At 69.3% G+C, this 56,246-nt stretch carries 48 protein-coding genes and 1 tRNA gene (1 of these 49 only partly in view); 22 read left to right on the plus strand and 27 right to left on the minus strand.

Features of this window, described 5'->3' with window-relative positions:
- The first annotated feature begins 129 nt into the window (after window positions 1-129).
- Window positions 130-1,683, plus strand: a complete 1,554-nt coding sequence (locus tag Sp245p_RS00325; protein ID WP_014239104.1) for a diguanylate cyclase — start codon at window positions 130-132, stop codon at window positions 1,681-1,683.
- Window positions 1,684-2,027: 344 nt separating this feature from the next.
- Complete coding sequence (locus Sp245p_RS36195) at window positions 2,028-2,150, plus strand: hypothetical protein (RefSeq protein ID WP_014239103.1); 123 nt, start codon at window positions 2,028-2,030, stop codon at window positions 2,148-2,150.
- 104 nt (window positions 2,151-2,254) lie between these two features.
- Here the strand turns inward: Sp245p_RS36195 and pspC are convergent, their stop codons facing one another.
- The 4 genes from pspC to Sp245p_RS34735 all read right to left on the minus strand — a co-directional run bounded on the left by pspC (window position 2,255) and on the right by Sp245p_RS34735 (window position 3,919).
- Window positions 2,255-2,656 carry an envelope stress response membrane protein PspC gene (pspC, locus tag Sp245p_RS00330; protein ID WP_014239102.1) on the minus strand — a complete coding sequence of 134 codons (402 nt, stop codon included), beginning with the start codon at window positions 2,654-2,656 and terminating at the stop codon, window positions 2,255-2,257.
- 45 nt (window positions 2,657-2,701) lie between these two features.
- Window positions 2,702-2,929, minus strand: a complete 228-nt coding sequence (pspB, locus tag Sp245p_RS00335; protein ID WP_014239101.1) for an envelope stress response membrane protein PspB — start codon at window positions 2,927-2,929, stop codon at window positions 2,702-2,704.
- 126 nt (window positions 2,930-3,055) lie between these two features.
- Window positions 3,056-3,727, minus strand: coding sequence for a phage shock protein PspA (gene pspA, locus Sp245p_RS00340; RefSeq protein WP_014239100.1), 672 nt, complete (start codon window positions 3,725-3,727; stop codon window positions 3,056-3,058).
- Window positions 3,728-3,772: 45 nt separating this feature from the next.
- A complete protein-coding gene (locus Sp245p_RS34735; RefSeq protein ID WP_014239099.1) occupies window positions 3,773-3,919 on the minus strand; it encodes a hypothetical protein in 147 nt (48 codons plus the stop codon).
- Between the two features lie 164 nt (window positions 3,920-4,083).
- Between Sp245p_RS34735 and pspF the strand changes: the two genes are divergently transcribed.
- A complete protein-coding gene (gene pspF, locus Sp245p_RS00345) occupies window positions 4,084-5,085 on the plus strand; it encodes a phage shock protein operon transcriptional activator (RefSeq protein ID WP_014239098.1) in 1,002 nt (333 codons plus the stop codon).
- Between the two features lie 32 nt (window positions 5,086-5,117).
- Here pspF and Sp245p_RS00350 read toward each other — a convergent pair whose 3' ends face one another.
- A complete protein-coding gene (locus Sp245p_RS00350; RefSeq protein WP_014239097.1) occupies window positions 5,118-5,429 on the minus strand; it encodes a polyhydroxyalkanoic acid system family protein in 312 nt (103 codons plus the stop codon).
- A gap of 206 nt (window positions 5,430-5,635) precedes the next feature.
- On the opposite strand from Sp245p_RS00350, the gene Sp245p_RS00355 reads away from it, so the two are divergent.
- A complete protein-coding gene (locus tag Sp245p_RS00355) occupies window positions 5,636-7,810 on the plus strand; it encodes a transglycosylase domain-containing protein (RefSeq protein ID WP_014239096.1) in 2,175 nt (724 codons plus the stop codon).
- 116 nt (window positions 7,811-7,926) lie between these two features.
- On the opposite strand, the gene Sp245p_RS00360 is transcribed toward Sp245p_RS00355, so the two are convergent.
- The 7 genes from Sp245p_RS00360 to groES form a co-directional block, all read right to left on the minus strand.
- The gene (locus Sp245p_RS00360; RefSeq protein ID WP_014239095.1) at window positions 7,927-9,174 is read right to left on the minus strand and encodes a BaiN/RdsA family NAD(P)/FAD-dependent oxidoreductase; all 1,248 of its coding nucleotides are present in this window, start codon (window positions 9,172-9,174) and stop codon (window positions 7,927-7,929) included.
- A gap of 124 nt (window positions 9,175-9,298) precedes the next feature.
- Window positions 9,299-9,562, minus strand: a complete 264-nt coding sequence (locus Sp245p_RS00365; RefSeq protein ID WP_014239094.1) for a hypothetical protein — start codon at window positions 9,560-9,562, stop codon at window positions 9,299-9,301.
- Between the two features lie 109 nt (window positions 9,563-9,671).
- Window positions 9,672-10,832, minus strand: a complete 1,161-nt coding sequence (locus Sp245p_RS00370) for a NapC/NirT family cytochrome c (protein ID WP_014239093.1) — start codon at window positions 10,830-10,832, stop codon at window positions 9,672-9,674.
- Between the two features lie 227 nt (window positions 10,833-11,059).
- Window positions 11,060-12,064 (minus strand): cytochrome-c peroxidase, encoded by a 1,005-nt coding sequence (locus Sp245p_RS00380; RefSeq protein WP_014239092.1) that lies wholly within the window; start codon window positions 12,062-12,064, stop codon window positions 11,060-11,062.
- 237 nt (window positions 12,065-12,301) lie between these two features.
- Window positions 12,302-13,993, minus strand: coding sequence for a catalase (locus tag Sp245p_RS00385; RefSeq protein WP_014239090.1), 1,692 nt, complete (start codon window positions 13,991-13,993; stop codon window positions 12,302-12,304).
- A gap of 196 nt (window positions 13,994-14,189) precedes the next feature.
- On the minus strand, window positions 14,190-15,833 hold the full coding sequence (gene groL / locus Sp245p_RS00390) for a chaperonin GroEL (protein WP_014239089.1): 1,644 nt from the start codon (window positions 15,831-15,833) through the stop codon (window positions 14,190-14,192).
- A gap of 52 nt (window positions 15,834-15,885) precedes the next feature.
- Window positions 15,886-16,176 carry a co-chaperone GroES gene (gene groES, locus Sp245p_RS00395; protein ID WP_014239088.1) on the minus strand — a complete coding sequence of 97 codons (291 nt, stop codon included), beginning with the start codon at window positions 16,174-16,176 and terminating at the stop codon, window positions 15,886-15,888.
- A 294-nt stretch (window positions 16,177-16,470) separates the two neighbouring features.
- Here groES and Sp245p_RS00400 point away from each other — a divergent pair, with 294 nt between their 5' ends.
- Together Sp245p_RS00400 and Sp245p_RS00405 are read left to right on the plus strand one after the other, a co-directional pair.
- Window positions 16,471-16,734: an usg protein gene (locus tag Sp245p_RS00400; protein ID WP_014239086.1), complete on the plus strand. Its 264-nt coding sequence runs from the start codon at window positions 16,471-16,473 to the stop codon at window positions 16,732-16,734.
- 139 nt (window positions 16,735-16,873) lie between these two features.
- The gene (locus Sp245p_RS00405; protein WP_014239085.1) at window positions 16,874-17,365 is read left to right on the plus strand and encodes a lysozyme; all 492 of its coding nucleotides are present in this window, start codon (window positions 16,874-16,876) and stop codon (window positions 17,363-17,365) included.
- A 143-nt stretch (window positions 17,366-17,508) separates the two neighbouring features.
- On the opposite strand, the gene Sp245p_RS00410 is transcribed toward Sp245p_RS00405, so the two are convergent.
- Window positions 17,509-21,003 (minus strand): pyridine nucleotide-disulfide oxidoreductase, encoded by a 3,495-nt coding sequence (locus tag Sp245p_RS00410; RefSeq protein WP_109138315.1) that lies wholly within the window; start codon window positions 21,001-21,003, stop codon window positions 17,509-17,511.
- A 193-nt stretch (window positions 21,004-21,196) separates the two neighbouring features.
- On the opposite strand from Sp245p_RS00410, the gene Sp245p_RS00415 reads away from it, so the two are divergent.
- A complete protein-coding gene (locus Sp245p_RS00415) occupies window positions 21,197-22,282 on the plus strand; it encodes a COX15/CtaA family protein (RefSeq protein ID WP_014239081.1) in 1,086 nt (361 codons plus the stop codon).
- Between the two features lie 48 nt (window positions 22,283-22,330).
- On the opposite strand, the gene Sp245p_RS00420 is transcribed toward Sp245p_RS00415, so the two are convergent.
- From Sp245p_RS00420 to Sp245p_RS00430, 3 genes are all read right to left on the minus strand, one after another.
- Entirely contained in the window at window positions 22,331-23,551 is a 1,221-nt protein-coding gene (locus Sp245p_RS00420; RefSeq protein WP_014239080.1) for a polyhydroxyalkanoate depolymerase, read from the minus strand.
- A gap of 321 nt (window positions 23,552-23,872) precedes the next feature.
- Window positions 23,873-24,685 (minus strand): endonuclease/exonuclease/phosphatase family protein, encoded by an 813-nt coding sequence (locus Sp245p_RS00425; protein WP_052584212.1) that lies wholly within the window; start codon window positions 24,683-24,685, stop codon window positions 23,873-23,875.
- Entirely contained in the window at window positions 24,682-27,093 is a 2,412-nt protein-coding gene (locus Sp245p_RS00430; protein ID WP_014239077.1) for a VTT domain-containing protein, read from the minus strand. The genes Sp245p_RS00425 and Sp245p_RS00430 overlap by 4 nt, the downstream gene beginning before the upstream one ends.
- A 270-nt stretch (window positions 27,094-27,363) precedes the next feature.
- Here Sp245p_RS00430 and Sp245p_RS00435 point away from each other — a divergent pair, with 270 nt between their 5' ends.
- The 4 genes from Sp245p_RS00435 to Sp245p_RS00450 all read left to right on the plus strand — a co-directional run bounded on the left by Sp245p_RS00435 (window position 27,364) and on the right by Sp245p_RS00450 (window position 33,058).
- Complete coding sequence (locus tag Sp245p_RS00435; RefSeq protein WP_109138316.1) at window positions 27,364-28,071, plus strand: ABC transporter permease subunit; 708 nt, start codon at window positions 27,364-27,366, stop codon at window positions 28,069-28,071.
- Complete coding sequence (locus tag Sp245p_RS00440) at window positions 28,071-28,868, plus strand: ABC transporter permease subunit (RefSeq protein WP_014239075.1); 798 nt, start codon at window positions 28,071-28,073, stop codon at window positions 28,866-28,868. The genes Sp245p_RS00435 and Sp245p_RS00440 overlap by 1 nt, the downstream gene beginning before the upstream one ends.
- Window positions 28,865-30,571, plus strand: a complete 1,707-nt coding sequence (locus Sp245p_RS00445) for an oligopeptide/dipeptide ABC transporter ATP-binding protein (RefSeq protein WP_109138317.1) — start codon at window positions 28,865-28,867, stop codon at window positions 30,569-30,571. Before Sp245p_RS00440 ends, Sp245p_RS00445 begins: the two co-directional genes overlap by 4 nt.
- A 186-nt stretch (window positions 30,572-30,757) precedes the next feature.
- Window positions 30,758-33,058, plus strand: coding sequence for a mechanosensitive ion channel domain-containing protein (locus Sp245p_RS00450; RefSeq protein WP_041810852.1), 2,301 nt, complete (start codon window positions 30,758-30,760; stop codon window positions 33,056-33,058).
- Window positions 33,059-33,102: 44 nt separating this feature from the next.
- On the opposite strand, the gene Sp245p_RS00455 is transcribed toward Sp245p_RS00450, so the two are convergent.
- Window positions 33,103-34,737: a response regulator gene (locus Sp245p_RS00455; RefSeq protein ID WP_109138318.1), complete on the minus strand. Its 1,635-nt coding sequence runs from the start codon at window positions 34,735-34,737 to the stop codon at window positions 33,103-33,105.
- Window positions 34,738-35,008: 271 nt separating this feature from the next.
- Here Sp245p_RS00455 and Sp245p_RS00460 point away from each other — a divergent pair, with 271 nt between their 5' ends.
- Window positions 35,009-35,719, plus strand: a complete 711-nt coding sequence (locus tag Sp245p_RS00460; RefSeq protein ID WP_014239071.1) for an orotate phosphoribosyltransferase — start codon at window positions 35,009-35,011, stop codon at window positions 35,717-35,719.
- A 118-nt stretch (window positions 35,720-35,837) separates the two neighbouring features.
- Here the strand turns inward: Sp245p_RS00460 and Sp245p_RS00465 are convergent, their stop codons facing one another.
- From Sp245p_RS00465 to Sp245p_RS00475, 3 genes are all read right to left on the minus strand, one after another.
- Window positions 35,838-37,646, minus strand: a complete 1,809-nt coding sequence (locus Sp245p_RS00465; RefSeq protein WP_014239070.1) for a glycoside hydrolase family 17 protein — start codon at window positions 37,644-37,646, stop codon at window positions 35,838-35,840.
- 203 nt (window positions 37,647-37,849) lie between these two features.
- Complete coding sequence (locus Sp245p_RS00470; RefSeq protein ID WP_014239069.1) at window positions 37,850-38,623, minus strand: ferredoxin--NADP reductase; 774 nt, start codon at window positions 38,621-38,623, stop codon at window positions 37,850-37,852.
- 182 nt (window positions 38,624-38,805) lie between these two features.
- Window positions 38,806-40,248: a helix-turn-helix domain-containing protein gene (locus Sp245p_RS00475; protein ID WP_014239067.1), complete on the minus strand. Its 1,443-nt coding sequence runs from the start codon at window positions 40,246-40,248 to the stop codon at window positions 38,806-38,808.
- A 188-nt stretch (window positions 40,249-40,436) separates the two neighbouring features.
- Here Sp245p_RS00475 and aceA point away from each other — a divergent pair, with 188 nt between their 5' ends.
- Window positions 40,437-41,714 carry an isocitrate lyase gene (gene aceA, locus Sp245p_RS00480; RefSeq protein ID WP_014239066.1) on the plus strand — a complete coding sequence of 426 codons (1,278 nt, stop codon included), beginning with the start codon at window positions 40,437-40,439 and terminating at the stop codon, window positions 41,712-41,714.
- Between the two features lie 689 nt (window positions 41,715-42,403).
- Window positions 42,404-42,967: a DJ-1/PfpI family protein gene (locus Sp245p_RS00485; RefSeq protein ID WP_014239063.1), complete on the plus strand. Its 564-nt coding sequence runs from the start codon at window positions 42,404-42,406 to the stop codon at window positions 42,965-42,967.
- A 169-nt stretch (window positions 42,968-43,136) separates the two neighbouring features.
- Here Sp245p_RS00485 and Sp245p_RS00490 read toward each other — a convergent pair whose 3' ends face one another.
- Complete coding sequence (locus Sp245p_RS00490) at window positions 43,137-45,089, minus strand: sensor histidine kinase (protein WP_145644877.1); 1,953 nt, start codon at window positions 45,087-45,089, stop codon at window positions 43,137-43,139.
- A gap of 252 nt (window positions 45,090-45,341) precedes the next feature.
- Between Sp245p_RS00490 and Sp245p_RS00495 the strand changes: the two genes are divergently transcribed.
- The 5 genes from Sp245p_RS00495 to Sp245p_RS00515 all read left to right on the plus strand — a co-directional run bounded on the left by Sp245p_RS00495 (window position 45,342) and on the right by Sp245p_RS00515 (window position 49,672).
- Entirely contained in the window at window positions 45,342-46,034 is a 693-nt protein-coding gene (locus tag Sp245p_RS00495; RefSeq protein WP_014239061.1) for a sulfite oxidase-like oxidoreductase, read from the plus strand.
- A 226-nt stretch (window positions 46,035-46,260) separates the two neighbouring features.
- Window positions 46,261-47,982: a 2-oxoacid:acceptor oxidoreductase subunit alpha gene (locus Sp245p_RS00500; RefSeq protein ID WP_014239060.1), complete on the plus strand. Its 1,722-nt coding sequence runs from the start codon at window positions 46,261-46,263 to the stop codon at window positions 47,980-47,982.
- 20 nt (window positions 47,983-48,002) lie between these two features.
- Window positions 48,003-48,845 carry a 2-oxoacid:ferredoxin oxidoreductase subunit beta gene (locus tag Sp245p_RS00505; RefSeq protein ID WP_014239059.1) on the plus strand — a complete coding sequence of 281 codons (843 nt, stop codon included), beginning with the start codon at window positions 48,003-48,005 and terminating at the stop codon, window positions 48,843-48,845.
- A complete protein-coding gene (locus Sp245p_RS00510; RefSeq protein WP_014239058.1) occupies window positions 48,842-49,375 on the plus strand; it encodes a ferritin-like domain-containing protein in 534 nt (177 codons plus the stop codon). Before Sp245p_RS00505 ends, Sp245p_RS00510 begins: the two co-directional genes overlap by 4 nt.
- 99 nt (window positions 49,376-49,474) lie before the next feature.
- The gene (locus Sp245p_RS00515; RefSeq protein WP_041810850.1) at window positions 49,475-49,672 is read left to right on the plus strand and encodes a DUF1289 domain-containing protein; all 198 of its coding nucleotides are present in this window, start codon (window positions 49,475-49,477) and stop codon (window positions 49,670-49,672) included.
- Between the two features lie 24 nt (window positions 49,673-49,696).
- Here the strand turns inward: Sp245p_RS00515 and Sp245p_RS00520 are convergent, their stop codons facing one another.
- Window positions 49,697-50,164, minus strand: coding sequence for a PA2169 family four-helix-bundle protein (locus tag Sp245p_RS00520; protein WP_014239056.1), 468 nt, complete (start codon window positions 50,162-50,164; stop codon window positions 49,697-49,699).
- Window positions 50,165-50,355: 191 nt separating this feature from the next.
- Between Sp245p_RS00520 and Sp245p_RS00525 the strand changes: the two genes are divergently transcribed.
- Window positions 50,356-50,871 (plus strand): YciE/YciF ferroxidase family protein, encoded by a 516-nt coding sequence (locus Sp245p_RS00525; RefSeq protein ID WP_014239055.1) that lies wholly within the window; start codon window positions 50,356-50,358, stop codon window positions 50,869-50,871.
- A 58-nt stretch (window positions 50,872-50,929) separates the two neighbouring features.
- Here the strand turns inward: Sp245p_RS00525 and Sp245p_RS00530 are convergent, their stop codons facing one another.
- Complete coding sequence (locus Sp245p_RS00530) at window positions 50,930-51,481, minus strand: YgjV family protein (protein WP_014239054.1); 552 nt, start codon at window positions 51,479-51,481, stop codon at window positions 50,930-50,932.
- Window positions 51,482-52,140: 659 nt separating this feature from the next.
- Between Sp245p_RS00530 and Sp245p_RS00535 the strand changes: the two genes are divergently transcribed.
- Window positions 52,141-52,320 (plus strand): hypothetical protein, encoded by a 180-nt coding sequence (locus Sp245p_RS00535; protein ID WP_014239051.1) that lies wholly within the window; start codon window positions 52,141-52,143, stop codon window positions 52,318-52,320.
- Window positions 52,321-52,397: 77 nt separating this feature from the next.
- Here Sp245p_RS00535 and Sp245p_RS00540 read toward each other — a convergent pair.
- Window positions 52,398-52,474 (minus strand) — tRNA-Arg (locus Sp245p_RS00540).
- 170 nt (window positions 52,475-52,644) lie between these two features.
- Here Sp245p_RS00540 and gpt point away from each other — a divergent pair.
- Window positions 52,645-53,145, plus strand: a complete 501-nt coding sequence (gpt, locus tag Sp245p_RS00545; RefSeq protein ID WP_014239049.1) for a xanthine phosphoribosyltransferase — start codon at window positions 52,645-52,647, stop codon at window positions 53,143-53,145.
- A gap of 174 nt (window positions 53,146-53,319) precedes the next feature.
- Here gpt and Sp245p_RS00550 read toward each other — a convergent pair whose 3' ends face one another.
- The 3 genes in view from Sp245p_RS00550 to Sp245p_RS00560 are tightly spaced (at most 40 nt apart) and all read right to left on the minus strand, a layout consistent with a single transcriptional unit that may run on beyond the window.
- Window positions 53,320-54,153, minus strand: a complete 834-nt coding sequence (locus Sp245p_RS00550; RefSeq protein ID WP_109138319.1) for an ABC transporter permease — start codon at window positions 54,151-54,153, stop codon at window positions 53,320-53,322.
- Between the two features lie 23 nt (window positions 54,154-54,176).
- A complete protein-coding gene (locus tag Sp245p_RS00555) occupies window positions 54,177-55,124 on the minus strand; it encodes an ABC transporter permease (protein ID WP_109138320.1) in 948 nt (315 codons plus the stop codon).
- A gap of 40 nt (window positions 55,125-55,164) precedes the next feature.
- Window positions 55,165-56,246: the 3' portion of an ABC transporter substrate-binding protein gene (locus Sp245p_RS00560; RefSeq protein ID WP_014239045.1), read on the minus strand. Its footprint extends 430 nt past the window's final position; 1,082 of the gene's 1,512 nt are visible here — the last part of the coding sequence; its start codon lies beyond the right edge, outside the window; its stop codon occupies window positions 55,165-55,167.

Here is a 56,246-nt window from a genome sequence, read left to right on the forward strand (position 1 = left end):
CAGCAATCCGCGTGGCAAACCCTGACCGGCACCGCCGGGAAATCGGTTGTTGGCCGGCAACAGGCCGAACGGACGGGCAGGCTGAACGGGCAGGCTGAACGGACGGACAGGACGGGCGGAACGCACAGCATGGAAACCGACCTTCTGTTCGCAGACGACGACCAGCCGCCGCCGCCCGAGGACGGGGCGGAGCCGTGGATCGTGCTGGTCGCGGACGACGATCCGGAGGTCCACGCGGTCACCCGGCTGGCTCTGGGGGGGCTGCGCTACAAGGGGCGGCGCCTGTCGCTCGTTAGCGCCCTGTCGGCGGGCGAGGCCGCGGCTGTCCTGCGCTGCACCCCCAATGTCGCCATCATCCTGCTCGACGTGGTGATGGAGACGGACGACGCCGGGCTGCGGCTGGTCCGCACCATCCGCGAGGAGCTGAACAACCACGCCATCCGCATCATCCTGCGCACCGGCCAGCCGGGACAGGCGCCGGAGGAGGACGTGGTCCTCGCCTATGACATCAACGACTACAAGTCCAAGGCGGAGCTGACGGCGAAGAAGCTGTTCACCTCCGTCGTCGCGGCCCTGCGCGCCTACGCCGACATCGTGGCGCTGGAGACCAACCGCCGCGGGCTTCAGCAGATCATCCAGTCCACCGACCGGCTGTTCGAGCTGCGCTGCATGCAGCAGTTCGCCGCCGGGGTGCTGACCCAGCTGTCCGCCTTCCTGCGGGTGAAGCCCGACGCCATCCTGTGCGCCCAACGCGGCGCCGCCGGCCGACCGCTGCCGGACGGCGCCTTCTACGTTCTGGCCGGGGCCGGCTGCTACGCCGAGGCGGCCGGGCAGACGGCGTCGCCGACCGGAGCGGTGATCCCGCCGGCCCTCGCCGAGCGCATCACCGATGCCTTCCGCAGCCGCCGCAGCCATTACGGCGCCAACGAGACGACCCTGTTCATCCGCGTGCCGGACGGGCACGAGGTAGCGGCGTGGATTCACACCGATCGTCCGCTGGACGAGGTGGACCGTGGGTTGGTCGAGGTGTTCGCCTCCAAGATCGCCCTCAGCTTCGCCAACGTCAGCCTGTATGAGCGGCTGCGCGAAGCCAACGAGACGCTGGAGGCCCGCGTCGCCGAACGCACCCGGGCGCTGGAGGCGGCGAACGCCAAGCTGGAGCGGCTGGCCACCGTCGATCCGCTGACCGCCGTGTGGAACCGTCGGCACTTCCTGGACCTCGCCGCGGCGGAGTTGGGGCGGGCGCATCGGCACGGACGCCGGCTGAGCGTGATCCTGCTCGACCTCGACAACTTCAAGGCGGTCAACGACGGCCACGGCCACGCCGCCGGGGACGAGGCGCTGCGCACGGCGGTGGTCCGCGCCCGCGAGGCGCTGCGCACCTCCGACCAGATCGCCCGTTTCGGCGGGGAGGAGTTCGTCGCGCTGCTGCCGGAAACCGACCTTGCCGGGGCGCGCATCGTGGCCGAGCGGGTGCGCGCCGCCATCGCCGGAAGCCCGGTGGTGACCGACGGCCGGGCCATCCCCATCACCGCCAGCCTGGGCGTGGCCGAGTGGAGCGCGTCGGAGCCCTCCATCGAACTGACCCTCCGCCGCGCCGACGCCGCGCTCTACGAGGCCAAGCTGGCCGGGCGGGACCGCGTGTGCGCGGCGGACGAGCCGAAGGCACCGGCCCGCCCCTGATCCGGCCCTGATCCGGCGTCACGCCACGCGCGTCACTGGCGGACTGGAGAGGGCGGCCCAAGAAAAGACAGCCCCGAAGCGCTGGAAGAGGGGCTGCCGCTTCCGGTCCAGGGCCTGGACGAAACGAAGGCGCGAGAGAAGACCAACGCCCGCCATCGCGAACACTAGAGCCTCTCCGTTCTTTCGGTGAAGCCTTACCTCGATTGACGACCCGGACGGATAGGCTTCCCCGTTTGGGGGAGCCCCGGTGGCGGTCATCTGCCGGACGGACGGTTGCTGTCACCTCTTTTCGCTACCATGTCCTTCACAGTTGCGTCATTCTGATCGGGTCAAGCGGAGGAGCCATGATGGATCTCGATCTGGTCGTGCTCGTTGGGGCGATGGCTGCGGCCCTCGCCGGTCTCGCTGCCGCCCGCCCGGCCATGAAGCCGGTGCGCGTGCGCAGCCGGAACCGCCGTCGGCGCTGACCCACCGGCGCCGCGTCAGGCGGCGCTTCGGTTCACGGCGCCGCGAAACGCGCGGCGCTGCGGTCAGGCGGCGGCCTTGCCCCGGAGGCGCTCCGGGGCTGCCGTCAGCGGTCCAGGTTGCGGATCGCGCGGTTGAGTTCGTACTCTTTGGAAGCGACATGCGCTTCCAGGTTCCCCACGCGCTTTTCGAAATCGCGGAAGCGTTGCGTCAAGCCGGCCAGGGTGCGGTCAGGCTTGATCGACACGCCGCGCCAGAAGGCCTCCTCCTCCGGATTGCGGTAGACCGCCGGCGGCTTGACCGGCAGGACCAGAACCGCGATCACATAGGCGAGGATCACCGGCGGCATGAAGAAGAACAGGCTCAGCACCAGGGCCAGCCGCGCCAGTCCGGGCCGGAACCCGAAATAATCGGCGATGCCGGCGCACACGCCCCCCACCACGCCACGCTGCGGATCGCGGTAGAGCCGGTGCGGGTTGGGCGAGTCGTAGGGCGAAGAACGGTCCATCGTCGGGCTCCCGTCAGGTCGGAATGATCGTGGAATGCGGCCGGCTCACAGCTTGTCGCGCCAATTGGGCGACTCCGCGTCGAGCACCCGTTCCAGCGCGTGGATGCGGCCCTCCAGGCGGTTGGAGATGTCCCACAGCTCGGCCAGAAGCTGCTCGTCCTGGGCCGACAGCCCGCGCTGCCCACGCCATTTGGTGATGTAGTGGAAGATGATCCAAAGCGGTGCCACCACGGTCATGAAGAGCGCCGCGAGGACGAAGCTGAAACCGCTCATCAGGGGACGGCCTTTCTTGTTGTTTGAGGAAACCCCTCTCCCGCGAAGCGGCGGGAGAGGGGGCTCAACACCAACCCCGCTGTCGGCAAAGACGAAGTCGGGGCCAGTGTCGACGCCGGTGTGGGATCAGCTTCCCCGGCGCGCGGCGACGCGGGCCTTCAGCGCGGCCAGCTCGTCCTGGACCTTCTTGTCGGCCTCCAGTTCCGCGATCTCCTCGGTCAGCGTCTTGGTGCGGCCCACGTCGTAGGCCTCCACGCGGCCCTCCAGCTCGTCGAGGTTGCGCTCCACCTGCTCGAAGCGGGAGAAGGCGTCGTTGATCCGCTCGTCGTGCAGGGTGGAGCGGACGCGGACGCGGTTGGCCGCCGTCTTGGTGCGGGCGACCAGCGCCTTCTCGCGGTTCTTGGCGTCGGTCAGCTTGGCCTGCAGACGGCCGATGTCCTCGTTGGACTTGGACAGCGCCTCCTCGACCTGGGCGAGCTGGGTGGTCAGGACGTCCGCCTCCTCGGCGGCGCGCGACTTGGCCAGCAGCGCCTGCTTGGCGAGATCCTCGCGGTCGTGGGTCAGCGCCGTCTCGGCCTTGCGGTCCCAGGAGTCGCGCTCGCGGTGCAGGTCGGCGATGCGGCGCTCGATCTCCTTGCGCTCGGCGATGATCTTCACCGTGGAGGAGCGCACCTCGACCAGCGTGTCCTCCATCTCCTGGATGATCAGACGGATCAGCTTCTCCGGGTCCTCCGCGCGGTCGAGCAGGGAGTTGAGGTTGGACTGCACGATGTCGGTGAGGCGCGAAAAGATGCTCATGGGGATGTGTCCGTTCTTGGTCGCTTTGGGTGGGCGTTGGTTGCGTCAGCCGAGGATCGTGGCGATCAGCAGGCCGGCGGCGAAAAACGCCCAGCTCTCGGTGGGGCGGCTGGTCAGGTAGGTCCGGATGCGCGCCGCCAGCGGACGGGCCTCGCGGGTGTAGCGGCGGTGGTAGTCGCTGTAGTGGCTCATGCGGGTCTCCTTGTTTGGTCTCCTTCTTCGCAATGGCCGTGCCAAAGCCGGGAATCCCCGCAAAGCCTTGGATTTTCTGAAGCGGGTGATTGGCGCCCAGGCTTGGAGCATCGCCCTTTCCGCGATAGAATGAAGAAATTCTCCAACTCTTCGCCTTTTTGACCATGCAGCCCAATCCGCCGTCCCTGCTCGGGGAGTCCCCGGCCTTCCACGCGGTCCTTGCCCATGTCTCCCGCGTGGCGCCGCTGGAGCGCCCGCTGCTGGTCATCGGGGAGCGCGGGACCGGCAAGGAGTTGATCGCGGCCCGCCTGCACTATCTGTCCCGCCGCTGGGACCGCCCCTTCGTGAAGGTGAACTGCGCCGCCCTGACCGAAAGCCTTCTCGACTCCGAGCTGTTCGGGCACGAGGCCGGCGCCTTCACCGGGGCGATCCGGCGGCAGATCGGGCGGGTGGAGCAGGCCGACGGCGGCACGCTGTTCCTGGACGAGATCGCCACGGCCAGCGCCGCCGTTCAGGAAAAGCTGCTGCGCGCCGTGGAGTATGGCGAGATCGAGCGGGTCGGCGGGCGGACCCAGACGGTCGATGTGCGGGTGATCGGGGCGACCAACGCCGACCTGCCGGCGCTGGCCGAGGCCGGGCGGTTCCGCGCCGACCTGCTGGACCGGCTGGCCTTCGACGTGGTGACCCTACCGCCGCTGCGCGCCCGGCGCGAGGACATCCCCGTGCTCGCCGAGCATTTCGCCCTGGGCATGGTGCGGGAGCTGGAACGCTCCCTGTTTCCCGGCTTCGCCCCGCGGGCGCTGGAGCAGCTTCTGGACCATGGCTGGCCGGGCAACGTGCGCGAGCTGCGCAACGCGGTGGAGCGGTCCGTCGCCGCGTCCGACCCGGAGGGGATGGTGGAGGAAATCCTGCTCGACCCCTTCGCCTCCGCCTGGCGACCGGCGGCGCCGGCGGTGTCCGCCCCGTCACCGGTCTCGGAGGAGGCGCCGCCCGTTGCCGCCGGAGACTTCCAGGAGCAGGTGCGGCGCTTCGAGTCCGGGTTGCTGGAGACGGCGCTGGAGCGCAACCGCTTCAACCAGCGCCAGACCGCCGAGGCGCTGGGGCTCGGCTACCACCAGCTTCGCGGGCTGCTGAAGAAGCACGGGCTGATCGGCAAGCCCGAGTAGCCTTCTCCCTCTCCCGCCCCGGGAGAGGGACTTTACTTCTTCTCCAGCAGCAGCGTGCCCTTGCTCTGCAGCCGGTCCTTGACCTTGTTGGCCAGCAGGCCGAGCGCCCAGGGAAGCTGCACCTCCACGGTGACGCTGTCGTCCTGCACGTCAATGAAGCCGGTGACGGTCTGGGCCATCGCCACCACGCGGAAATCCACGCGGTCGTCGGTCCAATGGTCGTCCATGCTGCTGGCGACCGCGGCGAGGTGGGAGCGGGCCTGTCCCACCCCCTCCGCCACGCGCCGCTTCGCCTCGTCCCGGCCGAGCTTGTGGGGAATGGAAACGGTCAGGGGTTTCGACATGAACAGGCTCTCCGCTGCGTCAACGCTTATTCACACAAACAACAGTCCACGGCGGCTTTTCTTCCACCCCCGTCATCCATCTGCAACGGTGCTAAGACAAATCTTATCTCTTTCGAGGGCGCTCTTTCGTCGCAACGGGGCGGCGGCGTATAGCTTTCCATCACAGATTACATCGGGCATGGATTTCTTGGGGCCGCGACCGCGCCGTGAGCAACGATCGACCGGGCGAACTCTTTGCGGGGCCGCGCCCCATCCAGACGCGGGGCGAGGAACCGGCGCTGCGTCCCCGCCTGCCCAAACGCGCGCCCAAGCCGGAAAAGCCCGCCAAGCCCGAGAAACCCAAGGCCGAGAAGCCGCGCAAGCCCGCTCCCCCGCCACGGAAGGCCGCTCCGAAAACCGCCAGAAGCGGCGGGCGGCGGACGATCCTCGGCACGCTGGTCTATGCCGGAACAGTCGCCGGGGTGTGGTGCGGCATCGCGCTGGGCGCGGTGCTGGCCTGGTTCGCCCTGGATCTGCCGGACATCTCCAAGGTGGCGCAGTTCGAACGGCGCGCCTCGGTCACCGTGCTGGCGGCCGACGGGGCGGAGTTCGCGCGCTTCGGCGACCTGCACGGCACGACGCTGGGCGTGCGCGACCTGCCGCCGCATCTCATCAACGCCGTTCTGGCCATCGAGGACCGGCGCTTCTATTCGCATTTCGGCGTCGATCCCATCGGCTTGGCCCGCGCGCTCTACGTCAACTGGCGGTCCGGCCGCTCAGCGCAGGGTGGTTCCACCATCACCCAGCAGCTCGCCAAGAACCTGTTCCTGACGCCCGAGAAGTCGCTGAAGCGCAAGATCCAGGAAGCCATGCTGGCGCTGTGGCTGGAGCACCGCTTCACCAAGGACCAGATCCTCACCGCCTATCTGAACCGCGTCTATCTGGGGGCGGGCACCTTCGGGGTGGACGCGGCGGCGCGCACCTATTTCGGCAAGCCGGCGACCCAGCTCGACCTGCGGGAATCGGCGATCATCGCCGGCCTGCTCAAGGCGCCCTCGCGCTACGCCCCGTCCTCCAACCCGGACGAGGCGGCGGAGCGGTCGCGCGTCGTGATGGGCGCCATGGTGGACGCCGGCTTCATCACCGCGCAGGAGCTGGAGGCGGCGCGCAACGCCCCGCCGTCGGCCAAGCGCAAGCCGGGCGGCGACGGGCGCTATTTCGCCGATTGGGTGACGGAGCTGGTTTCGGCCTTCGTCGGTTCCGGCCACGGCGATGTGGTGGTGCGCACGACGCTGGACCTCAAGCTGCAGCGCGCGGCGGAGCAGCGGCTGGAGGAGATCCTGGCCGGCCCCGGTGCCGGTGCCAACGCGCGGCAGGGTGCGCTGGTCGCCATGACCACCGACGGCGCGGTGCGCGCCCTGGTCGGCGGGCGGGACTACGACAACAGCGAGTTCAACCGCGCCACCCAGGCGATGCGCCAGCCGGGTTCGGCCTTCAAGCCCTTCGTCTATCTGGCGGCGCTGGAAGCCGGCTGGTCGCCCGACAGCCCGGTCGAGGACGCCCCGGTCCGCATCGGCGGCTGGAGCCCCGGCAACTACGATGGCAAGTTCCGCGGCACCATCACCATGGCCAACGCGCTGGCCCATTCGTCCAACACCGCGACTGTGCGCATCATCGACCGCATCGGGGTGGAGCGGGTGCGCCGGGTGGCGGCGGGGCTGGGCATCAACTCGCCGCTCGGCAAGGACCTGTCGCTGGCGCTCGGCACCAGCGAGGTCAACCTGCTGGAGCTGACCCGCGGCTACGCCGGCATCGCCAACCGCGGCGCCCCGGTCTGGCCCTACGCCATCACCGAGATCCGCGACCGCGACGGCAACGTCCTCTACCGGCGGCAGGCCGGCGGCTCCGTCCCCGTGGTCGACCCGGCGCACGCGGTGCAGCTCACCCGCATGATGACCGGCGTCATCGAATACGGCACCGGCAAGTCGGCCAAGCTCGACCGCCCGGCGGCGGCCAAGTCGGGCACCACCCAGGATTACCGCGACGCCTGGTTTGTCGGCTTCACCGCCGACCTCGTCGCCGGGGTGTGGCTGGGCAACGACAACAACGCCGAGATGAAGCGGGTCACCGGCGGCTCCCTGCCGGCCAAGCTGTGGCAGGGCTTCATGCTGGACGCCCACGCCGGCCGGCCGCCCCGCCCCCTGCCGGGGATGGAGGGCGCCCCCGCCTATGTCGCGTCCGGCGGCATCGCCGAACCCGCCCGCGCCACCCCGGCGGCGGCACCGGCGCGCGGGTCGTCGGGTGGCGGGGTAGCTTCCGGCATTGGCTCGCTGATCGAAAGCCTGACCGGCAAGGGCAGCGCGCCGCAGGTGCAGTACGACTACGGCAATCCGGTGCGGTGAGGGGGAGCGTATTGCCCCCACCCCGGCCCTCCCCCGCTGTCGCAGGGGAGGGAGATTTAGTCCCCTCCCCTGCGACAGCGGGGGAGGGTTAGGGAGGGGGCAAGCCCGGCAACGACTCAGCCCCCCAGATACCCCAGCACGCCCTTCCCCACCCGCGCGCCCATGGCGAAGCAGCCTTGGAGGAGGTAGCCGCCGGTCGGCGCCTCCCAATCCAGCATCTCCCCGGCGACGAAGGTCCCCGGCAGGCGGGTCAGCATGAGCGATCCGTCCAGCTCCCCCAGCCGGACGCCGCCGGCGGTGGAAATGGCCCGCTCGATGGGCCGCACGCCGGTCAGCACCATCGACAGGCCCTTGATGTGGCGGGCCAGCGCCGCCGGGTCGGACAGCTCGGAGGCCGGGGTGAACTCGCGCAGCAGGGCGGCGCGCGGGCCGGTCAGCGACAGGGACTTCTTCAGGAAGGTGGACAGCGACTCCGCGCCGCGGCGGCGCAGCCGTTTGGCGATCGCCGACTCCGGCAGGTCCGGCATCAGGTCGATGGTCAGGGCGGCCCAGCCCTCGCGCTCGATGGCGTCGCGCAGCGGGGCGCTCAGCGCGTAGACGGCGCCGCCCTCGATGCCGGTTTCGGTGATGACGAACTCGCCCTTCAGCCGGCGGTCGCCGAAGGCGAGGCCGACGCTCTTGACCGGCTGGCCGGCGAAGCGCTCGCGCAGGTGATCGGACCAGGGCACCTCGAAGCCCATGTTGGACGGGCGCAACGGCGCGATGTCCACCCCCCGCGCCGCCAGCAGCTCGGTCCAGGCGCCGTCGGAACCGGTGCGCGGCCAGCTCGCCCCGCCCAGCGCCAGCAGGGTGGCGCGCGGGGCGACGGTGGTTTCGCTGCCGTCGCCGCGCTGGACGCGCAGCGCGCCCTGCTCATCCCAGCCCAGCCAGCGGTGGCGGGTGTGCAGGGTGACGCCCAGCCCCTCCAGCCGGCGCAGCCACGCGCGGACCAGGGTGGAAGCTTTCATCTGCACCGGAAAGACGCGCCCGCTGGAGCCGACGAAGGTCTCGATCCCGAGCCCGGTCGCCCAATCGCGCAGGTCCGCCGGGGAGAGGTCGGCCAGCAGATCGGCGAACAGCGACGCCTGCGCGCCGTAGCGGGCGGTGAAAGTGTCCAGCGCTTCGGAATGGGTCAGGTTCAGCCCGCCGCGTCCGGCCAGCAGCAGCTTGCGCGCCGGGGTGGGCATCCGTTCATAGACGGCGACCGAGCGGCCCGCGGCGGCGATGACCTCCGCCGCCATCAGCCCGGCCGGGCCGGCGCCGATGATCGCGACATCGGGAGAGAAGGCGTCGGGAGAGGAAACGGTGTCAGGGGCGTCGGTCATCGGGTCCCCCGAGGGGTGAAGGATGTCGACCGGTCCCGTCCGCGCCGCCTTCGCCAAAGGAAAAAGCAGCGTCGGACGGGACCGGGGCACTCAAGAAGCGGAGAATCGGCGGCGCGGGACCGGATCAGTCCGCGTCGTCCTCCTGGGCCACCTCGTCGGCAAGGTCGTTGGCCATGTCGGCGAAATAGCCCGCGTCCACCTCAAGCCCGTTTTCCTCGCAGATCCGCATGAAGATGCGGTAGGCGTGCAGGATCGCGACGTCGAGAACGACGAGGTCGCCCTCCTCGCTGTGCTTGTCGGTGATGCCACGCTCCTGGAGCGTGCCGACGATGTCGTGAGAGGCGGCCTGAAGCACCGCTTCCATGGCTTGTTTGTGCAGAGTCGACATCGCGGGGGTCCTCTTTCTCAAGTGGTCGTCTGCCGTCGGGCGCGGCGCGTTCAACGCCGGCCCGTGGTAGAAAACCCCTCTTAGCAGCTTCGGGTTCTCGCCGCAGCGATCATCGCGCGCCGTTCTTCGCATGGCTCTGCAGATAGGTCAGCAGCAGGCGGCCCTCCTCCTCGTCCAGCCGGGTCAGCCGCTTCATGGCGTTCATCTTGCCGATCCAGGCGTTCGCGTCGAAGTCGGCCGGCGGGTGCAGCGTGTGGCAGAGCGAGCAGTTGGCGTCATAGACCCGCGCGCCGTAATCCCACAGCGCGCCGAGCGTGCCCACATAGCCGCCCGCCCCGGTCCAGGCGGTCAGGCGGACCTCCGTCCACTCCTGTTCGGTCTCGGGATCGGTGACGGTGCGCAGCGCAGCCGTCTGCCCGGCCGCCGCCGCGTTCAGCTTGACCGTGGTGATGCGCTTGCCCGGCTGGGCGTAGAGCGTCTGGACGGAGCTGCCGCGCTGCCAGCCGATGATCTCCACCCGCAGGGCGCCGCCCTCCACCGCCAGGACCCTCACCGGCGTTGCCGCGGCGATCTCGCTGTCCCCGGCGCTCCCCGGGGTCGGCGGCGCGCCGTACAGGGCGAGGCTGGTCAAGGCGTAGGCGGTGTCGCCGGGCTTCAGGGCCAGCGCCTTCGCCTGGTCCGACAGACCGGCGAAGAGTTGGCGATGGCCGGCGGTGACGTCGGGGAAGCTGTGGGCGACGCCCTTGTGGCAGTCGATGCAGGTCTTGCCGGCCTTCTCCGCCCCTTCCATGGCGCTGGCCGCCTTCGGCGTCTGCTTGTGGAAGTCCATGGCGCCGAAGGAATGGCAGTTGCGGCATTCCTGGCTGTCGGTGGCCCGCATGCGGTCCCATTCACGGCGCGCCAGCGTGTGGCGCTTGGCCTCGAACTTCTCCTTGGTGTCGATGGAGCCGATGAGCCAGTGGTACAGCTCGCCCGACGCCTGCACCTTGCGGATCACCTTGTGCGTCCAGTCGCGCGGGACGTGGCAGTCGGCGCAGGTTGCCCTTACGCCCGAGGCGTTCTGGTAGTGCGGCGAGGTCTTGTACTCGACATACACGGTGTCGCGCATCTCGTGGCAGGAGATGCAGAATTCCATGCTGTTGGTCGCTTCCATCGCGGTGTTGAAGCCGCCCCAGCCGACCACCCCAACGACGACGCCCACCAGACCGGCCAGCGCGAGCGCCCCGAAGCCGCCCGCCAAGCCGCCCGCCGTCTTCCATCCCCACCGCATGTCGATAACCCTGGACACCCTGGCAATCTTCAACCCTCTCCCCTCTGGGGAGAGGGTGCCCGCGAAGCGGGCGGTGAGGGGGATGTGCTTGGCGGCATGTCCGGCAAAAGCGCAACCCCACCCTAACCCTCTCCCCGCTTTCGGCGGACCAAAGGTCCGCCTGTCGCGTCAGCGCAAACGAAGTTTGCGCGTGAGCGGAGGGGAGAGGGAATAGCCTCCCAACCCCGTCAGTCGAAGGGATGCGGCTTCGGCGTCTTGTCCGTCGACGGCGGCAGGATCGGCAGAGCGAAGCTCGGCTGGTCACCGGTCAGCGTCTTCAGGAAGGCGACGATCTTGCCGTTCTCGTCAGGCGAGAACTTCTTGCCCAACTGGATGCGGCCCATGACGTCCACGGCGTCGGACAGCGTCGCGGCCTCGCCATCGTGGAAGTAGGGGTAGGTCAGCGCGACGTTGCGCAGCGTCGGAACCTTGAAGTTGAAGCGGTCGGCCTCCTCCTTGGTCACCGCGATGCGGCCCTCGGCGGGGTTGTTGGTCTTGTAGGGCTCGACGACGCCCATCTTCTGAAAGGTGTTGCCGCCGACGGCCGAGCCGTTGTGGCAGGCGGTGCAGCCCGAGTCCTTGAACAGCTCGTAGCCTTCCAGCTCGACGGTGGTCAGGGCCTTCTTGTCGCCCTTCAGCCATTGGTCGAAGCGGGAGTTCGGCGTGACCAGCGTCTCCTCGAAGGCGGCGATGGCCTTGGTCACCTCCTCGATGGTGATCTTGGTCTCGCCGAAGACCTCACCGAATTCCTTCTGGTATTCGGGGATGGAGCGCAGCACCTCGACCGCCAGGGCGTGGGTGGAGCCCATCTCGCCGGGGTTGGCGATCGGGCCGCCGGCCTGCTCCTGCAGGGTCAGCGCGCGGCCGTCCCAGAACTGCGCCACGTTCAGGCTGGAGTTCAGAACGGTCGGCGAGTTGATCGGGCCCTGCTGCCAGTTGTGGCCGATGGAGGTCTTCAGGTTGTCGGTGCCGCCCATGGACAGGTTGTGGCACGAGTTGCAGGAGATGAAGCCGGACTTGGACAGCCGGGGATCGAAGTACAGCTTCTTGCCGAGTTCAACCAATCCGGGATTGGTGACCTTCGCCGGCTCGATCGGCGAAATCGGTTCGTCGGCGGCGAACGCCGGCACGCCGAAGGTGGCGACGGAGGCCGCCAGCATGGCCGCGAACGACACGGCAGCACGCATGGACATCGCACTTCTCCCTTATCGAAGTTCTAATATTTTGGCTAATGCCTTGATGCAAAATGACAGTGACATGCCCCACTCTGGTGATACCAGTGACAGGCGTGTCGCGCGGCAACTTGCCGCATGTCCGTATACGAATTGTGCCTACTCGAAACAGTCATTGGTGCCGGCATGAAAAAGGGGCGGCGGGACAGCCCGCCGCCCCCATCGGGACGATGCTCGAACAATGACTTTTGGTTGCGTCTAATCGGCGGCTTGGCTGGTCATGCCGCCTTGCACACCGGACGGCATGCCCTTCACCACCTCGTCCGCCGTGGCGCGGTGGACCTTCACGGAGCCGGTCCACTGGCCCCAGGCCTTCGGGTCGATCGTGTCGCCGTTCCTGCCCAGCGCCTTCAACCGCTTCTGGTCCTCGTCGGTCAGCACCTGCTTGGGCAGGGGGGCCAAGCCGGCGACGTCGGCGGCGGTCATGCCCAGCATGCCGGCGACCCGGCTGCCGTAATCGTCATGGATCAGGAAGAAGTGCCAGAGCATCCGCTCCTGGACGTCGCGTTCGCACTGGCCGAGCAGCGTGCCCATGTTCAGGACCAGATCGTCGCGCTCCCAGTCCATCATGGTGCAGTAGCGGCCGCGCGCCTGAACGTAGTCGTTGCGGCGCTCGATCACGCTGCGGGTCAGGCGGCCGTGGATTTCCGGCGGGTTGTTCGGCTCCTCCCGCTGGGCTTCGCTGAGGCCGTTGTGGATGGACGGCTCGAAATTGACGTGCGGGTTCTGCCCCGGCGCCAGATCGCGCTGGTAGGACATCTGCCCGCCCGACAGGTTGGTGGCGACCTCAGCGTTCTTGGCCTGGTTGATCGGCAACTGCTGATAGTTGGGACCGACCCGGTAGCGCTGCGTGTCGGAGTAGGAGAAGGTCCGCCCGACCAGCATCTTGTCGTCGGAGAAGTCCAGCCCGTCGACCAGCACGCCGGTGCCCATGGCGATCTGTTCGTTCTCGTTGAAGACGTCCTCGACGTTGCGGTTCAGCGTCATCACGCCGACGTGGCGCAGCGGGAAGTCCGACTCCGGCCAGATCTTGGTGTCGTCCAGCGGGTCCCACTCCAGCTCGGGATGGTCATGGTCCTCCATGACCTGGACAAACACATCCCACTGCGGGTAATCGCCCCGGTCGATGGCCTCGTAGAGGTCCTTGGAGGCGGAGCCGAGATCCTGCCCCTGCACCTTGGCCGCCTCCTCCGCCGTCAGGCAGGCGACGCCGCAGCGCGGGTGGAAGTGGTACTTGACCAGCACCGTGTCGCCGTTGGCGTTCACCATCTTGTAGGTGTTCACGCCGAAGCCTTCCATGTGCCGGTAATTGGCCGGAATCCCGCGCGGGCTGAACAGGTGCGTCAGCATGTGCATGGATTCGGGCGTCTGGCTCATGAAGTCGAAGATGCGGTTCGGCTCCTGCCGGAAGGTCACCGGATCGGGCTTCAGCGAATGGATGACGTCCGGGAACTTGATGGCGTCGCGGATGAAGAAGACCGCGAGGTTGTTGCCGACGAGGTCCCAGTTGCCGTCCTCGGTGTAGAACTTCACCGCGAAGCCGCGCGGGTCGCGCGCCACCTCCGATGAATCGCGCCCGCCGATGACGGTGGAGAAGCGGATGGCCAGCGGGGTCTTCTTGCCGGCCTGTTGAAACAGCTTGGCGCGGGTGTATTTGGACGCCGGCTCGTCGCCGATCTTGCCCGTCGCTTCGAATTCCCCGTAGCAGACGAAGCCGCGGGCGTGGACCACGCGCTCCGGAATGCGCTCGCGGTCGAAATGGGAGATCTTCTCCAGGAACTGGTAGTTCTCCAGCGTCGCCGGGCCGCGCGCTCCCACGGTGCGCTGGGATTGGTTGTTGGTGATCGGGTGGCCCTGACGGTTGGTCAGAGTCTTCGATTGGTCAGCCATCGCTTTCTCCCTGAACAGCAAGCCGTGCCGGCGCACCCCTGGGGCGTCCGGTTGGGAGGTCAACGGCCCCAGTTTGGAACCGTTCCAATCCAAAACGCCGGACGGCGGCACCCTGTCCGTCAGGGAGATGCCCAAACGGAAAAGGGCGGCCCCGAGGGACCGCCCTTTCCGCAAACATCGTGGATGACGTGAGCTATTAGAAGCCCATGCCGCCCATGTCGTCCATGCCACCCGGCATGCCGGCCGGAGCAGCCTTCTTCTCCGGCTTCTCGGCGATCATCGCCTCGGTGGTGATCAGCAGGCCGGCGATCGAGGCCGCATCCTGCAGGGCGGTGCGGACCACCTTCACCGGGTCGATGATGCCGGCGGCGACCAGATCGGTGAACTCACCCTTCTGGGCGTCGTAGCCGAAGTTGGCGTCGTTCTGGTCCAGCAGCTTGCCGACCACGATCGAACCGTCGGTGCCCGCGTTGTAGGCGATCTGACGGACCGGGGCCTGCAGGGCGCGGCGGATGATCTCGATGCCGACGCGCTGCTCGTCGTTGATCGGCTTCAGGGCTTCCAGGGCCTTGGTGGCGTACAGCAGAGCGGTGCCACCGCCGGCGACGACACCCTCTTCCACCGCGGCGCGGGTGGCGTGCATGGCGTCGTCAACGCGGTCCTTGCGCTCCTTCACCTCGACCTCGGTGGCGCCGCCGACGCGGATGACGGCAACGCCGCCAGCCAGCTTCGCCAGACGCTCCTGCAGCTTCTCGCGGTCGTAGTCCGAGGTGGTCTCCTCGATCTGCGCCTTGATCTGGCCGATGCGGGCCTGGATGTCCTCGGCCGAGCCGGCGCCGTCGACGATGGTGGTGTTCTCCTTGGAGATCACGACCTTCTTGGCGGTGCCCAGCATGTCGATGGTGACGTTCTCGAGCTTGATGCCGAGATCCTCGGAGATGACCTGGCCGCCGGTCAGGATGGCCATGTCCTCCAGCATCGCCTTGCGGCGGTCACCGAAGCCCGGGGCCTTGACGGCGGCGACCTTCAGGCCGCCACGCAGCTTGTTCACGACCAGGGTCGCCAGGGCCTCGCCCTCGACGTCCTCGGCGATGATCAGCAGCGGACGCGAGGACTGCACGACGGCCTCGAGGACCGGCAGCAGGGCCTGCAGACCCGACAGCTTCTTCTCGTGGAGCAGGATGAACGGGCTCTCGAGGTCCGCGATCATCTTGTCGGCGTTGGTGATGAAGTACGGCGACAGGTAGCCGCGGTCGAACTGCATGCCCTCGACGACGTCCAGCTCGGTCTCGAGGCTCTTGGCCTCTTCCACCGTGATGACGCCCTCGTTGCCGACCTTCTCCATCGCCTGGGCGATCATCTTGCCGATCTCGGCTTCGCCGTTGGCGGAGATGGTGCCGACCTGGGCGATCTCGTCGTTGGTCGTGACCTTCTTGGCGCGGCCGCGGATGTCGGCCACGACGGTCTCGACGGCGAGGTCGATGCCGCGCTTCAGGTCCATCGGGTTCATGCCGGCGGCCACCGACTTCACGCCCTCGCGGACGATGGCCTGGGCCAGAACGGTCGCCGTGGTGGTGCCGTCGCCGGCCAGGTCGTTCGTCTTCGACGCGACCTCACGCACCATCTGGGCGCCCATGTTCTCGAACTTGTCCGACAGCTCGATTTCCTTGGCGACCGAGACGCCGTCCTTGGTGATGCGCGGAGCGCCGAAGGACTTCTCGATCACGACGTTGCGACCCTTCGGACCCAGCGTCACCTTCACGGCGTCGGCGAGGATGTCCACACCGCGCAGCATCTTCTCGCGCGCGGAGGCGGAGAACTTAACTTCCTTGGCAGCCATTGCTCACTTCCTTGAAATTCGGGGGGTTGGATCGCTCAGCGCGGGCGGAGGCTCAGGCCTCGACGACGCCCATGATGTCGGATTCCTTCATGATCAGGAAATCCTCGCCCTCGATCTTCACCTCGGTGCCCGACCACTTGCCGAACAGGATGCGGTCGCCGGCCTTCACGTCGAGCGCAACGACCTTGCCGCTCTCGTCACGGGCGCCCGGACCCACCGCGACCACCTGGCCCTCCTGGGGCTTTTCCTTCGCGGTGTCGGGAATGATGATCCCGCCCTTGGTCTTGGTGTCGGACTCCAGACGCTTGACGACGACGCGGTCGTGCAGCGGACGGAACTTCATGGGGATGCCTCCAGGATCAAGGCTTATTGAAAGGATTGGCGCCGGGCTCGGGGCTGTTAGCACTCTCCCCCGGCGAGTGCCAGACAGCTAATCGAGCTGCGGTTTTGATTCAAGAGGGTCGTTGCGGCAATCGGTGCGATTCCTGGCAGCAGTCATCCCGTCTTGCTGCTAATGCATTGAAAAAGAAGAAAAATTTTTGTTGCCTGCCGCAGCCGCGAACGGCACACTTTCACAAAAGAATCATCAGGACGCAGCGGAAGGACGCCACCGGTTCCACCATCACGGAGGCAGAGCATGGCCAGTCTGGGGCTTCAGCTTCGCGATTACCGCCTGACCACGGCGGAGATTCTGTACCACATGCCGGACCACCCGCACCTGCTGCAGAGCTATCTCTGGCAGGAATTGGACATCGCCCCAGGCTACCCGGTGCTGCGCCGGTTCCTGGATTTCTGGCAGGCCAACCTGGACGGCAAGCTGCATTCGGTGAAGCTGGCGACCCACCGCCTGATCACACCGGGCGAGGCCCGCGCGGTGGCCGCGGAATTCCGCTGGACCTGACGCCCGGCCAAGCTCTCCCCTAAGGCGGGTGAATGTGAAAAAATAAACTATTTTTAGGAGTTTATTGCCTCGGTTACCCTTCCCAAAGCACGAACCGTTCGTGCCAACGCACGTTCACGACACGCTGGGGAAGACGATCATGACGACGCCGGTTTGCGAAGAAGCGGTCAACCTTGTGAAGCATTTCGAGGGTCTTTACCTCAAGGCCTATCTGTGTCCGGCGGGAGTGCCGACCATCGGCTACGGCCACACCGCCGGGGTCGAACTGGGGCAGAGCATCTCCTCCGCCCAGGCCGACGACCTGCTAAAGTCGGACCTGACCTCCGCCGCCGCCCAGGTGGACAAGCTGGTCACCGTCGCGCTGAACCCGGACCAGCGCGGCGCGCTGGCCTCCTTCGTGTTCAACCTGGGGGCCGGCAGCCTGCAGTGCTCGACCCTGCTGCGCCTGTTGAACCAGGGCGACTACGAGGGTGCGGCCGGCCAGTTCGGCCGCTGGGTCTACGCCACGGTCAACGGCGTCAAGACGCAGCTCCCGGGTCTGGTGAAGCGCCGCGCCGCCGAGGCCGACCTGTTCGAAAGCGCCACCACGCCGCTGCCCCAGGCGTCGGTCAGCACCGCCACGGGCGCGTGAACGCTCTGAATAACCCTCTGCCCTCTGGGGAGAGGGTGGCCCGGAGGGCCGGTGAGGGGGTTGTACGTGGCCGTTCGTCCGGCAAAAGCGCATCCCCCTCACCCTAACCCTCTCCCCAGAGGGGAGAGGGAAAAATATCCCCCTCACCCTTTCCTTTGGCCGGTCAGCCGCAGGCCGCGATCAATCCATTGGGCGGTCAGCTTTTCCTGGACCGCGTTCTGACGCAGCCGCTGGTTCAGGTTGGCGAAATCCACGCGGTCCAGGCTCTGGTCCTGGTTGAAGCAGGAGAACACCACCTTCTCCTCGCCGGTCGCCGGGTCGGTGTGCCGTTGCAGGCACTGGGCGCAGATCTCCTTCATCATGCATTGCATGGGGGAGTTGATGGAGCCGATGGCCGCGTGGCCGGGCTTCAGGTAGGGCTTCAGCACGCCGTGCCGGGCCGCTCCCACCGCCGCCATCATGCGGTCGGAGCCGATGGCGACGATGCGGTCCACCGTCTCCAGCGGGATGTCCGCCGGCCCCAGCTCGCCCGCCGCGTAGGCGCGCATGGCCTCCACGATGTTGCCCACGAAACTCAAGTCACCGGGGCGCGTCGGCGTGAAACCCGGCGCCTCGTCGCAGCACCAGACGACGCGGTCGGCGGCGGCCTCGATCTGTTCGGTCTTGTAACGGTCCTCCATCCGCTTGTAGCCGGCGAAATAGACAATCCGGTTGCCGCGCGCCCGGCAGGCCTGCCCGATGGAGAAGAGCACGGCGTTGCCCAGCCCGCCGCCGACCAGCGCCACCGTCTCGCCCTCCGGGAGCTCGGTGGGGGCGCCGGTCGGCCCCATCACCACCACCGGGTCGCCCGGCTTCAGCAGGGCGCAGAGGTCGGACGAGCCGCCCATCTCCAGGACGATCAGGGAGAGCAGCCCGGCATCCTTGTCCACCCAGGCGCCGGTCAGGGCCAGCCCTTCCATGGCCAGCGTGGTCCGGCCGATCCGTTGCGCCAGCGTTTCGAAATTCTGCAGCCGGTAGAACTGTCCGGGTTCGAAACGGCGCGCCGCGGCCGGGGCCTTCACCACCACCTCCACAATGGTCGGGGTCAGGCGGGTGACGCTGTGCACCAGGGGCCGCAGGTCGGCGTTCAGGCGCCGCACCAGCGCCTCCGGCGTGATCGCGGTGGGCGCCCGGCGGGCCAGCGCGCGGCTGACCACCGGATAGCCGCGCTTCGCCCCGCCCATCGCCTTCACCACATTGCCGGCGAAGGACGGGTGCAGGTCGCCGAAGAAGCTGAGGAACCGCCCGTCCGGCGCCCGCGCCATCAGCACATGCGCCTGGGCCGGCTTGCTCGTCCGTTCCGGCGTTACCGGATTGCCGTCCTCGTCGATGGCGCGGAAGCAGCGTCCGTCCAGTTCGACCCACTCCGGCTCCTCGCGGGCCAGGACGGTGTTCGGCTGGGTGCCGGCGGCGACCAGGATGGTGCGGGCGGGGAGGCGCGCGTCCATGGCGGCGGGGGCCACCACCCCGTCCGGCCCGACCGGGTTGATGGCAAGGTGAATGGCCCGCGCGGCGCCCGTCTCGTCGATCTCCACCCCGCGCGGGGCGGCGCATTCCAGGAAGTGGATGCCCTCGGCCAGCCCGTGCGCCACCTCCTCGTGGTTCAGCGTGTAGCTGGGGCTGTCGATCAGGCGGCGGCGATAGGCGATGGTCGAACCGCCCCAGGATTGCAGCAGCGCCGTGACGCGCGGCTCCCGCCCCTGCTCCCCCGCTTCGAGACGCTCCGCCCGGATGGCGCGGGCGTGGGCCAGGAACTCGTCGGCCAGCTCGGCTTCGTCGGGCGTCCAGCGGGCGCGCACCGCCGCCTCCCCCCGCTCGGCCGCCAGGACCTCGTAGCGGGAGAGGAACTTCTCGACCTGGACCGGGTAATAGGCCACCGCCTCCGTCGCCGTGTCGATGGCGGTCAGCCCGCCGCCGATCACCACAATGGGCAGCCGGACCTGAAGGTTGGCGATGCTGTCCGGCTTGGCCGCCCCGGTCAGTTGCAGGCCCATCAGGAAGTCCGACGCCTGCCGCACCCCGCGGGCCAGCCCGTTCGCCATCGGCACGACGGTCGGCTTGCCCGCCCCCATGCACAGCGCGATGTGGTCGAAGCCCTGCTCCAGCGCCCCGTCGATGGTCAGCGTGCCGCCGAAGCGCACCCCACCGATGATCGTCATGCGCGCCCGGCGTTCCAGCAGCAGGCGGATCACCTTCAGGAAATTCTTGTTCCAGCGCACGGTGATGCCGTACTCGGCCACCCCGCCGAAGCCGGCCATCACCCGCTCGTCCAGCCGGTCGTAGAGGTCGCGCACATCGCGGATCGGCCGGAAGGGCACCCGCGTGCCGCTGGGCAGGACACCGGAGAGGTCGGCGGGCAGCGGCTCGATCTTCAGCCCGTCGATGCCGACCACCGTGTGGCCGTCGTTCATCAGATGGTGCGCCAGCGTGAAGCCGGCCGGCCCCAGCCCGGCCACCAGCACCTTGTAGCCGCTGTCCGGCCGCATCAGCGGGCGGCGCAGGTCCAACGGGTTCCAGCGGGTCAGCAGGCTGTAGATCTCGAAGCCCCAGGGCAGCTCCAGCACGTCCTTCAGCGTGCGGGTCTCGGCCTGCGGAATGTCCACCGGCTCCTGCTTCTGATAGATGCAGGCCTTCATGCAGTCGTTGCAGATGCGGTGGCCGGTGGCCGCGCACATCGGGTTGTCGACCACCACCACGGCCAGCGCCCCGACCGGCACGCCCTCGGCCTTCAGCGCGTGCATCTCGGAAATCTTCTCTTCCAAGGGGCAGCCGGCCAGCGCGACGCCGAAGGCGCTCTTCTGGAACTCCCCGGTCTTGCGGTCGCGCAGCCCCTTGGAACAGCTGTCCTTGCCCTGGTTGTGGCACCAGATGCAGTAGTTGGCCTCGTCCAGCGCCCCGGCCAGATCGGTGCCGGGGTCGGTCAGGTGGAAGCCCTGGCGCTCGCGGCATGCCTCGTCGGGCAGGCGCATCATGGTGACGCCGTGCCGTTCCACCGTCTCCACCGGGACCAGACGCTGCGGGTCGGTGCGGTGCGGCACCTGGAACAGCACGCCGCCGCCGTGCCGGGCGCGCCCGGCCTCGCTGAAGACCGCCCAGGCGGCGTATTGGGCGGCGCTGTCGAGCTGGTCGGCGTGGACGGCCTCGTCCTCCATCCAGGCCAGCACCTGCCGGGCGAAGGCGGCCTCGGTCAGCGGGCCGCCCAGCCAGTCCTCCAGCCGCGCGGCCAGTTCCGCCCCGTCGAGCGCGGCGACCGCCTCCGGCTTCACCGCCTTGGCGGCGCGGCGCTGAACGAACAGGCGCTTGGCGGTGTAGAGCGGCGCCAACCCCGTGTGGCGGGCGCGCAGCTCGTCGAGCGCGGCGCGGATGCCGAACAGGTCGCCGATGAAATCCTCGGCGTGGGGGGCGAGCGCGATCAGCAGGTCACTTTCCGCCCTGGCCTCCAGCCGGTCGGGCTGGGCGCGGGCGGAGAGCAGCCGGTTGGCGAGCGCCACGTCCGTGTCGGACAGCCGGGCGAGGAAGGCGCGGTCGAGCCGGGCCAGCCCGTCCTGCCCGTAGAGCTCGTAGAACGACAGGCCGAAGCCGAGGGTGAGGTCCGCCATCGCCGCCCCGCATCCGAAGCCGTTGGTAAGACTGATATTTGTAACACCCACGGCGCGCCGCCTTCACCCGAAACCGGTGTCCGGTGCGGCGGGGTAACCCGTGTCCGTTTGACGCAGCCGCTGCCGCACCCCACATGAGCCGGAGGTCCCTATCCCCCCGGAACTTTTCCGCATCATCCGGAGCCGCCCGTCCGTGACCGACATCACCGCCCCCGCCCTCGCCGGGAAAGACGTCCGCGACCCCGCCTCCACCCGCCCCATCGCCTATTGGCTCCTCGTCTGCTGCGCGATGGTCTTCGCCATGGCGGTGATCGGCGCCATCACGCGCCTGACCGAATCCGGCCTGTCGATGGTGGAGTGGAAGCCGCTGATCGGCATCCTGCCGCCCCTGTCGGAAGCGGAATGGAACCGCGTCTTCGGCCTCTACCAGACCACGCCGGAGTTCCGCATCTACAACGCGGCGATGGATCTGGCGGCTTTCAAGCAGATCTTCTGGTGGGAATGGTTCCACCGCTTCTGGGGCCAGTTGATCGGCTTCGTCTTCCTGATCCCCTTCCTGCGCTTCTGGGTCAACGGGCGCATTCCCGCCGACCTGTGGCCGAAGCTGGCCGGGCTGTTCCTGCTCGGCGGCCTCCAGGGGGTGATCGGCTGGTACATGGTCAAGAGCGGTCTGGTCGACCGCCCCGACGTCAGCCACTACCGGCTGGCGCTGCATCTCGGCACGGCGATCGTGATCTACGGGCTGCTGCTGCGCACCGCGCTGGGGATTCTCGACCCGCTGCCGCTGGCCGGCTGGGCGACCGAGTCCGGCCGGCTGCGCAAGCACGCGCGCTGGGCCCTGGGGCTGACCGGCGTCACCATCGTCTGGGGCGCCTTCGTCGCCGGGACGGACGCCGGGCTGGCCTACAACACCTTCCCGCTGATGGCCGGCCACGTCATACCGCCGGAGGTCGCCAACCTGACGCCCTGGTGGATCAACCTTTTCGAGAACACCGCGGCCATCCAGCTGACGCACCGGGCGCTGGCGCTTCTGACCGGCCTCGTGGTTCTGGGGCTGGCCCTGCGGGTGTGGGTGGCCCGTTTGCCGGGCCGCGCCGGGCGGGTGGCCCTGCTGACCGCGGCGATGGTGCTGGTGCAGATCGGGCTGGGCATCGCCACGCTGCTGAGCTTCGTGTGGATACCGCTGGGCGCCGCCCATCAGGCGGGGGCCATTCTGCTGGTGTCCGGGCTGGTCTGGCTGCTCCACGAGCTGCGCCCGGTGCGCGTTCCGAAGCGCTGACGCCGTCCGATTCCCTCTCCCGGGACGGGAGAGGGAACGCTACCAACCTCAATTGTGCTTGCGGATGAACTCCCGCACCGCCGGCATGATGCTTTCACGCCAGCGCCGGCCGTTGAAGATGCCGTAGTGGCCGACGCCCTTCTGGAAATGGCGGGCGCGCATATCGTCGGGCAGCGAGGCGCAGAGGCGGTGCGCCGACTCGGTCTGGCCGGGGGCGGAGATGTCGTCCAGCTCGCCCTCCACCGTCATCACGGCGGTCCGGCGGATCGCCGCCGGCTCCACCTTGCGCCCGCGCGACTCCATGGTGCCGTTGGCGAGCGAATGCTTCTGGAACACCGTCTCGATGGTCTGCAGGTAGAATTCCGCCGACAGGTCCATCACCGACAGATACTCGTCGTAGAAGCGGCGGTGCTGCTCCGCGGAGTCGCCATCGCCGCGGACGAGGTGGCGGAACAGGCCGACATGCTCCCCGATGTGGCGGTCCAGGTTCATCGACATGAAGCCGGAGAGCTGGATGAAGCCCGGATAGACCTGCCGGAAGCCGCCCGGATAATAGGCCGGGACGGTGGTGATGACGTTGCGCTCGAACCAGGACAGCGGGTGGGTCGCCGCCAGCTTCACCGGCACGGTCGGGTTGGCCATCGGGTCGATGGGACCGCCCATCAGTGTCATGGAGCGCGGCTGCACCGCCTCGTCCCCCGCCGCCATCAGCGACACCGCGGCCAGGACCGGGACCGCCGGCTGGCACACCGCGATGACGTGGGTCTGCGGACCCAGGAAGCGGATCAGCTCCGTCACCGTGTCGATGTAGTCGTCCAGGTCGAACCGGCCGCGCGCCAGCGGCACCAGCCGGGCGTCGATCCAGTCGGTCACGAAGACGTCGTGGTCGGCCAGCAGCGCCGCCACCGTGCCGCGCAGCAGCGTCGCGTGGTGGCCCGACATCGGGGCGACCAGCAGGACGCGCGGCTGCGCCGGGGTGCCCTCCGGCTTGGCGAAGTGCAGCAGGTTGCAGAAGGGCTTGCGGTGGGCGATGCGCTCGGTGACCGCCACCGTCTCGCCGTTCACGACCGTGGTCTTCAGGCCGAATTCCGGCTTGGGGAAGCGGCGGGTGGTGCGCTCCAGCAGTTCCGCGCCGGCGGCCATGGCGCGGCCGACGCGGGTGTAGGACACCGGGCTGAACGGGTTCTGGAAGGTGTGCTGGGTCGCTTCGGCCAGGAGGCGCATCGGGCGCAGGGCGGCGTGCTGCAGATCGTAGAGATGGTAGAGCAACAGGTCCTCGCTTCGGCGGTTGATCCCACGCCCGATCGGCTGGGTGCTGTTATTGGTCGGCCGTCATTGGGCGGCCGCTATTGGTCGTATGACTAACCAACAGATTGGCCAGCCCTTATCCGAAAGGTCAATAGCCGACACCCGTTCTCGGGCAAAAAACTTACAGAAGAAACAGTCAGCCACACGAAACAGACCACGCAACGCTGCACTGCAAAGGAGGCAAGGCAGGAGGATCAAGCCCAAAGAAAAAGGCGCGCCCGCGGAACCGCGCACGCGCCTTGCAGCAATCAGGGGCCCGGCATACCCGAGCGGTAATATCGGTTATGGCACCGCCACGGTGGCGCGCACCGGCAGATGGTCGGACGCGCGGCGCGTCAGCACCGTGCGCACCACCTCGTAGGACGGGATGGTCAGCCCGTTGTTCACGTAGATGCGGTCGAGCCGCAGCGTGGGCATCCGCGCGTGGAAGCTGCGCGGGCTGGCCCAGTCGGGGAAGGCCTCGGCCAGCTTGCGCAGCCGGGGCGAGTTCGGCGCCCATTCGTTGAGGTCGCCCATGAACAGGGTCGGCAGGGCCGGCTGCTCCTCCAGCCGGTCGACGATGGCGCCGACCTGCCGCGCCCGCTCCCAGGGGTCGAGGCCGAGATGGGCGACGATGATGCGCACCGGGCGCCCCTCCACCTCGACGATCACGTCGATGCCGCCGCGCGGCTCCCGCCGGCCGACGCTGAGGTCGACGGGCTCGCATTTCAGGACCGGCAGCCGGGTCAAGATGGCGTTGCCGTAATGGGCGTGGGCGTTGTGCTTGGTCGGGCCGGCGTGGGCCTTCAGCCCGGTGGCGCGTTCCAGGAAGGCGAACTGGTCCAGCCCGGATTCGCCGCGGTGGTGCCAGCCGACCTCCTGGAGCCCGACCAGATCGACGTCCAGCTCCTTGATGACCTCGGCGATGCGGTCCGGCGCGAAGCGCGCGTCCAGCCCGACGCAGCTGTGGATGTTCCAGGTCGCCACGCGCAGCGGCGCCATGCCCTCCGGCACCGGGCCGCTGCGGCTGTCGACGCGGCGCTTCGGGCGGCGGACGCGGGCGGCGCGCAGCGCGGAGGCGATCCGCTGCACACGCTCTCGGCTGAATCGGATCACCGCTGTTGGTCTCCCTTGACTGCTTCTCCAGTGGCTGGCCCGGCGGTTGGCCGTTTCGCCGCCAGGGCCCGCACCAGCCGATTGCCGGCCCAGCCGAGCCCCAGCGCGGTCGCCGCCGCCAGACCCAGAAGAACCATGTCGGTGGGCGTCGGTTCCGTCAACACACGCTCAAGCTGGTGCCCGAGCAGGTTGAAGACAAGGATTCCCGGCGCCATCCCCAGGATCGTCCCGAACAGATAGTCGGGAAACCGGATGCGGGAAGCCCCCGCGACGAGGTTCACCACGGTGAAGGGGGCGACCGGCACCACCCGCAGCGCCGCCATGGCCAGCACGCCGCGCTCGCCGAGCGCGTCGCTGGCCCGCCGCACCACAGCACCGCCGTAGCGCTCGATGGAGCGCCGGCCGGTGAGCCGCCCCACCCAGAACAGCGCCGCGGCGGAGGCCAGCACCCCGGCCAGCGCAGTGGGGAAGCCCATCCACGGTCCCAGCGCGATGGCCGTCGCCGCGATCAGCAGCAGCACCGGAAACAGCACGAAGCCCCCGGCGACATAGAGGAGGATCAGCCACAGCGGCCCGAAGGCCGACTCGCGCAGGCGCTCGAACGCGCCCAGGACGGCGTCGAGGGTCGCCCAGTCGCGCAGCGGCGTGTGGTTCCACAGCCCCCACACCCCGCCGACCACCGCCAGGATGACCCCCAGCGCCAGCCAATGGTGACGGCGCGGGATGCGCGACGGCAGGACGCGCCACACGATGTCCGCCGCCCCCACCGGGCGTTCCGGATCGAAGAGCATGGAATCGGCGACGGCGGCGGCCAACAGACCGGGGTCGGCGTCCTCCAGCAACTCCAGCGTCCGCCCGCCGGGCCGGCGCAGCGTCTCCACCGCGCGGATGAGCGAGCCGGAGCGGCGCAGCTCCGCCGCCACGCTTTCCGGCGCCACCCCGAGATGCTCGGCGATCAGGTCGTCGCGCACCCCGGCGATGGCCAGCCGGGCCTCGCGCCCCTCCGCACGACCATGCGGCGCCTCCAGCGCCAGATCGCATTCGGTGTCCAGCCCCATCGACCGGTTGTTCAGGTTGGCCGAGCCGATGCGCAGAAGCCGGTCGTCCACCACCATCACCTTGGCGTGGATGGTGATGCCGACGCTGCCCGTCTTGGTACTCTCGGTCTTGGCCTCGCCGGTCTTGGCCTCGCCGGTCTTGGCGATGTAGAAGCGGAAGCGCCCGTTGCGGTCGGCCTCGCGCAGCTCCTTCACCAGCCGGGCGCGGGCGCCGAGCATCACGGTGTTCTCCAGCCAGCTCGACGTGCGGGCGGAGTTGACGACGACCACCTCCGGCCCGTCCGGCTCGGCCAGCCGCGCCTTCAGCGCCTCGGCCACGGCGACCGAGGCGAAATACTGGCTCTCCATGTAGATGAAGCGCTCGGCCGCGGCGATGGCCGCGGTGTAGAGCGCCTCGACCTCCCGCACCTCGGCGCGCCCGTTGTAGCCGGGTTCGGTGCGGGCAATGCCGACGGGCATGCCCTTGAGCAGCGGGACGAGCTGTTGCGGCCAGGGGTCGGGACTGTCCGGCCCGGCCCGGCGCGCCTTCAGCCGCAGCCGCCGGGGGCGCTTGCCGTCGGAAGGGCCGCCACCGCCGCCAAGCACGTCCATGGCGGGCGGCGACAGCACGCAGCCGGTGGCGCGGCGCCAGCGCTCGCGGAACAGGTCGCCCAGCGCGCGGGCGGCGTCGCCGTCCACCGCCATCATCACGTCGTGAAAGGGCTCGTAGGGGGTGCCGTCCGGCTGGCGGCGCAGCGGCTCGTCGGCGCGGTGGGCGCGGGTGTCCCAGCGGTTGGCGGTAATGTCCAGCCCGCCGCAGAAGGCCAGCCGGTCGTCGATCACCAGCATCTTCTGATGGTGGCAGGCCCCGGCGGGATGATCGCCGTCCAGCCGGTACTGGAGCCGCGGATGGCTGAGCCAGCCGCGCAGGAACAGCGGCTGCGACCAGCGGGCCAGATCGAACAGCTCCGCGAAGTCCCACTTCAGCACATGGATGGTCAGGTCCGGGCGGGTCGCGGCCAGCCAGTTCAGCAGGTTGCCCAGCTTGTCGGGGCGGCGCGGGTGGCGCGCCTGCGGGGTCAGCCGGATGCGGGCGTCGAAGTCCCAGGCGGTCAGGTAGATGCTGCGCCGCGCCTGCCGCATCGCCACCTTGGCGAGCGCGAAGTAGTCCTCGGCGTCGACGATGACCCCGACCCGCTCGGCCCGCTCCACCCGCCAGCAGGTGCGGCCCGGCACCAGCAGCGGGTCTGCGGCCGCGCTGGAAAGCGCCGTGGCGGGCGCCCCGGTGAGCGCTGGTTCGGGCGGCATTGGGAAGGACGGCTGGTCGGGCATGGGACGCGGCTGGACCGGGGTTCCTGCGGGGATCGGCATCGGGGGTTCACATATGGTGCGTCCGGGACGGGCTGCGACCGGCCAGGAAGGCGAATGCCCGAACAACACCGCAGCCGCCCAACCCTCCCCGCCCCCCGCCGAGAGGCGAAATTCCATTGCCCGACCGGCCGGGACCTGGGTACCGTCAGGAGGAATCCATTCGTGCCCGTCCTTGCCCCCGTCCTTGCCCCGTGACCCGCTTGTTGTGAGCCGCTTGTCCGTTCCTCCACACAATCCGCCCGTCACGGCCGCCCGCTCCCGGCGGGGCCGATGCTGAGGCTCGTCCTGCGCCGGGTGCTGGCCGTGGTGCCGGCCCTGCTGGGCCTCGCGCTCGCCGCCGCCGTGGTGGCCGCGCTGGCGGGACCCGGCTGGACGCAGGCATTGGGCGCCGTGCTGGCCGCCCTGCCGGCGACGCTGGCGCTGGTTGTGCCGGCGCTGGCGCTGGGGACCGGTATCGGCGCCCTGCTTGGCGTCCTGGGCGGGGCGGGCGCTGTCCTTGGCGGGGTGGGTCCGGCCATGCCGGGCTTTCTGCTGGCCGCGGTCTTCGCCGCCACGCTGGCGAAGGCGCCCGTCCTGCTGGGCCTCGCCGCCCTCGCTCTGCCCGCCGCCGCCCAGGCCGCGACGCTCGCCGGCCGGGCGCGGGCCGGGGCGGAGGACACCATTTTGCTGGCGGCGCGCGGACGCGGGATGGACGGCTCCGCCCTGCTGTGGCGGCTCACCCTGCCACTGGGGCTGTCGGCGGCGATGGGCGGCCTGCGCAGCGCCGTGGCGGGAACGGTGACCGCGGCCGTGGCGGTGGAAAACCTGTTCGGGACCGGCTTTTCCGGCGCCGGGCGGCTGTTCGTCGAGGCGGCGCGCGCCGGGGACACCGGCATGGCCGTCGCCGCGCTCGCCGGGCTGTGCGGTCTCGCCCTGCTGCTGGGCGCCCTGGGCGGCGCGCTGCACGGCCGGATCGACCCGCGCGCCCGGATGGCCTGATGCACGGACCCGCCGGCACCGACTCTCATTGGCGCGACGGCCCCTGGCAGAAGGCGGGGCAGCGGCTGACCGCGCACCGGCCCGCCGCCGCGGGGCTGACCGTTCTCGCGGCGCTGATGCTGGCGGTGGCGACCGGCCTCGTCGCCGGTGGCGGCCCGGTGGGGGCGGCGCTGGCCGCCGGGCACCAGAGCCTGACCTTCGCGCTGTTCTCCGGGCTGGGCGGGGCCGCCCTCGGCCTGCTCTGGGGGGCCGCCGCGGTGGCCCTGGGCGAGCGGGCGGAGCGGGCGATGATGGCGCCCGCCATCGCGCTGACCGGCCTGCCCCTGGCGCTGGTCCTGCCGCTGGCCGGCGGGTTGCTGGGTCCGGAACGCGGGCTGGCGCCGATGGCCGTGGTGACCGCCCTGATCGCCGCCCCGGCGGTGGCCGTCATCGCGCGGGACGAGCTGCGCGCCCTGCTGCGGCGGGAGTTTCTGAGCGCCGCCCAGGCCGCCGGGCTGACCGGCGGACGCCGGCTGCGCCGCCACATCCTGCCCAACGCCGTCCTGCCGCTCGCCGCCGCGGCCTGGACCGCCCTTCCCCGCGCCCTGATGACGGAAAGCCTCGCCAGCCTGCTCGGCCTCGGCCTGCCGGAGGGGGTGACCGGCTGGGGAACCGCCATCGGCGCGGCAGTGCGGGCGGGCGACGCCGTGGCGCTGGCCGGGCCGGCGCTGCTGCTGGCGCTGACCCTGTGGGCGCTGCACGGGGTGGGCGACGGGATGCGGCTGGCCTTCTCCACGGCCGCGGGAGGGCACCAGTGAGCGGAGCGGACAACGGCGCGCCGCTGCGGGTGGAGGGTCTGTCCCTGCTGACCAGCCGCGACATCCTGCTCGACCGGCTGAGCTTCGCCATCGAGCCCGGCGAGGTGCTGGCCCTGTCGGGCGCCGCCGGGGCGGGCAAGACGCTGCTGCTGCGCGCGCTGGCCGGCCTCGCGCCCAAGGGCATCACGGTGCTGGGCGACATCCAGATCCGGGGGCGGCGCCTGCTGGTTACCCAGGACGGCACCCTCGACCCGCTGCGCCCGCTGGGCGCTCAGTTCGCGGACCTGCTGGCCCGCCAGTCCGGGATGGACGAGCGCGCCGCCCTGCGCTGCGCCGCCGAGGCGCTGGAGCGCTTCCAGGTGCCAGCCGCCGCGCGCCGGCTGGCGCTCCACCCGCACGAGTTGGGCGAGGCGATGCGCTGGCGGGCCGCGCTGGCGCTGGCCATGGCGGCGCAGCCGGCGCTGCTGCTCGCCGACGCCCCCGCCGCCGCGCTCGACCCCACCCAGCGCGTCCGCCTGCTGAGCGACCTCGCCGCCTGGACGCGCGAGGCCGGAACGGCGCTGCTTCTGGCCGGACGCCCGCACCCCGACCCGACCCAGCCCGACCCGGCGCGCTCCGGTCTGGCCGACCGCCGGCTGATCCTGGCCCACGGCCGTCTGGAAACGCCGGAGGAGGAGCCCGCCCCCGCTCCGCCTCCGGTGGAGCCGGCACCCTCCGGCCCGCCCATCCTGTCGGTGCGCGACCTGCGCGTCGCCTTCCCGCTGGGGCGGGGCTGGCGCGGCGAGGAGCGCTGGCTGACCGTCGTGGACGGCCTGTCCATCGCGCTGGCCGAGGGCGAGACGCTGGCCCTGCTCGGCGAGACGGGCAGCGGCAAGTCGGTGCTGGCCCGCGCCATCCTGCGGCTGATCCCGCCGGTCGGCGGTCAGGTGTCCTGGCTGGGGACCGACCTCGCCGCCGCCCCGCCGGAGGCGATGCGCCGGGCGCGGCGGGATCTGCAAATCCTCTTCCCCGATCCGCTGGCCGCCTTCGACCCGCTGATGACCATCGGCGCGCAACTCGCCGAGACGCTGGAGTCGCTGCGGCCCACCCGATCGTCAGCCGACCGCTCCGCCCGGCTGGCCGAGGCGCTGGAGGAGGTCGGGCTGCCTGCGGCGGTCCTCGACCTCCATCCCGGCGCGCTCCGTCCGGCGGAGGCGGCGCGCGCCGGGCTGGCCCGCGCCCTGCTGCCGGAGCCGCGCCTGCTGGTCTGCGACGAGCCGGCGGCGGCGCTCGACGGGGCGGAGCGGGCGGACTTCCTCGCCCTGCTGCAGGCGATCCGCCGCCGCCGCCGGCTGGCCCTGCTCTACGCCACCCAGGACGCGGCGGAGGGTTTGCGGATCGCGCGGCGGGCGCTGGTGCTCCTGCTCGGCCGGATCGTCGAGTCGGCGGACAGCGCGGTTCTGGCGGCCGGGGCGCGCCACCCCTACAGCCGCGCGCTGATTGCGGCGGCCGGCCTCGCCCGCCCGGCGCTGCACGGCGATCCCCCCTCTCCCCTGCGCCCGCCGACCGGCTGCGCCCTGCGGCTGCGCTGCCCGCTCGCCCATGACGGCTGCGCCCAGGTCCCCCCGACGCTCGACCCCGTGGCGCCCGGCCACCGAGTCGCCTGCCACGTCGCTCAGGACGAGGCCCAAGACGGCACCCAGGCTGGCGGAAAAGCGCCCTAAGCCCCGTTCCGGAGCCCGCCGACGCCTTGGGCGCGGCCGCAATTCCGTCCCAAAAAGGTCTGAAACTGCGCGGGTTGGCAAGGAGGCGGCCACGGGATAACGTCCCCGGCCTTCACGCCCGCATTGCTGAAATCACGGAAAAGGACAGGGATGCTTCGCGCACGCACCCGGTGGACGGCCCCCTGCATGGGCGCACTCGCCGTCCTTCTGCTGCTTCTCGCCGGCCTCGCCGCGCCGTCGCTGGCCGCCGGCCCCGTTCCGGGCGCCGCCATGCCGGCCCCCGCCGCCGCGGCTCCGGCGGAACCCGCCGCCTCGCCCGATCCGACGCCCGAGCAGATGCAGGCGATGATCACGACGCTGGAGGACCCGGCGGCCCGCGCGCGGCTGGTCGAGCAGTTGAAGGCGCTGGTCGCCGCGCAGAAGGGGCTGGAGCAGGCCAAGGCCGAGGAGGCCCCGGCGGCCAGCACCCTGCCCGAGACCATCGGCGCCAGCGCCCTGTCCTTCCTGGCCGAGCGCATGGACGTGCTGAGCCGCCAGCTCGTCCAGGTCGGCAACGTCTTCAAGGAGCTGCCCGGCGCCATCGAGTGGGCGAACCGGCAGATGGTCGACCCGTCGGCCCGCGACCGCTGGGTGCAGATCGCCATCCAGCTGACGATGATCCTGACCGCCGGTCTGGCGATCGAGCGCTTCGTCGGCTGGCTGCTCGCCCGCCCGCGCAACGCGCTGGCCGCCCGCCGGGGCACCACGGTGCTGGTGCGCCTGCCGCTGCTGCTCGGCCGCGCTCTGCTGGAGCTGGCGCCCATCGCCGCCTTCATCGTCGTCGCCTACGCCATCCTGTCGGTCAGCGAGCCGGGGCCGCGCGTCCGGCTGGTCGCGCTGGCGGTCATCAACGCCACCGTCATCCTGCAGATCCTGCTGGTCGCCGCCCGCATCCTGATCTCGCCCTTCGCGCCCTCCCTGCGCATGGTGCGGGTGGGCGACGCCAACGCGCAACGCCTCTACCGCTGGGTCCGCCGGCTGGCCGCGGTCGGCGTCTACGGCTATTTCCTGGCCGAGGGCGCCTATGTGCTGGGCCTGCCGCTCGGCGCCTACGGCGCGCTGCTGAAGCTGCTGGGGCTGGCGATCGCCGGCATGCTGATCGCGCTGATCCTGCAGAACCGCCGCATCGTCGCCGACTGGATGCACGGCAACCCGCTGTCCGGCGACGGCGACCCGGCGGCCACCGCGGAACGCGAATCGGAGGGCCAGGGCGCCGTCCTGCGTTCCGCCCGCCGCCGCTTCGCCGACGTCTGGCATGTTCTGGCGATCATCTATGTCGTGGTGACCTTCGGCGTCTGGGTGCTGAACGTCTATGGCGGGTTCGAGTATCTGGCCCGCGCCACCGGCATCACCATCCTGGTCGCGGTGGTCGCCCGGCTGCTGGTCAACGGCATCAACCGCGGCCTGCGCCGCGGCCTGCGCATGGTTCCGGACAGCCAGGGCGCCCTGCCGCCGCTGAAGGACCGCGCCTCCCTCTACCTGCCCTTCCTGCACCGGGTGGTGAAGACGGTGATCTGGGTCGGGGCGGCGATGATGATCCTCTACGGCTGGGGCTTCGACACGCTGGCCTGGACGGACACGCGGCTCGGTCAGCGCATCCTGCGCAGCACGGTCACCATCGGCCTTCTGCTGGTCGGCTCCATCGTCGCCTGGGAGGTGGTCAGCGCGATGATCGAGCGCTTCCTCGCCTCCACCGACCGCAACGGCACGCGGATCGAGCGCAGCGCGCGGGTGCGCACCCTGCTTCCGCTGCTGCGCAACGCCTTCCTGGTGGTGCTGGTGACCATGGTGTCGCTGATCACCCTGTCGGAGCTGGGCGTCAACATCGCGCCGCTGCTGGCCGGTGCCGGTGTCGTCGGTCTGGCCGTCGGCTTCGGGTCGCAGACGCTGGTCAAGGACATCATCACCGGCCTGTTCATCCTGTTCGAGGACAGCATCTCCATCGGCGACGTGGTGGATGTGGGCGGCGGCCATTCCGGCGTGGTCGAGGCCATCTCCATCCGCTCCATCCGGCTGCGCGACGGGTCGGGCGCCATCCACACCGTGCCCTTCAACTCGGTCAGCACCGTCAAGAACATGTCGAAGGACTTCTCCTACGCCCTGTTCGAGGTGCGGGTCGCCTACCGCGAGGATCCGGACCGCGTGATCGAGCTGCTGAAGGAGATCGGCACCGGCCTGCAATCGGACGCGCTGTTCGCGCCGGACATCATGGCACCGCTGGAAGTGATGGGTCTGGACAAGTTCCAGCCCGACTCGACCCAGCTGATCACCGCCCGCTTCAAGACCCGCCCGACCCGGCAGTGGGGCGTGTCGCGCGAGTTCAACCGCCGCATGAGGAAGCGTTTCGAGGAGCTGGGGGTGGAGGTGCCGACCGGCTCCATGCAGCTCATCGTCGGCGGGAACCACCCCGACCGCGCGCTGGCCGAGGCGCTCAGCCAAGGTTCTTAAAAGGCCGGGGCTCGCAAGAAGGAACGGTGCGGCCGGGGGCTGGTCTACGCCTCCGGCCCGCCGCGCTCCAGGATCGCGACGAAGGCGTCGACGACGCGCGGGTCGAAATGCCGGCCCGCCTCGGCGCGGATGAGATCGACCACCGCCGCCCACTCCCACGCCTCCTTGTAGGGGCGGCGGTGCAGCAGGGCGTCGTAGACGTCGGCGACCGCCACGATGCGGCCCGACAGCGGGATGGCGTCGCCCGCCAGCCCGTGAGGATAGCCGGTGCCGTCGAACTTCTCGTGGTGGCTCTCGGCGATCTCCGCCCCCATCGACAGGTAGCTGCGCCCGCCGACCGGGCCGGAGGCGTCGCGCAGGATGCGCCCGCCGATGGCGGCGTGCTCGCGCATCTGGACCATCTCCTCGGGGTCCAGCTTGCCGGGCTTGCGCAGGATCCGGTCGGGGATGGCGACCTTGCCGACGTCGTGCAGCATGCTGGCCAGCCCGATCAGCTCGCAGAAGCGGTCGTCGGCATCACCGCCGCAGGCATCCCGCGCCTGAAGCTCCCTTGCGATGGCGGTGGCCCAGCGGCCGATGCGCCGGACATGCTCCCCGGTGACCTCGTCCTTGTATTCGGCCAGCTTGCCGAGGGCGTGCACCGTGGCGATCTGCGCGAGGCGGAGCTGTTCGTACAGCGACACGTTGTCGAATCCGACCGACATCCGGGAGCAGAAGATCTCCAGCAGCCGCCGTTCCACCTCCGGCAGGCCGCCGTGCCCGCCGATGAACAGCGCGCCGGGGCCGGGACTCTGGGTCTGGAACAGCGCGACGCTGTGGTCGTCGCGGTGCAGGCTGCGGCCCCGGGCCAGGGCGGCGGCGATGTCGGCGCAGGCCGCCTCGGGCAGCACGGCGCCGACCGGCCGGCCCGCGGCATCGGCGAAAACGCCGGTCCCGCACAGCACCACCGCCTCCCAGGGCCGGCCGGCCGGCGCCGGACCTTCCGGATTTGAGCCTTCCGGATTCAGGCCGGGCGGCACCGCGCACAGGAACGCGCCGGCCGCCCGCGGCAGCAGGGCGGCGGCCCGCTCCACCACGCCGACGGCGAAGCGGTCCATGGAGCGCTGCTCGAACAGGGTGCCGGCGGCGTCGACGATCGTCTCCAGCCCCTGCCGGTTGCGCTCGATCGCGTCGATGTGCTGGTAGGAGCGCAGGGCGGCCACCGTGGTGGTGAACAGCTTCTGCGCGGTCAGCTCGCTCTTGGCCTTGTAGTCGTTGATGTCGTAGCTGACGATCACCTGCCGTTCCGGCGCCTGGCCGGGCTGGCCGGTGCGCAGGATGATGCGGACCCGCCGGTTGCCCAGCACCTCGCGGATGTGATGGACCAGCCGCAGGCCGGCGTCCTCCGTTTCCATCACCACGTCCAGCAGGACGGCGGCGATGTCGGGATGCCCGCTCAGGATCGCCCGCGCCTCGACCCCCGAATGGGCGGACAGGAACTGCAGGCGCCGCCCGTCGAAGGTCACGTCGTTCAGCACCACGCGGGTGATCGCGTGCACCTCCGGATCGTCGTCGACGATCAGCAGCTTCCAGGGGGCGGCGGCGGGGCTGGACGTCGCGGAGGACGGATCCGGAGCGTCCTCGTCGGCGAACAACAGATCGTCGTCATCGTCCTGGCTCCAGCCCTGGATGTCCGACATCGCCGCTCCCCGCCCCGCTCTGCCAAAGCTGCATGGCTACAATTCGATTCTCTTTTTCAACGCTTGTCGCGGTTCGTGTCAACCGATCTGGCGCGTCGGCACACAGGACTGCAGTCGCTGGGAGGCTGCGACGCTTTGTCCTTCCCCGTTGCGGCTACCGCCAAAGCGCTTACTCCGACGCGAGTGGAGGGGTTGCGGCCCGCCCCGAACGGGTGATCATAGGTAGAAAGGCATGAGGCTGAAAACAACGCGAGAACGACGGGGGCAGGCCATGATACCGGACGCTTGGGACATCGAATTGCGCGAAGGGGCCGCCAGCGTGGCCCGCCATCTGATCGAGACCGGCTGCGTCCGGTACGACCCGGAGCATTTGTGCAACCACGGTTCGGGGCTGGTCAGCCCGGTCCATCTGGAGGGGCGGCGGCTGCTCTCCTATCCCGCGGTGCGCGACGAGGTGCTCGATTTCGCGCTGCGGATGATCGGGCAGGAGATCGGCGACGGCGAACTGGACGCCATCGCCGCCGCCGAGGGGGCCGGCGTGCCCTGGGCCGCGCTGATCGCCGACCGGCTGGAGCTTCCCCTCGTCTTCGTGCGCAAGGAGGCGCCGGAGGGACTGCAGGGCTACAAGCACCGCATCGAGGGGCGGGTGGAGCCGGGCTGGCGCGTGCTCCTGGTCGAGCAGATCGCCGCCGACGGCCACCGCAAGGCCCGCTTCGCCCAGCCGCTGAAGGAGGCCGGCTGCGACGTGCGCGACCTGTTCGTGCTGTTCCAGTACGGGATCTTCGACGAGATCCAGGAGCATCTGGCGCCGCTGGGCATCACGATGCACGCGCTGGCGACCTGGTGGGACGTGCTGGAGGTGGCGAACCGCGGCCATTACCTGGACGGGCAGGCGCAGGGCGAAATCCACGCCTTCCTCCAGGACCCGCGGCGCTGGACCGCGGAGCACCAGAAAGGCCGGAAAAGCGAAAAGGCGGCCTGAGGCGGGGCGGGGCCCCTCTCCCTAAATATAACCCTCTCCCCTCCGGGGAGAGGGTGGCCCGGAGGGCTGGTGAGGGGGGGCGTGTCGCTGCGTTGGGCAAAAGCGCAACCCCCTCACCCTACCCCTCTCCCCGGAGGGGAGAGGGAATAATGAAGGCGGTCTCGCCGCAACGGGCGGCCAGGACGGCGGCGGCGTAGGGCACCGCCAGCAGAAGCTGAAGCCCGGCCCAGGACAGCGCTTCCCAGTTCGGGCTGGTCCACACCACCTCGTGCAGGGCCTCCATGAAGGGAAGCTGCCCGTAGATCAGCGACTCCATCGGCACCACGCCTTCCGCCAGCACGGTCAGCAGCGCGCCGAGCAGCAGCAGGACGGCCAGCGCCGACTCCAGCGGCAGGCGGCGGACGGCGCCGCACAGGCCATTCTCCGGGGTATCGGCCACCGGGACGGCGGGGCGGAACAGCCCGCCGATGCCCCAGGCGGCCAGCGCCCCCGTGCCCTCCGGACGCCGCGTGGCGCGCATGGCGCCGAGCGCCAGCAGGCCGAGCGCCGGCAGGGCGAAGTACCAGTTGGGGAAGTCGCGGTAGCGCCCGTCGAAGACGATCAGGACGCTCCAGACGATCCCCAGCAGGGCGAGAACCACGGCGGCGGCCTTGCCCACCGTCTCCAGCCGCGACAGCGCCGGACGGCCGCGCAGCGGCGCCAGCGGCTCCAGCGCCAGACCGCCGCTGCCCAGCGCCCGCCGGGCGGCCAGCAGGACGGCCATCGACAGCACGCCCGTCGCCGCCAGCATGACAAAGGACAGCGCCACGTCCTGCGGGTAGTGCTTGCCGTGCAGCGCGCCCCAGACGGCGTGGACATAGAGTGTGGACAGCGCCTGCGCCAGGAAGGCCAGGGCGGCGAAGGCCCCGGCGGTCAGCGGACGGCCGCGCAGGGTCAGCCCGACGACCAGAAGCAGCGCGAGGCCGGAGGAGACGCCGAACAGCATCGGCCATTGGCGGTTCTCCACCACCGGCCCGGCCAGGGCGAACTTCGCCTGACGGTCGGCGGTGTAGAGGCCCCAGTGACCGCCCACCGTGCCCTCCAGCTTGGCCTTCCAGCCCTGGTCGAAGGCCTCGATTACGTTGTAGTCGAAGCCCTCCTGCTCGGCGAGGCGAACGAAGCCGTTGACGAACTTGGCCTTGTTGACCAGTCCGGTGACCGCGGCGCCGCGCGACCGGCCCTCCGTCGGCCAGCCGGTCTCGCCGACCAGGATCGGCTTGCCGGGGAAGCGCTGGGCGATGGTGCGGTAGCTGCCGCGGATGCGCTCCATGGCGCCGGCCACGTCGGTCGGCACGTCCTCCCAATAGGGCAGCAGGTGGATGGTCAGGTAATCGACGTGATCGGCGATCTGCGGGTATTTCAGCCACCATTCCCAGACGTCGGCGTAGGACACCGGCTGCTTCACCGCCGCCTTCACGCGGTCGATGTAGCCGGCCACCTGCTCCGGCGTCAGCTCGCGGCGCAGCAGCACCTCGTTGCCGACGATCACGCGGGTGATGACGTCCGGGTAGCGGTTGGCGAGGTCGATGAGGGAGGCGACCTCCTTCTCGTTCTTGTCCAGCCGCGACGACAGCCACGCCCCCATGGTGACCTGCATGCCGTGGCGGCGGGCCAGTTCCGGCACCACCTCCAGCCCCTCCAGCGAGGTGTAGGTGCGCACCCCCGCCACCTGCGGGGCGAGGGCGGCCAGATCCTCGTCGATCTGCTCGGTGCTGGGGAATTTTTGCGTCAGCGGGCTCTGGCCGTCGCGGAAGGGCGCGAAGGACACGCTTTTCAGCTTGCCGCCGGGCGGCGGGTCGAGCGGCACCGGCTGGTTCGGCAGCGACCAGACGGCAAAATTCGCGAGGCCGGCCACGAGCAGCACGGCGAGGATCGTGATGAAGCGCATGGGGGGATGTCTACACCAAATGCGGGATCGGCAAAACGGTCTGGCGAACCGGGTTGGTTCCAGAAGGAAAACGGGCGCGCCCCCGGGAGGGAGGCGCGCCCGTCAAGGACCGGTCTGGCCCGATCGGGCCGACTGGAGTTGATGACGTGCCATCGTCACGATCCATCAACGAACCACGGCCCGCTTTATTCCAGCGATTCCGCTCAGCGTTCCACAAAAGCCTTTTCGATCACGTAATGACCGGGTTCGCCGTTGTGGCCCATGGAGAAGCCCAGCTCGTTCATGATGCCGCTGGTCTCGTCCAGCATGGCCGGGCTGCCGCAGATCATCACGCGGTCGACCTCGCGGTCGAAGGGGGCCAGCCCAACGTCCGAGAACAGCTTGCCGTTGCGAATCAGGTCGGTGATGCGGCCCTGGTTGCGGAACGCCTCGCGCGTCACGGTCGGGTAATAGATCAGCTTCTGCTTGACATCCTCGCCGAAGAACTCGTTCTCCGGCAGGACGCTGTTGATGATGTCGCCGTACGCCAGCTCGCCCACCGTACGCGTCGTGTGGGTCAGGATCACCTTGTCGAACCGGGCATACATCTCCGGGTCCTTGATGATGCTGAGGAACGGGGCGAGGCCCGTGCCGGTGCTGAGCAGGTACAGGTTGCGGCCCGGCAGCAGATTGTCGGTGACCAGCGTTCCCGTCGCCTTGCGGTTGACCAGCAGCGTGTCGCCTTCCTTGAGGTGCTGGAGGCGCGAGGTCAGCGGACCGTCCTGCACCTTGATCGAGAAGAACTCCAGCGTCTCCTCGTAGCTGGCGCTGACCAGGCTGTACGCGCGCAGCAGCGGCCGGCCGTTCACCTCCAGGCCGATCATGGTGAACTGTCCGGGATCGAAACGGAACGAGGGATCGCGCGTGGTGGTGAAGCTGAACAGCGTGTCCGTCCAGTGGTGAACGCGCAGGACGCGCTCATGAATCAGATTGCTCATGGAATCCGCAGGTCCGTTTCGGTGACCGGCATGCTGTGGCCGGTGTCGTTTCAGAAGCCAAGCCGTGCCGCATTGCAGCACATCTCTTTAACAATAAATTCGTCAACAGACCACTAATTTATACCAACAATTTTGTTGTGGCTTTTCGGTTACCACAAGACGGTATTGCAGAATAGACAGCCTTACTCTCCCGCCGGCGGGGCGAAGAGGTAGGGCGACAGACCGCGCAGATTCTCATCGACAATCAGGCGATGGTTCAGCGGCGGGAAGGCGCGCTGCGAACAGTCCAGCCGCGGACAGAGCCGGCAATTCACACCGATGGGCGTCGCCGCCTCGGTGTTTTCCAGATCCACACCGTCCGCATAGGTGATTTGCGCCGCGTGGTGGAGATCGCAGCCCAGCGCGATGGCGAATTGCTGCGGCGGGCTGCGGAAGCCGCCGCCGGCCTTCACCACCGTGCGGGCGATGGAGAAGTAGGTGGTGCCGTCGGGCATCTGGGCCAGCTGGCTGTGAATCTTTCCCGGCGTGCGGAAGGCCTCGTAGACGATCCAGCGGGCGCAGCCGCCGCCGAAGCGCGCCAGATGGAAACCGGCGCCGGAAAAGCGCTTGGACACGTTGCCGGCGCTGTCCACCCGCATCAGGAAGAAGGGAACGCCCTTCGCCCCCGGCCGCTGCAGCGTGGTCAGCCGCTGGCAGACCTGCTCGAACGAGGCATCGAACCGGCGCCGTAATATTTCGATGTCGTATCGAACCTGATTGGCCGCCTCCCAGAAACGGGCGTAGGGCATCACCACCGCCGCCGCGAAATAGTTGGCCAGCCCGATGCGGGCCAAGCGCCGCGCCTCGTCCCCGGTCAGACCGGACGCCTCGACGATCTGGTTCAGCAGGTCGCGGTGGCGCAGCAGGGCGATCTGGCAGGCGAGCTGGAAGTTGCGGCCGGACGGCGCCAGCATCTCCGACAGCAGGATGCGCCGCCCGTGCCGGTCGAACCGGCGCACCGCATAGCCCATGATGTCGGAGGGCAGCAGCCGGACGCGGACGCTGTGGTTGTTCAGCAGATAGTCGGTCAGACCCCGGTAGAGGTCGCCCTTCTCCAGCCGCCCCTCCTGCCACAGCTCCTCCGCCGCCGCCTCAAGCTCGGCGAAATGGTTGGAATGGGCCTGGAACAGGTCGCGCACCTCGTCCTGCGGGAAGGAGGAGGTCTGGACCAGATGCAGCTTCTCGCGGTCGGCCACCCGCTCCGACAGGGTCTGCAGATCGTCGCGGCTGGTGCGGAAGGCGCGGTAGAGCGCCACCACCGCCTGCCCCAGCGTCGGGGCGACCGCCGCCAGTTCGCGGAAGTCCTGGTTCTTGATGTCGGAGCCGTCGAACAGCGGGTCGGCGAAGACCTCGCGCAGGCCGGCGACGAGACGGCTTTCCTCGTCCTCCGCGAAGCTCTGCAGGTCCACCCCGAAATTCTGGCCCAGCTTCAGCAGCAGCGGCACGGTGACGGGGCGCTGGTTGTGCTCGATCAGGTTCAGGTAGCTGGGGGAGATGCCCAACTGCTCGGCCATCTGGGCCTGGGTCAGCCCATGGTCGCGGCGCAGCCGACGCACCTTCGGACCCAGCATCGCCTTCTTGTCCATGACCACCCGAACTCCAGCTGAGCAGATTTACAATATTTACTGATTTACAGAACTTTTCTGACGGCAGTTTACAAACAGACCCTTTTACAAACAAGGGCATGTTGCAAGGCAGCGAAGGCCGTTTTAGTTGTTTTGTCAGGGCAGCGCTCAAAAGCAGCGCAACGGTGACGAAAAGAAGGAAAACGACCATGTCGCTCGATGAAAAGACCAAGGCCGCTCTCCGCGCCGCGCGCTTCGAAGGCATCAAGCGCGATTACACCCAGGACGACGTGAAGCGCCTCAGCGGCTCGGTCAAGATCGAGTACACGCTGGCCGAGATGGGCGCGCAGCGCCTGTGGGAGCTGCTGAACACCGAGCCGTACATCAACACGCTGGGCGCCCTGACCGGCAACCAGGCGATGCAGGCGGTGAAGGCCGGCCTCAAGGCCATCTACCTGTCGGGCTGGCAGGTCGCCGGCGACGCCAACCTGGCCGGCCAGATGTACCCGGACCAGAGCCTGTACCCGGCCAACTCGGTGCCGGCGGTGGTCGAGCGCATCAACAACACCTTCAAGCGCGCCGACGAGATCCAGACCGCCGAGGGCAAGGGCGACACCTACTGGTTCGCGCCGATCATCGCGGATGCCGAGGCCGGCTTCGGCGGCCCGCTGAACGTCTTCGAACTGATGAAGGCGATGATCAAGGCCGGCGCCTCGGGCGTCCACTTCGAGGACCAGCTCGCGTCGGAGAAGAAGTGCGGCCATCTCGGCGGCAAGGTGCTGATCCCCACGCAGCAGCACATCCGCACGCTGAACGCCGCCCGTCTGGCCGCCGACACCATGGGCACCTCGACCATCGTGCTCTGCCGCACCGACGCGGAGTCCGCGCAGCTCATCACCTCCGACGTTGACGAGCGCGACCATCCCTTCATCGACTTCGACGCCGGCCGCACCTCGGAGGGCTTCTTCCGTCTGAAGAAGGGCACGGGTGTCGACCACTGCATCGCCCGCGGCCTGTCCTACGCCCCCTACTCCGACCTGCTGTGGTGGGAGACCTCGCGTCCGAACCTGGAGGAGGCCAAGCGCTTCGCCGAGGCGATCCGCAAGGAGTTCCCGAACAAGCTGCTGGCCTACAACTGCTCGCCGAGCTTCAACTGGAAGGCCAACCTGGACGAGGCGGACATCGCCAAGTTCCAGCGCGAGATCGGCGCCATGGGCTACAAGTTCCAGTTCGTGACGCTGGCCGGCTTCCACAGCCTGAACTACTCGGCCTTCAAGCTGGCCAAGGGCTACGCGGCGCGCGGCATGGCCGCCTACTCGGAGCTGCAGGAGGCGGAATTCGCGGCGGAGGCCGAGGGCTACACCGCGACCAAGCACCAGCGCGAGGTCGGCACCGGCTACTTCGACGCGGTCGCCACGGCGATCTCGGGCGGCCAGTCCTCCACCACCGCCTACAAGGACTCCACCGAGGCCGATCAGTTCCATTGATCCAACCGCAGGGCGCGCCCGGTTCCATCCGCCGGACGCGCCCGCCTCGAACGAGACAGCACTTTGCCCCCGCAAAGTGTGAAAGGGTCATACGGCCGCCCATCGCGGCAGCCTCCCCGGCTCGGGCCGTATGACCGGTTTGCGCCGATCCCTCGGACGGTTGGCTTCGGCCCGCCGCTCCGGTGACCGGTGGTTCCCGATCCGGTGTGCGAGCCGGATCTCTTCGAACGGCTGACGCTATTGACTTCAAACGGCCGGGGGTCCGCCCCCGGCCGCTTCTTTTTGCGCCCGCCCGCTTTGCTCACGGCCATTCGTTGTCACAGCCGCGCCATGACGGCATGGCTGACCTGCGCCATCCCGACCGCCACAATCGGGAAATCGTGATTAAGTCTTGAGCGCGACCGCGAAATTGCCGTGCCGGTAGCCCTGCCCGACGGTGGGGAAGCTGCGTTGCAGTGCGGAATAAGCCATTGACTTGGGACCTCGTTGCCGCCACTTGTGTTCCATGCTCACCACAAACCGATCAGGGGCGTGACCGCCCCCCCGCCGGACCTCATCTGACGAGGGCCGGCTGCGGGTTCCATCGCCGCGCAAATCTTTGCGCGGCGTGCGCCGTTTCTTTTCCCCGACGGCGCATTCCTCGGCGATGGCCCGCACACACTGGTTGAACGATGAAAGGACAAGACAGTATGGATCAACCCCTCGCAGGAAAGAGCATTGCCATTCTCGTCGCCAACGGCTTTGAGGAACTGGAGATGACGGAGCCGCAACGGGCTCTCCTCAAGACCGGCGCTACTCTTCGTACGATTTCCCCCGAGCAGGGTCTGGTGAACGGCTGGCACGGCAAGTCCTGGGGCCATTACTTCCCGGTAGACAAGCAGGTCGGCGAGGTTCTGGGTGCCGACTATGACATGCTGCTGCTGCCGGGTGGCGAGCGCAGCGTCACCAAGCTCCAGCAGAGCGCCCACACCCGCCGCATCGTCGGCCACTTCCTGGACGCCGGCAAGCCGATCGCCGCGATCGATCAGGGCATCCAGCTCCTGGCCATCCCGGGCAAGCTGAAGGGCCGCACGCTGACCGCTCCGGAGGCTGTCCGCGCCGAGCTGGAAGCCGCCGGCGGCAAGATCAGCGACGAGGCCCTGGTGGTGGACAACGTGACCATCACGGCGCTGGGCCATGACGAGTTGGCCGCTTTCGTCGAGCAGGTCGTCAAGGTCTTCTCCGAGGCTGCCGCCGTCCGCAAGGCCGCCTAAGGCCAAGTCAGCCTAAGGCCGAGCCAGCGCGCCTCGACAGGCCGCCCGTCTTTCCTGCGGGTTTCGTCTTGTGAGTCCACGGCCGCCGCGCCTCCAGCGCGCGCGGCCGTTGCGCGTTTTAAGGCGCGCGTTTTAAGGCACGCCTTTCAGCGCGTGTCGTGTCCGGTCTTCAAGGCCGTTGCATGCCCCCACCGACCCGGCAGGGCGGGAAGGTCAGGCGCACGGTCGTTCCGACCCCGAGCCGGCTGTCGATGTGGAAGGTGCCGCCGTGCAGCGCGATCAGCGCGCGGGTCAGCGGCAGTCCCAGGCCGGAGCCGCGCTCCGCTGCCCGGTCGCGCGCTTGGTCACGGCCATGCACCTGCCCGAAGGCGTCCAGCGCCACCGGAATTTGTTCGGGCCGCATGCCGATGCCGTTGTCGGCGACGGTCAGCGCGATGCCGCCGTCCTCCGTCAGCTCCGCGCGCACCCGCACGCACCCGTCCTTGGGCGGCGAGAACTTGATGGCGTTGCCGATCAGGTTGGTCAGCATCTGCCGGATCTGCGAGGCGTCGCCGTGCAGGCTGGGCAGATCGTCGGGAATTTCCATGCACAGCGCGACCGCCGCCTCGCACGCCCGCGGCTGCATCATGCCGAAGGTCAGATCGACCAGCAGAGACAGGTTGCAGGCCTCCTCGTGCAGGTCCATCCGCCCCGCCTCGATCCGCGCGAGGTCGAGCAGGTTGTTGATAAGGTCCAGCATGTAGACGCCAGCCGCCGCGATCTGCCCGGCATATTCGCGGTAGCGCGGGTTGTTCGGCCCCATCATCTCGTCATGGATGATCTGGGCGAAGCCGAGCACGGCGTTCAGCGGCGTGCGCAGCTCGTGGCTCAGATGGTGGACATAGTCGGATTTGCGCTGGTTGGCCTGCTCGGCCTCGTCGCGGGCGGCGCTCAGTTCGGCCTCGCGGGCCTTGAGGTCGGTGATGTCGGCGCGGATGCCGACGGTGCCGCCCTCGTAGGTCCGCCATTCCTCGATGCGGATCCAGCGCCCGTCGTGAAGCTCCATTTCCATGGGCGGGCCGGCGCCGCGGTGCTGCTCGATGCGCCGCTCGACCCAGCCCTCCAGGTCGCCGTCCGGCACCCGATAGACGCCCCGCTCCACCCCGCCGCGCAACACCTCCTCGAAGCTGGCCCCCGGCGTGATGAGGTCGGTGTTGGCGGAAAACAGCTCCCGATAACGCCCGTTGCACAGCACCAGCCGGTCCTGGGCGTCGTACAGCACGAAGCCCTCGGTGATGCATTCGATGGCGTCGGAGAGCAGATGATGGGCGCGCCGGGCCGCGCTTTCCGCCTCCACCCGCTCCGTGACGTTGCGGATGCTGCACATCACGCGGTCGCTGTCGGGCAGGGCGACCAGCCGCGCCTCGAAGAATTTGGTGTCCCCCGCCGATCCGGAAGGCGGCGGCAGGGAGAAGTCCAGGCCGATGACCGTCTGGCCCTCGTTCAGCCGGCCGAGCGCCGCGGCCAGCATCCCGGCGGCGGGATCGGGCAGAACCTCCTGCACACGGTGGGCCAGGAAGCGCTCGGCGGGGACGTTCAGGTCGCCGGGGCTGGCGGCGGCGAAGTCGAGGATGGTGCCGTCGCGCAGCAGTTCGAAGCGGATGTCGGGATAGGCGTAGGACAGCGCGATGAGCTGCTCGTTCAGCCGCATCATCTCCTGCCGGGCGCCGCTGTCGGCGGGGGCTTCGGCCAGGATCAGCCCGCTCGGGCGCGGCGCCGGAACCAGCCGGAGATCCACCTCCAGCGGCAGGGTCAGGGGAGCGTGGACGATCGCCCGAACCTCGACCATCCGCCCCGCGGCGGCCTGCTCCAACGCGGCGGGAAACCGGCTGGACAGGCTGACCCGGACGGCGGCGGCGGGCGCACCGTGCTCCAGGCCGATCAGCGCGCGGGCGGCGCCGTTCAGCCACACGGTCAGCCCATCGGGACGGAGCAGCCACAGCGGTGTGGCGAGCGCGTCCAGCCATTGCAATCCCGCGGTGTCCTCCGGGGCCATGTCCAGCTCGTCCTTCTCCAGCAGGGTCCGTCCCAGCCCGGAGGGCGCCGCATCGGTGTGCGGGGCGACGGGCAGGGCGGTGGTCATGGGCGGCAACATGGCAGGTCATGCATAGCGGACATGCTATCAGAGCACGGCAGGGCGTGAACAGGGGCAGGGCAACCGTCCGAACCGTCTATTTCCGGCCAAACCGTGGAAAATGGGACGGAAGGGTAGCGGATCAGCCTTTCGCACCGCAAGAAACCGCGGGATTGGCGCTGACACCGGCCCGCATCCATGCATAAATCCGTACCGCTCACCAGAGACATCGCTGCCGCTCCACCCCTTCGGAGGACCGCCATGGCCGACGAGACTCCTCAAGATGGCCCGCAGGACGTGCCGCAGGACGGCCGGATCCGCGACAAGCTGATCGCCACCAAGGAGCAATGGGCGCGGGAGGGCCGGGGCCTGACCGGGGAGACCGCCGACCCGGCGCGCGACCGCCTGCCGCCGGGCCAGCGCCTGGTGGAGACCTGGCCGGTGCTCGATCTCGGCATCGTGCCGCGGGTGAGCGAGGCGAACTGGACCCTGGCGGTGGACGGGCTGGTCGACACCCCCGTCACCTGGAGCTGGGCGGACCTGCAGGCCCAGCCGCGGGAGCGCGTCGTCTCCGACATCCACTGCGTCACCACATGGTCGCGCTACGACAACCAGTGGGAGGGCGTGTCCACGCGGCACCTGCTGTCGGTCGTCCAGCCGCGGCCGGAGGCGCGCTTCGTCCTCTGCCACTCCTCGGACGGCTACACCACCAACCTGCCGTTGGAGGCCTTCGCGGCGGAGGACGCGCTGCTCGCCACCGGCTGGGAAGGCCAGCCGATCAGCCGCGACCATGGCGGCCCCGTCCGAGTCGTCGTGCCGAAGCTCTATTTCTGGAAGAGCGCCAAGTGGGTGAAGCGAATCGAGTTCCTGGCGGAGGATCGCCGCGGCTATTGGGAGGTCCGCGGTTATCACAATGACGCCGACCCCTGGCGGGAAGAACGCTACAGCGAGTAGCGTGCGTCGGCGCCCGCCATTCCGGTCCAGAAACAATCCCGGCAACAGTCGGTGCCAAGGGATGGCCGTTCACCAATCAAGACTTGGTCGGAGCATTCCATGACGTGACTTCGCAAAATCGTGACGTCTTTCGTCTGATTTGCGCCAGATCATTCCCCTGTTCCGCAATGCTGACGTAGCCGTACGGGCGTCGGGCGACTCACATTCGGACGCAAGGGATTAACCAATGACAGTGGACTCGGTCACGATTGCCCTGGTGGGCAGCGGTGGCGCCGGCGCGATGACCGCCGGACAGATGCTGCTGGATGCCGCCGCCAACGTGGGATGGTACGGATTGATGTCGCGGTCCACCGGCCCGCAGATCCGTGGCGGTGAAGCCGCCGCCCTCGTTCGCCTGTCGCCGACACCCGTTCACGGTCCGGGGGACCGTTTCGACATCATCATCGCCTTCGACTGGCAGAATGTGGAGCGCTTCGCGGCCGAGCTTCCCCTGTCGGAGAAGAGCGTCATCATCACCGACCCCAGCCAGGGCGAGGTGCCCGCAGTCCTGGCCGCCAGCGGCGCCAAACAGGTCGAGCTGCCGATCAAGGAACTGGCCGGGCGCATCCCCGGCGGGCGCGTCAACATGGTGGGGCTGGGCGCCGTCGCGGCGATCGTCGGCCTGCCGCGCGCCGGCATCGACGCGGTGATCCAGAAGGCTCTGGGCAAGAAGGGCGACGCCGCCATCCAGGCGTCCAACGCCGGCATCGACGCCGGGTCCAAGGAGGCCGCCGGCTGGAACCTCGGCCTGGAGCTGGCCGCCCCCAACAAGGAGGGCGCCACCCGCTGGAACATCTCCGGCAACGAGGCCGCCGGGCTGGGCGCGCTGAAGGGCGGGGTGAAGTTCTGCGCCGCCTACCCGATCACGCCGGCGACCGAGATCCTGGAATGGCTGGCCCCCAACCTCGCCAAGACCGGCGGCAAGCTGGTCCAGGCGGAGGATGAGCTGGCCTCCATCGCCATGTGCCTGGGCGCCTCCTTCAGCGGCGTGCCTTCGATCACCGCGACCGCCGGCCCCGGCCTGTCGCTGATGACCGAATGCATCGGCCTGGGCGTGGCCTCCGAAACCCCGGTGGTGATCGTCGACGTGCAGCGCGGCGGCCCGTCCACCGGCATTCCGACCAAGTCCGAACAGTCCGACCTGAACATCGCCGTCTACGGCCTGCACGGCGACGCCCCGCATCTGGTGGTCGGCCCGACCTCCATCGGCGACTGCCTGTTCACCACCCAGTGGGCGGTGCATCTGGCCGAGGCCCTGCAGACCCCGGCGATCGTGCTGTCCGATCAGGCGATGGGCCAGTCCCGCGCCATCGTCGACAAGCCGGCCGACGCCCCCCACAAGGCGAACCGGCTGCTGGCGACCGATCTCGGCGGCGAGGCGAAGTACAAGCGCTACGCCGACACCGAGTCGGGCGTCTCCCCCGCCGCCATCCCCGGCATGCCGGGCGGCGAGCACACCGCCGACGGGCTGGAGCATGCGGAGAACGCCCTGCCCTCCTCGCAGGCGTCCGATCACCAGAAGCAGCTCGACAAGCGGCTGCGCAAGCTGACCTCCCACGACTACGGCGACGCCTGGGCCGATGTCGAGGGCGAGGGCGAGATCGCCGTCGTCACCTGGGGCTCCGCCACCGGCCCGTCGCGCGAGGCGGTGCGCCGGCTGGAGGCCGCCGGCACCAAGGCCCGGCTGGTCGCCATCCGCCTGATCTCCCCGGTCCAGCCGGCCAAGCTGGCCGCGGCGCTGGACGGCGTCTCGAAGGTCCTGGTCGTCGAGCAGACGCACGGCGCCCAGTTCCACAAGTTCCTCCGCGGGCATTACGACCTGCCGGGTGCTGTGTCGGTGTTCAGCCGCCCCGGCCCGCTGCCGATCCGCGCCCGCGAGGTGCACGAGACGCTTCTTTCCCTGATCTGACCGGCCGGAGCACGAAATCCATGGATACCCATCTGACCGACGATGTCGTGGGCCCGCTGCCCGGCGACTACAAGTCCGACGTGAAGCCCATCTGGTGCCCCGGCTGCGGCGACTATTCCGTGCTGGCCGGCATCACCCGCGCCATGGCGACCATGGGGCTGGAGCGCCACGACACCGTCGTGGTGTCGGGCATCGGCTGCTCGTCGCGCATCCCCGCCTACACCAGCGTCTACGGCTACCACACGGTGCACGGCCGCTCGCTGGCCGTGGCGTCCGGCGTGAAGCTGGCCCGGCCGGAGCTGAACGTGCTGATCTTCGGCGGCGACGGCGACGGCTTCTCGATCGGCGGCAACCACTTCCTGCACGCCTGCCGCCGCAACGTCGACATGACCTACATCGTCATGGACAACCAGGTCTACGGCATGACCAAGGGCCAGGCCTCGCCGACCACCGAGGCCGACTGGTGCGAGTCGAAGCTGACCCCGGAAGGGCCGGGCGTCAACCCGATCCAGCCGGTCGCCCTGGCGCTGGCCTGCGGCGCGAACTTCGTCGCCCGCGGCTTCTCCAACAACCCGAACGAGGTCGCGCGCCTGATCGTGGAGGGCGTGCGGCACCCCGGCTTCTCGGTCATCCACATCCTGTCCCCCTGCGTCACCTTCCGCCCCGAGCAGCGCAACTGGAAGAGCACGGTCCATCCCTACGGCCGCGAGCCGACGGACGACCCGAACGAGGCGATGCGCGCCGTCCTGGAGGACGACGGGTTCGGCCTCGGCATCTTCCTCGCCGGCAACCGCCGTCCGTTCCAGCCGGAATCGGCGGCCACCCGCAGCATCGCCCAGATCGAAGAGGGGTTCGCGGTATGAAGACGAAAGTGCTGAACGGGGCCGCCAACGTCGGTCTGTTCCTGGCCCACGCGCTGGCCCTGGAGATCGAGGCGGCGGAGCGCTACACCGAGCTGGCCGACAGCATGGAGGCCCACAACAATGTGGAGGTCGCCAAGCTGTTCCGCGATCTGTCCACCTACTCGGCCAAACACGCCGAAGAGGTGAAGCAGATCGCCCGGGAGTTCGGCGCGCTGCCCAAGGTCGCCCCCTGGGAGTTCCAGTGGGACGCCACCACCGAGTCCCCGGAGGCCGCGGCCTTCGAGAACGCCCATTACCTGATGAAGCCGCACCACGCGCTGAAGATGGCGCTGCTGAGCGAGCATCAGGGCAACAACTACTACGCCTCGGTCGCCGCCGAGACCAAGGACCCGGAGGTCGCCCGCCTCGCCCGCGAGTTCGCGGAGGAGGAGGCCGGCCACGTCGCCCTGGTCCGCAAGTGGCTGGAGCGCTACCCGGCCCCGAAGGACGACTGGTCGGACGATCCCGACCCGCCCAACATTTCCGACTGAAACGATCGGACAAAAGGCCTTTGGGATTGAGACCGGACGCTACCGGATGGTAAGGACGGGACGGCCCAGCGCCGTCCCGTTTCCTTTTTGGCTCCCGGAATGACCGACGGAACTCCTGATATCATCATCGTCCCGTCCCCCTGCGTCAGCGTGTGCAAGTTGACCGCCGACCGCGCCTATTGCATCGGCTGCCTGCGCACGCTGGAGGAAATCCGCGGCTGGAAGCACATGGACGCCGACCAGAAACGCGCCCTGCTGGCCGATCTGGAGAACCGGCAGGCCGCCGCCGCGGAGTGACCGTCCCTCGACCGGTGTCTTTCGTCAGGCCGCGGCGCCGCGCAGCAGGGTCATGCGGTCGCGGTCGGCGCGAATGCGGTCGAGATGCTGGATCGCCACCGCCGTGATCGGCAGGGGAAGCTCCTTGGCCAGGGCCTCCTCGTAGGCGCGGACGCATTCGCCCTCGCCGCGCTGCACCTCGGCGAGGATCGCCTCGCGGTCGTGCCCCAACACGTTGTTCTTCAGTTCCAGGAAGAAGCGGTGCGCGCCGCCCATCACGGTGCCGCCCATGTCCGGCGCCCCGCCCTGCTCGGCGACGAGGCGCTGCACCTCGCGCACGATGGCGCCGCGCTGGGCCGCCAGATCGTTGAACAGGGCCTTGATATCCTCGTCCTCCAAGGCTTCCGCGGCCTGACGATAGGCTTCGTGGCTGTCCTCGACGATGCGGATCAGATCGTTGAGGGTGTCGACGATCTGATCTTTTCCCATCATGGCCGGTTCATTTGCCGACATGGCCGCTCCCTCCCCTGGCAGTCTGCCCATCCGCTTTGAAAAACCTCCCGCTCCGGTGAAGGTTCCTTGATGCATCCGAAGGGTGCTCCGCTTGGTCAGGTCGCATCGTCCGATGGTGACGAACCGCTGCTCCGCCTGTTGTCGGTCCATCCCCAATGGACTGTCCGATAACGCAACGAGGGAGAGGACCTGTGGCCAACACCACCAAGGAAACCCTGATCGACTGGCTGCGCGACGCCCACGCCATGGAAAGCCAGGCCGTCGAGATGCTGGAGCGGCAGGCGGAGCGCATCAAGAACTACCCGGACGTCCTCGCCAAGGTGCAGGAGCACATCGAGGTGTCGAACCGGCAGGCCGACCGGCTGAAGCAGTGCCTGCAGCGTCTGGGCACCGACACCTCGGCGATCAAGACCGGCGTCGCCATGCTGATCGGCAACGCCCAGTCGCTGTCCGGGGTCGTGGCGTCCGACGAGATCGTGAAGGCGTCGATCTTCGACTATTCCTTCGAGCATTTCGAGATCGCCAACTACCGCGCCCTGATTTCCGCCGCGGAACAGGCCGGGGAGCCGGAGATCGCCCGCATGCTCCAGCCGAGCCTGGACGAGGAGCTGGAAATGGCCGCGTGGCTGGAACAGCGCCTGCCGCAGCTCACCAAGACCTATCTGGAGCGCCGGGAAACCGCCGGCACCGCCGAAGCGAAGCGCTGATCCCGATCCATCGCCAAAACCGCGCCGGGGGCACTGCCCCCGGCGCGGCTTCCGTTCGTCAATGCACAGCCAGCGCCGACCGCCGGCGAACCGCCGGGCGGGCGCGCCACAGGGCGAGCAGATGGCCGGACAGGGTCATCGCGTCCGACGCCAGCCCGAAGGCCGAACCGGCCAGCGCGTTGTGGCCGGCCCCGACCACCGTCGAGGACAGGAAGAACAGCCGCATCCGGCCGACCGTGCTCTGCCAGCGCCCGATGGTCCCCAGGATGAAGCCCGCCGCCGACAGCGCGGACATCGGCCCCTGCCACGTCGCCGCCGCGACGGCCAACGCCGCGGGCACGGTCAGGGCGAACAGGACGCGCAGCCAGCGCGGCCGCCGTTCCGGATAGGCGGCGGCCATCTGCACGAGGCCGAGCGCGCACATCAGCATGCCCGTATGGGCACCCAGAGCGAAGAAGTGGAGGACGAACAGCGCGCCGGCCCCGGCCTGCGCGGTCAGGATCGCCCGCCGGTCCTGAAGCAGCGTGGACAGGACGCCCAACGCCAGACCGGCAAGCCCGCTCACCGCGACCAGCGACAGGGACGGCAGGTAGTGCAACAGGAAAACCATGGATAACGCCTTCACCCTTCGAAAAATGCTGCGCCGCAGCAAAAGGCCGCGGCGAAGGGGGCGGACGCTAGGCGCCGATGGTTAACCGGCTGTGAATCGGGGTGTGATCAAGAGTGGGCGCCCCGTCCCGCAGCGGCGATTCGCGATAAGGGCAAAAAGCGTTTAATGCCAACGATCTCGCGACCTATGGCCTGACCATGGGCATACCCCTGTGGTCGGGGGCACCCCATGGGCATTTCACCTTTGCGACGTTTCCCCGGGACGGCCGGGCGGTCATTCTTCGCACCGCAAGATGACACGCCCAACAAAACACACGCTCTCGACGCCGTGCCTTCCCGAAACGCCGTGCCTGAGACGCCTCTGGAATAAGACGCTCTGGATGAGATGCCCTATGACCCAGCTGACGAAACGGGACGCCGCACGTCTTCCCGCGCCACCCACCTGTTGCCATTGCGGGAAACCTTTGCGGGCCGGGGAACCGCATTGGGCCGGTGATGCCGAGAACCGCCCCTGGCACTATGGCTGCGCCGAGCGGGTCGGCCTGACCATGTCATGGACGCGGGTCCGCCATCGCCGTGCGATCGTCGCGGGAGCATGACCGCGCCGCGCTGTTGACCCTTGGCCGAAATTCATCGGCAGGGCTTTTGAAAGGGGGAAGCATGAAGGGGACACCACACAGCATCTGGCTGTCCATGGCCAACCGGTCGGCCAGTCAGGCGATCGGTTTCTGGAGCGGCGTGTTCAACGCCGCCGCCCGGCGCAACCAGACCGCCCTGTTCAACGCCATGACCAAACCGCCCAAGCCGAAGAGCACGACACGGAAAAAGAAAAGCCGCTGAAGTGGATGCCCGTGTGGCAAGCACCAGAACGCACAAAAGCCGCCCAAGGGCGGCTTTCTTGTGCAGACCGGAAGGAATGGCGCGCCCGAAGAGATTCGAACTCCTGACCCCCAGATTCGTAGTCTGGTGCTCTATCCAGCTGAGCTACGGGCGCATTCCTGTTTGTCTTCCCAGCGGCGGCGGTAACCGTCCGTCGTCGAGGCGCGCAACTTACTCAAAAGGATTCCGGGCTGCAAGACCTTTTTTCGCCTTTTCACGCGGTCGATTGCCCGGCGGTGGGGCTTGCGGTATAAGCGGCGCACGTTTCTTTCGGAGTCCATAGCCGTGCCAGAAGCCGTTCCGTTCAACAAGCACTTCCCGGTGTCGTGGGAGGAGCTTCACCGCAACGCCAAGGCGTTGGCCTGGCGCCTGATTGACAAGGGTCCCTGGAAGGGCATCATCGCCATCACCCGTGGCGGTCTCGTCCCGGCGGCCATCATCGCGCGCGAGCTTGAACTGCGCATGATCGACACCGTCTGCGTCTCCAGCTACGACCATCAGAACCAGCGCGAGGCGACGGTCCTGAAGGGCGTGGAAGGCGCCAACGCCGGGGAAGGCGAAGGCTGGCTGATCATCGACGATCTGGTCGACACCGGCAAAACCGCGGTGATCGTGCGCAAGATGCTGCCCAAGGCGCATTTTGCCACCGTCTACGCCAAGCCGCTGGGCCGCCCGCTGGTCGACACCTTCATCACCGAAGTGAGCCAGGACACCTGGATCCACTTCCCGTGGGACATCGAGCTGCAATTCTCCCAGCCGATCGCCAAGCAGCACCGCGGCGCCTGACCTGCCTCATTCAACCCTCTCCCCCTGGGGAGAGGGTGGCCCGAAGGGCCGGTGAGGGGGTTGCGCTTGTGCCGGACGTGCCGCCACGCGCATCCCCCTCACCCTAACCCTCTCCCCAGAGGGGAGAGGGGACACCATGCCACTTGACACAAGCCCAACCGTCTTGTGTCAACTCTACAGCAGTCCCGTCGAGCGGTGGCGCGGGTCGAGCGCGTCGCGCAGCCCGTCGCCCAGCAGGTTCAGCCCCAGCACCGTCACCGCGATGGCCGCCCCCGGAAAGATCGCCTGGAGGGGGGAGGTGAACAGGAAGGTCTGCGCGTCGCCCAGCATCTTGCCCCAGGACGGCGAGGGCGGCTGGATGCCCAGGCCGAGATAGCTCAGCGCCGCCTCGTTCAGCACCGCCACGGCGAACAGCACCGTCCCCTGGACGATCACCACCCCGGCGATGTTGGGCAGCACATGCACCAGCGTCACCGACAGCGGCCCGCGCCCCAGCGCCAGCGCGGCGCGCACGAAGTCCCGCCGCCAGACGGCCAGCGCCGCCCCGCGCGCCACCCGCGCGAAGACCGCGGCGTTGAACAGGCCGAGCGCCAGCACGACGTTCACCGCCCCCGCCCCCAGCGCCGCCGTCAGCAGGATCGCCGTCAGCACCGCGGGAAAGGCGAACAGCAGATCGCCCAGCCGGGCCACCGCCTCGTCCCCCCAGCGCCCCCAGGCGGAAGCGGCCAGCCCCAACGGCACGCCCAGCAGGGCGCCCAGCGCCACCGCGGCCGCCCCGACGGCCAGCGAGTTGCGCGCGCCGACCAGGATCATCGACAGCACGTCGCGCCCGAAATGGTCGGTGCCCAGCCAGTGGACCGGCCCCGGCGGGCGCAGCCGGGCGACCACCCGCACCTGCTCCGCCGGGAAGGGCGTCCAGACCAGCGACAGCAGCGCCGCCCCGACCACCAGCGCGGTGAGCAACCCGCCCAGCAGCAGGCTGGCCGGCAGGCGCCTCAGCCGTCTCATCCCCCCCATTTTCGTGGGCCCCGTCATGCCATCACCCGCGGGCGCGGGTCGATGGCGGCGCAGGCGATGTCAACCAGCGCGTTGACCGCCACCACCGTGACCGCCAGCAGCACGACGACGCTCTGCACCACGATCAGGTCGTGCTGGCCGATGGCCTGATAGAGCAGCCGGCCCAGCCCCGGCAGGGTGAAGACGTTCTCCACCACCACCGCCCCGGCGACGAGAAAGGAGAATTGCAGGCCGAGGATGGTGGCGACGGGGATCAGCGCGTTGGGCAACACATGGCGCCGCAGGACCACGCGGCGCGGCAGGCCCTTGGCGACCGCCGTGCGCACATACTCCTCGCGCAGCGTGTCGAGCGCCGCCGTGCGGGTGATGCGCGCCAGGATCGCCGCCTCCGGCAGGGCCAGCGCCACGGCGGGCAGCAGCAGCGCCTTCAGCGCCGGCCCCGCCCCGGCCTCCCACCCCGGGAAGCCACCGGCGGAGAACCAGCCCAGCCGAACGGAAAACAGCAGAATCAACAGGATGGCGAACCAGAAGCCGGGCACCGCGATTCCCATCTGCCCGAAGGCCATGACCGCCCAGTCCCCGGCCCGCCCCTGCCGCCCGGCGGCGAACAGGCCGAGCGGGATGGCGATGCCCGCCGAGAGGACCAGCGCCAGCCCGGCCAGCGGCAGGGTGATGGCCAGCCGGTCGGCGACCAGCCCGGCGACCGGGCGCGCGTAGGTCAGGCTGGTCCCGAAATCGCCATGCAGCATGCCGCCCACCCAACCGGCGTAGCGGACGGGCCAGGGCCGGTCGAGCCCCATCTGGGCGCGCAGCGCGGCCACCGCCTCCGGCTGCGCGCTGGTGCCCAGCATGACCAGGGCGGGGTCGCCGGGGATCGCCTCCAGCACGGCGAAGACCACCAGCGTGGCCAGCCACGCCGTCAGCGCCAGGGTGAGCAGACGGCGCACCAGGAAGGCGAGCACCCGGGTCAGCCCCCGCCGGGTCCGGTCCGGCCGCGCCGGGTCACTTCCACCGGACGCCCGTCACGTCGTTGGCCTGGATCGGGCGGTTGACCCACATGCCCTGCACCGCCGACTTCTGCACGGTGGCCGAAGGCAGCATGAAGAGGAAGCCGTTCACCGCGTCCTCGGCCAGGATGCGCTGCTGCTCGCCGTAGAGGGCGTTGCGCTTGGCAGGGTCCTGGGTGCGGTCCAGCTCCGCCCCCACGGCGTTGAAGCGCTCGCTGCGGTAGTTGAAGTAGTAGTCGGGGCGCCCGTAGATGTCGATGTCCAGGGGTTCCGTGTGGGCGATCAGGGTCAGGTCGTAATCCTTGCCCTTGAACACCTGCTCCAGCCAGGGCGCCCATTCCATCGGCTCGATCTTCACGCGGATGCCGACCTCGGCCAGCATGGCGGCGATCAGCTCGCCGGAGCGGCGGGCGTAGATCGGCGGCGGCAGGCGCAGCGTCGTCTCGAACCCGTCCGGAAGGCCGGCCTCGGCGAGCAGCGCCTTGGCCTTGTCCGGGTCGTAGGGGTAGAGGCCGGTCAGGTCGACGTAGCCGGCGCGGTGCGGCGGGAAGTGGCTGCCGATGGCCGCCCCGTTGCCGAACAGCACCCCGTCAATCAGCGTCTTGCGGTCGATGGCGTGGGCCATGGCCCGGCGCACCCGCACATCATCGAAGGGCTTGCGGGCGTTGTTGGTGCCGAGGATCGTCTCCCCCTCCGTCGTGCCGACCATGACGGTGAAGGCCCCGTCGTCGCGGAACTGGGGCAGCGCCTCGTAGGTGTCGAACTGCGGGAAGCTGTCGATGTCGCCGGCCTTCAGCGCGGCGACCTGGGCCGCCGGGTCGCTGATAAAGCGGAAGGTCACGCGCTCCAGCGCCGGCTTCGGCCCGTCATAGTCGGGGTTGCGCACCAGAACCACCCGGTCGCCGGCCACCCAGCGCTCGAACTTGAAGGGGCCGGTGCCGACCGGGGTTTGCTTGTTGGCGCCCGCCGATTCCGGCGCGACGATGGCGGCGTCGCCCGAGGCCATGTGGAAGAGGAACAGCCCGTCCGGCCGCGACAGGGTGACCACCACGGTCCGCGCGTCCGGCGCCTCGACCC

Origin of the sequence: Azospirillum baldaniorum (assembly GCF_003119195.2) — a bacterium.
Lineage (GTDB): Bacteria > Pseudomonadota > Alphaproteobacteria > Azospirillales > Azospirillaceae > Azospirillum > Azospirillum baldaniorum.

Bases quoted from the DNA above. Each gene is read 5' to 3' on its own strand.
- Sp245p_RS00490 (WP_145644877.1), bottom strand. From the start codon at position 45,089: ATGACCACCGCCCTGCCCGTCGCCCCGCACACCGATGCGGCGCCCTCC.
- Sp245p_RS00365 (WP_014239094.1), bottom strand. From the start codon at position 9,562: ATGTCGACTCTGCACAAACAAGCCATGGAAGCGGTGCTTCAGGCCGCC.
- Sp245p_RS00360 (WP_014239095.1), bottom strand. From the start codon at position 9,174: ATGACCGACGCCCCTGACACCGTTTCCTCTCCCGACGCCTTCTCTCCC.
- Sp245p_RS00400 (WP_014239086.1), top strand. From the start codon at position 16,471: ATGGCCAGTCTGGGGCTTCAGCTTCGCGATTACCGCCTGACCACGGCG.
- Sp245p_RS00535 (WP_014239051.1), top strand. From the start codon at position 52,141: ATGAAGGGGACACCACACAGCATCTGGCTGTCCATGGCCAACCGGTCG.
- Sp245p_RS34735 (WP_014239099.1), bottom strand. From the start codon at position 3,919: ATGAGCCACTACAGCGACTACCACCGCCGCTACACCCGCGAGGCCCGT.
- Sp245p_RS00465 (WP_014239070.1), bottom strand. From the start codon at position 37,646: ATGCGCTTCATCACGATCCTCGCCGTGCTGCTCGTGGCCGGCCTCGCG.
- Sp245p_RS00430 (WP_014239077.1), bottom strand. From the start codon at position 27,093: ATGCCGATCCCCGCAGGAACCCCGGTCCAGCCGCGTCCCATGCCCGAC.
- Sp245p_RS00485 (WP_014239063.1), top strand. From the start codon at position 42,404: ATGGATCAACCCCTCGCAGGAAAGAGCATTGCCATTCTCGTCGCCAAC.
- Sp245p_RS00515 (WP_041810850.1), top strand. From the start codon at position 49,475: ATGACCGACGGAACTCCTGATATCATCATCGTCCCGTCCCCCTGCGTC.
- Sp245p_RS00385 (WP_014239090.1), bottom strand. From the start codon at position 13,993: ATGGCTGACCAATCGAAGACTCTGACCAACCGTCAGGGCCACCCGATC.
- Sp245p_RS00370 (WP_014239093.1), bottom strand. From the start codon at position 10,832: ATGCGGTGGGGATGGAAGACGGCGGGCGGCTTGGCGGGCGGCTTCGGG.
- aceA (WP_014239066.1), top strand. From the start codon at position 40,437: ATGTCGCTCGATGAAAAGACCAAGGCCGCTCTCCGCGCCGCGCGCTTC.
- Sp245p_RS00350 (WP_014239097.1), bottom strand. From the start codon at position 5,429: ATGTCGAAACCCCTGACCGTTTCCATTCCCCACAAGCTCGGCCGGGAC.
- Sp245p_RS00510 (WP_014239058.1), top strand. From the start codon at position 48,842: ATGAAGACGAAAGTGCTGAACGGGGCCGCCAACGTCGGTCTGTTCCTG.
- pspC (WP_014239102.1), bottom strand. From the start codon at position 2,656: ATGGACCGTTCTTCGCCCTACGACTCGCCCAACCCGCACCGGCTCTAC.
- Sp245p_RS00325 (WP_014239104.1), top strand. From the start codon at position 130: ATGGAAACCGACCTTCTGTTCGCAGACGACGACCAGCCGCCGCCGCCC.
- Sp245p_RS00530 (WP_014239054.1), bottom strand. From the start codon at position 51,481: ATGGTTTTCCTGTTGCACTACCTGCCGTCCCTGTCGCTGGTCGCGGTG.
- Sp245p_RS00435 (WP_109138316.1), top strand. From the start codon at position 27,364: ATGCTGAGGCTCGTCCTGCGCCGGGTGCTGGCCGTGGTGCCGGCCCTG.
- Sp245p_RS00495 (WP_014239061.1), top strand. From the start codon at position 45,342: ATGGCCGACGAGACTCCTCAAGATGGCCCGCAGGACGTGCCGCAGGAC.
- groES (WP_014239088.1), bottom strand. From the start codon at position 16,176: ATGAAGTTCCGTCCGCTGCACGACCGCGTCGTCGTCAAGCGTCTGGAG.
- pspA (WP_014239100.1), bottom strand. From the start codon at position 3,727: ATGAGCATCTTTTCGCGCCTCACCGACATCGTGCAGTCCAACCTCAAC.
- Sp245p_RS00475 (WP_014239067.1), bottom strand. From the start codon at position 40,248: ATGGACAAGAAGGCGATGCTGGGTCCGAAGGTGCGTCGGCTGCGCCGC.
- groL (WP_014239089.1), bottom strand. From the start codon at position 15,833: ATGGCTGCCAAGGAAGTTAAGTTCTCCGCCTCCGCGCGCGAGAAGATG.
- Sp245p_RS00440 (WP_014239075.1), top strand. From the start codon at position 28,071: ATGCACGGACCCGCCGGCACCGACTCTCATTGGCGCGACGGCCCCTGG.
- Sp245p_RS00505 (WP_014239059.1), top strand. From the start codon at position 48,003: ATGGATACCCATCTGACCGACGATGTCGTGGGCCCGCTGCCCGGCGAC.
- Sp245p_RS00455 (WP_109138318.1), bottom strand. From the start codon at position 34,737: ATGTCGGACATCCAGGGCTGGAGCCAGGACGATGACGACGATCTGTTG.
- Sp245p_RS00500 (WP_014239060.1), top strand. From the start codon at position 46,261: ATGACAGTGGACTCGGTCACGATTGCCCTGGTGGGCAGCGGTGGCGCC.
- pspB (WP_014239101.1), bottom strand. From the start codon at position 2,929: ATGAGCGGTTTCAGCTTCGTCCTCGCGGCGCTCTTCATGACCGTGGTG.
- Sp245p_RS00520 (WP_014239056.1), bottom strand. From the start codon at position 50,164: ATGTCGGCAAATGAACCGGCCATGATGGGAAAAGATCAGATCGTCGAC.
- Sp245p_RS00405 (WP_014239085.1), top strand. From the start codon at position 16,874: ATGACGACGCCGGTTTGCGAAGAAGCGGTCAACCTTGTGAAGCATTTC.
- Sp245p_RS00410 (WP_109138315.1), bottom strand. From the start codon at position 21,003: ATGGCGGACCTCACCCTCGGCTTCGGCCTGTCGTTCTACGAGCTCTAC.
- Sp245p_RS00550 (WP_109138319.1), bottom strand. From the start codon at position 54,153: ATGAGACGGCTGAGGCGCCTGCCGGCCAGCCTGCTGCTGGGCGGGTTG.
- Sp245p_RS00460 (WP_014239071.1), top strand. From the start codon at position 35,009: ATGATACCGGACGCTTGGGACATCGAATTGCGCGAAGGGGCCGCCAGC.
- Sp245p_RS00470 (WP_014239069.1), bottom strand. From the start codon at position 38,623: ATGAGCAATCTGATTCATGAGCGCGTCCTGCGCGTTCACCACTGGACG.
- Sp245p_RS00380 (WP_014239092.1), bottom strand. From the start codon at position 12,064: ATGTCCATGCGTGCTGCCGTGTCGTTCGCGGCCATGCTGGCGGCCTCC.
- Sp245p_RS00450 (WP_041810852.1), top strand. From the start codon at position 30,758: ATGGGCGCACTCGCCGTCCTTCTGCTGCTTCTCGCCGGCCTCGCCGCG.
- Sp245p_RS36195 (WP_014239103.1), top strand. From the start codon at position 2,028: ATGATGGATCTCGATCTGGTCGTGCTCGTTGGGGCGATGGCTGCGGCC.
- pspF (WP_014239098.1), top strand. From the start codon at position 4,084: ATGCAGCCCAATCCGCCGTCCCTGCTCGGGGAGTCCCCGGCCTTCCAC.